This window comes from Rhizobium mulingense (genome assembly GCF_029194105.1).
Lineage (GTDB): Bacteria > Pseudomonadota > Alphaproteobacteria > Rhizobiales > Rhizobiaceae > Rhizobium > Rhizobium mulingense.
Window position 1 is genome coordinate 1 of sequence record NZ_JARFVE010000010.1, and the last position, 56,758, is coordinate 56,758.

51 protein-coding genes, 3 tRNA genes, 3 pseudogenes and 1 riboswitch (1 of these 58 cut by a window edge) are annotated in these 56,758 nt (G+C 60.6%); of the genes and pseudogenes, 27 read left to right on the forward strand and 30 right to left on the reverse strand.

Features of this window, described 5'->3' with window-relative positions:
- Together PYR71_RS21210 and PYR71_RS21215 are read right to left on the reverse strand one after the other, a co-directional pair.
- Positions 1-77, reverse strand: a tRNA-Asp gene (locus PYR71_RS21210).
- A gap of 51 nt (positions 78-128) precedes the next feature.
- Positions 129-205: transfer RNA gene (locus PYR71_RS21215), tRNA-Asp, on the reverse strand.
- A gap of 413 nt (positions 206-618) precedes the next feature.
- Here PYR71_RS21215 and PYR71_RS21220 point away from each other — a divergent pair.
- A tRNA-Val gene (locus tag PYR71_RS21220) sits at positions 619-694 on the forward strand.
- A 550-nt stretch (positions 695-1,244) separates the two neighbouring features.
- Here PYR71_RS21220 and PYR71_RS21225 read toward each other — a convergent pair.
- Together PYR71_RS21225 and PYR71_RS21230 are read right to left on the reverse strand one after the other, a co-directional pair.
- Entirely contained in the window at positions 1,245-1,793 is a 549-nt protein-coding gene (locus PYR71_RS21225) for a glutathione peroxidase (RefSeq protein WP_275620727.1), read from the reverse strand.
- Positions 1,794-1,929: 136 nt separating this feature from the next.
- Complete coding sequence (locus PYR71_RS21230; RefSeq protein WP_275620728.1) at positions 1,930-2,286, reverse strand: hypothetical protein; 357 nt, start codon at positions 2,284-2,286, stop codon at positions 1,930-1,932.
- Between the two features lie 164 nt (positions 2,287-2,450).
- On the opposite strand from PYR71_RS21230, the gene PYR71_RS21235 reads away from it, so the two are divergent.
- Positions 2,451-3,056: a class I SAM-dependent methyltransferase gene (locus tag PYR71_RS21235; RefSeq protein ID WP_275620729.1), complete on the forward strand. Its 606-nt coding sequence runs from the start codon at positions 2,451-2,453 to the stop codon at positions 3,054-3,056.
- Here the strand turns inward: PYR71_RS21235 and PYR71_RS21240 are convergent.
- Complete coding sequence (locus PYR71_RS21240; protein WP_275620730.1) at positions 3,053-3,463, reverse strand: (R)-mandelonitrile lyase; 411 nt, start codon at positions 3,461-3,463, stop codon at positions 3,053-3,055. The genes PYR71_RS21235 and PYR71_RS21240 overlap by 4 nt on opposite strands.
- A 252-nt stretch (positions 3,464-3,715) precedes the next feature.
- On the opposite strand from PYR71_RS21240, the gene PYR71_RS21245 reads away from it, so the two are divergent.
- Positions 3,716-4,702, forward strand: a complete 987-nt coding sequence (locus PYR71_RS21245) for an aldo/keto reductase (RefSeq protein WP_275620731.1) — start codon at positions 3,716-3,718, stop codon at positions 4,700-4,702.
- A 589-nt stretch (positions 4,703-5,291) separates the two neighbouring features.
- Here the strand turns inward: PYR71_RS21245 and PYR71_RS21250 are convergent.
- The 6 genes from PYR71_RS21250 to clpP form a co-directional block, all read right to left on the reverse strand.
- Positions 5,292-7,490 (reverse strand): esterase-like activity of phytase family protein, encoded by a 2,199-nt coding sequence (locus PYR71_RS21250; protein ID WP_275620732.1) that lies wholly within the window; start codon positions 7,488-7,490, stop codon positions 5,292-5,294.
- An 81-nt stretch (positions 7,491-7,571) separates the two neighbouring features.
- Positions 7,572-8,486, reverse strand: a complete 915-nt coding sequence (locus PYR71_RS21255) for a DMT family transporter (protein WP_430523413.1) — start codon at positions 8,484-8,486, stop codon at positions 7,572-7,574.
- Between the two features lie 82 nt (positions 8,487-8,568).
- A riboswitch (FMN riboswitch) is annotated at positions 8,569-8,719 on the reverse strand.
- 122 nt (positions 8,720-8,841) lie between these two features.
- Positions 8,842-9,117 carry a DNA-binding protein HupB gene (gene hupB / locus PYR71_RS21260; protein WP_003547346.1) on the reverse strand — a complete coding sequence of 92 codons (276 nt, stop codon included), beginning with the start codon at positions 9,115-9,117 and terminating at the stop codon, positions 8,842-8,844.
- 206 nt (positions 9,118-9,323) lie between these two features.
- Positions 9,324-11,741, reverse strand: a complete 2,418-nt coding sequence (gene lon, locus PYR71_RS21265; RefSeq protein WP_275620734.1) for an endopeptidase La — start codon at positions 11,739-11,741, stop codon at positions 9,324-9,326.
- Between the two features lie 397 nt (positions 11,742-12,138).
- A complete protein-coding gene (gene clpX, locus PYR71_RS21270; protein ID WP_004680013.1) occupies positions 12,139-13,416 on the reverse strand; it encodes an ATP-dependent Clp protease ATP-binding subunit ClpX in 1,278 nt (425 codons plus the stop codon).
- 302 nt (positions 13,417-13,718) lie between these two features.
- Complete coding sequence (gene clpP / locus PYR71_RS21275) at positions 13,719-14,348, reverse strand: ATP-dependent Clp endopeptidase proteolytic subunit ClpP (protein ID WP_003573944.1); 630 nt, start codon at positions 14,346-14,348, stop codon at positions 13,719-13,721.
- Between the two features lie 462 nt (positions 14,349-14,810).
- Between clpP and PYR71_RS21280 the strand changes: the two genes are divergently transcribed.
- Positions 14,811-16,064 (forward strand): sensor domain-containing diguanylate cyclase, encoded by a 1,254-nt coding sequence (locus PYR71_RS21280; protein WP_275620735.1) that lies wholly within the window; start codon positions 14,811-14,813, stop codon positions 16,062-16,064.
- A gap of 119 nt (positions 16,065-16,183) precedes the next feature.
- A complete protein-coding gene (locus PYR71_RS21285; RefSeq protein WP_275620736.1) occupies positions 16,184-17,428 on the forward strand; it encodes a cytochrome P450 in 1,245 nt (414 codons plus the stop codon).
- A 103-nt stretch (positions 17,429-17,531) separates the two neighbouring features.
- Here PYR71_RS21285 and PYR71_RS21290 read toward each other — a convergent pair whose 3' ends face one another.
- Positions 17,532-19,691, reverse strand: a complete 2,160-nt coding sequence (locus PYR71_RS21290; RefSeq protein ID WP_275620737.1) for a bifunctional diguanylate cyclase/phosphodiesterase — start codon at positions 19,689-19,691, stop codon at positions 17,532-17,534.
- 232 nt (positions 19,692-19,923) lie between these two features.
- The gene (locus PYR71_RS21295) at positions 19,924-20,274 is read right to left on the reverse strand and encodes a cupin domain-containing protein (RefSeq protein ID WP_275620738.1); all 351 of its coding nucleotides are present in this window, start codon (positions 20,272-20,274) and stop codon (positions 19,924-19,926) included.
- A 176-nt stretch (positions 20,275-20,450) separates the two neighbouring features.
- Between PYR71_RS21295 and PYR71_RS21300 the strand changes: the two genes are divergently transcribed.
- Together PYR71_RS21300 and PYR71_RS21305 are read left to right on the forward strand one after the other, a co-directional pair.
- On the forward strand, positions 20,451-21,062 hold the full coding sequence (locus tag PYR71_RS21300; RefSeq protein WP_183914875.1) for a L,D-transpeptidase: 612 nt from the start codon (positions 20,451-20,453) through the stop codon (positions 21,060-21,062).
- A gap of 237 nt (positions 21,063-21,299) precedes the next feature.
- A pseudogene (locus PYR71_RS21305) lies at positions 21,300-21,572 on the forward strand (LysR substrate-binding domain-containing protein); the annotation flags it as partial.
- A gap of 221 nt (positions 21,573-21,793) precedes the next feature.
- On the opposite strand, the gene PYR71_RS21310 reads toward PYR71_RS21305, so the two are convergent.
- The gene (locus PYR71_RS21310; protein ID WP_003577126.1) at positions 21,794-21,988 is read right to left on the reverse strand and encodes a hypothetical protein; all 195 of its coding nucleotides are present in this window, start codon (positions 21,986-21,988) and stop codon (positions 21,794-21,796) included.
- Between the two features lie 710 nt (positions 21,989-22,698).
- On the opposite strand from PYR71_RS21310, the gene PYR71_RS21315 reads away from it, so the two are divergent.
- Positions 22,699-23,142, forward strand: coding sequence for a cupin domain-containing protein (locus PYR71_RS21315; protein WP_275620739.1), 444 nt, complete (start codon positions 22,699-22,701; stop codon positions 23,140-23,142).
- 608 nt (positions 23,143-23,750) lie between these two features.
- Positions 23,751-23,945, forward strand: coding sequence for a DUF982 domain-containing protein (locus PYR71_RS31025; RefSeq protein ID WP_416340302.1), 195 nt, complete (start codon positions 23,751-23,753; stop codon positions 23,943-23,945).
- A gap of 372 nt (positions 23,946-24,317) precedes the next feature.
- Here the strand turns inward: PYR71_RS31025 and PYR71_RS21320 are convergent.
- The 3 genes and pseudogenes from PYR71_RS21320 to PYR71_RS21330 form a co-directional block, all read right to left on the reverse strand.
- Positions 24,318-24,568: pseudogene (locus PYR71_RS21320) on the reverse strand (hypothetical protein); the annotation flags it as partial.
- 29 nt (positions 24,569-24,597) lie between these two features.
- A complete protein-coding gene (locus PYR71_RS21325; protein ID WP_275620740.1) occupies positions 24,598-25,881 on the reverse strand; it encodes an O-acetylhomoserine aminocarboxypropyltransferase in 1,284 nt (427 codons plus the stop codon).
- A 143-nt stretch (positions 25,882-26,024) separates the two neighbouring features.
- Positions 26,025-26,453, reverse strand: a complete 429-nt coding sequence (locus PYR71_RS21330) for a CoA-binding protein (RefSeq protein WP_183914885.1) — start codon at positions 26,451-26,453, stop codon at positions 26,025-26,027.
- A gap of 118 nt (positions 26,454-26,571) precedes the next feature.
- Between PYR71_RS21330 and PYR71_RS21335 the strand changes: the two genes are divergently transcribed.
- Together PYR71_RS21335 and PYR71_RS21340 are read left to right on the forward strand one after the other, a co-directional pair.
- Positions 26,572-26,895: a hypothetical protein gene (locus tag PYR71_RS21335; RefSeq protein ID WP_183914887.1), complete on the forward strand. Its 324-nt coding sequence runs from the start codon at positions 26,572-26,574 to the stop codon at positions 26,893-26,895.
- Between the two features lie 459 nt (positions 26,896-27,354).
- Positions 27,355-28,191: an EamA family transporter gene (locus PYR71_RS21340; protein WP_183914889.1), complete on the forward strand. Its 837-nt coding sequence runs from the start codon at positions 27,355-27,357 to the stop codon at positions 28,189-28,191.
- On the opposite strand, the gene PYR71_RS21345 is transcribed toward PYR71_RS21340, so the two are convergent.
- A complete protein-coding gene (locus PYR71_RS21345; RefSeq protein WP_275620741.1) occupies positions 28,192-29,019 on the reverse strand; it encodes an enoyl-CoA hydratase in 828 nt (275 codons plus the stop codon).
- Positions 29,020-29,112: 93 nt separating this feature from the next.
- Positions 29,113-29,343 (reverse strand): DUF1127 domain-containing protein, encoded by a 231-nt coding sequence (locus tag PYR71_RS21350; RefSeq protein ID WP_183915464.1) that lies wholly within the window; start codon positions 29,341-29,343, stop codon positions 29,113-29,115.
- A gap of 91 nt (positions 29,344-29,434) precedes the next feature.
- On the opposite strand from PYR71_RS21350, the gene PYR71_RS21355 reads away from it, so the two are divergent.
- The 3 genes from PYR71_RS21355 (at position 29,435) to rpsI (ending at position 31,550) form a co-directional block, all read left to right on the forward strand.
- Positions 29,435-30,313, forward strand: a complete 879-nt coding sequence (locus tag PYR71_RS21355) for a LysR family transcriptional regulator (RefSeq protein ID WP_183914893.1) — start codon at positions 29,435-29,437, stop codon at positions 30,311-30,313.
- A gap of 302 nt (positions 30,314-30,615) precedes the next feature.
- Positions 30,616-31,080 carry a 50S ribosomal protein L13 gene (gene rplM / locus PYR71_RS21360; protein WP_008521951.1) on the forward strand — a complete coding sequence of 155 codons (465 nt, stop codon included), beginning with the start codon at positions 30,616-30,618 and terminating at the stop codon, positions 31,078-31,080.
- Positions 31,081-31,082: 2 nt separating this feature from the next.
- Positions 31,083-31,550: a 30S ribosomal protein S9 gene (gene rpsI, locus PYR71_RS21365; protein ID WP_009995734.1), complete on the forward strand. Its 468-nt coding sequence runs from the start codon at positions 31,083-31,085 to the stop codon at positions 31,548-31,550.
- 221 nt (positions 31,551-31,771) lie between these two features.
- Here the strand turns inward: rpsI and PYR71_RS21370 are convergent, their stop codons facing one another.
- Positions 31,772-33,736, reverse strand: a complete 1,965-nt coding sequence (locus tag PYR71_RS21370) for an acyltransferase family protein (RefSeq protein ID WP_275620742.1) — start codon at positions 33,734-33,736, stop codon at positions 31,772-31,774.
- 366 nt (positions 33,737-34,102) lie between these two features.
- Between PYR71_RS21370 and speB the strand changes: the two genes are divergently transcribed.
- The 3 genes from speB to PYR71_RS21385 are packed head-to-tail and all read left to right on the forward strand — an operon-like array spanning position 34,103 to position 36,852.
- On the forward strand, positions 34,103-35,065 hold the full coding sequence (gene speB, locus PYR71_RS21375) for an agmatinase (protein WP_275620743.1): 963 nt from the start codon (positions 34,103-34,105) through the stop codon (positions 35,063-35,065).
- 58 nt (positions 35,066-35,123) lie between these two features.
- Positions 35,124-36,056, forward strand: coding sequence for an N-acetyl-gamma-glutamyl-phosphate reductase (gene argC / locus PYR71_RS21380; protein ID WP_183914900.1), 933 nt, complete (start codon positions 35,124-35,126; stop codon positions 36,054-36,056).
- 4 nt (positions 36,057-36,060) lie between these two features.
- Positions 36,061-36,852: a sulfite exporter TauE/SafE family protein gene (locus PYR71_RS21385; protein ID WP_275620744.1), complete on the forward strand. Its 792-nt coding sequence runs from the start codon at positions 36,061-36,063 to the stop codon at positions 36,850-36,852.
- 82 nt (positions 36,853-36,934) lie between these two features.
- Here PYR71_RS21385 and PYR71_RS21390 read toward each other — a convergent pair whose 3' ends face one another.
- The 3 genes from PYR71_RS21390 to PYR71_RS21400 form a co-directional block, all read right to left on the reverse strand.
- On the reverse strand, positions 36,935-37,327 hold the full coding sequence (locus PYR71_RS21390) for an exonuclease/endonuclease/phosphatase family protein (RefSeq protein WP_275620745.1): 393 nt from the start codon (positions 37,325-37,327) through the stop codon (positions 36,935-36,937).
- A 91-nt stretch (positions 37,328-37,418) separates the two neighbouring features.
- On the reverse strand, positions 37,419-38,102 hold the full coding sequence (locus PYR71_RS21395) for an exonuclease/endonuclease/phosphatase family protein (protein WP_275620746.1): 684 nt from the start codon (positions 38,100-38,102) through the stop codon (positions 37,419-37,421).
- Between the two features lie 147 nt (positions 38,103-38,249).
- Positions 38,250-39,353, reverse strand: coding sequence for a COX15/CtaA family protein (locus PYR71_RS21400; RefSeq protein ID WP_275620747.1), 1,104 nt, complete (start codon positions 39,351-39,353; stop codon positions 38,250-38,252).
- Positions 39,354-39,467: 114 nt separating this feature from the next.
- On the opposite strand from PYR71_RS21400, the gene PYR71_RS21405 reads away from it, so the two are divergent.
- Both PYR71_RS21405 and PYR71_RS21410 read left to right on the forward strand, forming a co-directional pair.
- Entirely contained in the window at positions 39,468-39,677 is a 210-nt protein-coding gene (locus tag PYR71_RS21405) for a DUF2842 domain-containing protein (protein WP_275620748.1), read from the forward strand.
- 118 nt (positions 39,678-39,795) lie between these two features.
- Complete coding sequence (locus tag PYR71_RS21410; RefSeq protein WP_275620749.1) at positions 39,796-41,037, forward strand: GNAT family N-acetyltransferase; 1,242 nt, start codon at positions 39,796-39,798, stop codon at positions 41,035-41,037.
- Positions 41,038-41,086: 49 nt separating this feature from the next.
- Here PYR71_RS21410 and PYR71_RS21415 read toward each other — a convergent pair whose 3' ends face one another.
- Entirely contained in the window at positions 41,087-43,258 is a 2,172-nt protein-coding gene (locus PYR71_RS21415) for a GumC family protein (protein ID WP_275620750.1), read from the reverse strand.
- Positions 43,259-43,449: 191 nt separating this feature from the next.
- Here PYR71_RS21415 and PYR71_RS21420 point away from each other — a divergent pair, with 191 nt between their 5' ends.
- From PYR71_RS21420 to PYR71_RS21435, 4 genes are read left to right on the forward strand one after another with little or no spacing between them, the layout of a single operon-like run.
- Complete coding sequence (locus tag PYR71_RS21420; protein WP_010060356.1) at positions 43,450-44,025, forward strand: polysaccharide biosynthesis/export family protein; 576 nt, start codon at positions 43,450-43,452, stop codon at positions 44,023-44,025.
- A gap of 3 nt (positions 44,026-44,028) precedes the next feature.
- On the forward strand, positions 44,029-45,198 hold the full coding sequence (locus tag PYR71_RS21425) for a glycosyltransferase family 4 protein (RefSeq protein WP_275620751.1): 1,170 nt from the start codon (positions 44,029-44,031) through the stop codon (positions 45,196-45,198).
- Positions 45,199-45,254: 56 nt separating this feature from the next.
- Positions 45,255-46,817 (forward strand): undecaprenyl-phosphate glucose phosphotransferase, encoded by a 1,563-nt coding sequence (locus PYR71_RS21430; RefSeq protein WP_275620752.1) that lies wholly within the window; start codon positions 45,255-45,257, stop codon positions 46,815-46,817.
- Positions 46,814-48,058: an O-antigen ligase family protein gene (locus PYR71_RS21435; RefSeq protein ID WP_275620753.1), complete on the forward strand. Its 1,245-nt coding sequence runs from the start codon at positions 46,814-46,816 to the stop codon at positions 48,056-48,058. The genes PYR71_RS21430 and PYR71_RS21435 overlap by 4 nt, the downstream gene beginning before the upstream one ends.
- A 16-nt stretch (positions 48,059-48,074) precedes the next feature.
- Here PYR71_RS21435 and PYR71_RS21440 read toward each other — a convergent pair whose 3' ends face one another.
- The 3 genes from PYR71_RS21440 to PYR71_RS21450 form a co-directional block, all read right to left on the reverse strand.
- Complete coding sequence (locus PYR71_RS21440) at positions 48,075-48,905, reverse strand: carbohydrate ABC transporter permease (protein WP_275620754.1); 831 nt, start codon at positions 48,903-48,905, stop codon at positions 48,075-48,077.
- Positions 48,905-49,798, reverse strand: coding sequence for a carbohydrate ABC transporter permease (locus PYR71_RS21445; protein ID WP_275620850.1), 894 nt, complete (start codon positions 49,796-49,798; stop codon positions 48,905-48,907). Before PYR71_RS21445 ends, PYR71_RS21440 begins: the two co-directional genes overlap by 1 nt.
- 124 nt (positions 49,799-49,922) lie before the next feature.
- Positions 49,923-51,257: an extracellular solute-binding protein gene (locus tag PYR71_RS21450; protein ID WP_183914921.1), complete on the reverse strand. Its 1,335-nt coding sequence runs from the start codon at positions 51,255-51,257 to the stop codon at positions 49,923-49,925.
- A 177-nt stretch (positions 51,258-51,434) separates the two neighbouring features.
- Between PYR71_RS21450 and PYR71_RS21455 the strand changes: the two genes are divergently transcribed.
- Positions 51,435-52,049 carry a GNAT family N-acetyltransferase gene (locus PYR71_RS21455; RefSeq protein WP_275620851.1) on the forward strand — a complete coding sequence of 205 codons (615 nt, stop codon included), beginning with the start codon at positions 51,435-51,437 and terminating at the stop codon, positions 52,047-52,049.
- A 20-nt stretch (positions 52,050-52,069) separates the two neighbouring features.
- On the opposite strand, the gene PYR71_RS21460 is transcribed toward PYR71_RS21455, so the two are convergent.
- Complete coding sequence (locus tag PYR71_RS21460) at positions 52,070-53,827, reverse strand: glucosidase family protein (protein ID WP_275620755.1); 1,758 nt, start codon at positions 53,825-53,827, stop codon at positions 52,070-52,072.
- 358 nt (positions 53,828-54,185) lie between these two features.
- Here PYR71_RS21460 and PYR71_RS21465 point away from each other — a divergent pair, with 358 nt between their 5' ends.
- Together PYR71_RS21465 and PYR71_RS21470 are read left to right on the forward strand one after the other, a co-directional pair.
- A complete protein-coding gene (locus PYR71_RS21465) occupies positions 54,186-55,367 on the forward strand; it encodes an ROK family transcriptional regulator (RefSeq protein ID WP_183914924.1) in 1,182 nt (393 codons plus the stop codon).
- Between the two features lie 100 nt (positions 55,368-55,467).
- Complete coding sequence (locus PYR71_RS21470) at positions 55,468-55,761, forward strand: helix-turn-helix domain-containing protein (protein ID WP_275620756.1); 294 nt, start codon at positions 55,468-55,470, stop codon at positions 55,759-55,761.
- A 147-nt stretch (positions 55,762-55,908) separates the two neighbouring features.
- On the opposite strand, the gene PYR71_RS21475 is transcribed toward PYR71_RS21470, so the two are convergent.
- Positions 55,909-56,121 (reverse strand): hypothetical protein, encoded by a 213-nt coding sequence (locus tag PYR71_RS21475; protein WP_009996470.1) that lies wholly within the window; start codon positions 56,119-56,121, stop codon positions 55,909-55,911.
- A 243-nt stretch (positions 56,122-56,364) separates the two neighbouring features.
- Here PYR71_RS21475 and PYR71_RS21480 point away from each other — a divergent pair.
- Positions 56,365-56,540: pseudogene (locus PYR71_RS21480) on the forward strand (DUF982 domain-containing protein).
- 40 nt (positions 56,541-56,580) lie between these two features.
- On the opposite strand, the gene PYR71_RS21485 reads toward PYR71_RS21480, so the two are convergent.
- Positions 56,581-56,758, reverse strand: partial view of a hypothetical protein gene (locus PYR71_RS21485; protein WP_183914927.1) — the 3' portion only. It continues 41 nt past the right edge of the window; 178 of the gene's 219 nt are visible here — the last part of the coding sequence; the start codon falls outside the window, past its right edge; the stop codon is at positions 56,581-56,583.

Genomic DNA, 56,758 nt, shown 5'->3' on the forward strand with positions numbered 1-56,758 from the left:
TGGCGCGAGTGACGGGGCTCGAACCCGCGACCTCCGGCGTGACAGGCCGGCACTCTAACCGACTGAGCTACACCCGCGCATGACGGACGGAAGAACCGGATGGCGGCGTTTTGTCGCCTCTTTTGAAATGGCGCGAGTGACGGGGCTCGAACCCGCGACCTCCGGCGTGACAGGCCGGCACTCTAACCGACTGAGCTACACCCGCACTTCATTTCAAGCAATCCGGATGCCTTCGCACCCTCACCAAAACGGCTGCCCGTTTCGATGAGCGGCTAACTACGGGGTTCGTCTTTTAGTGTCAAGCAGGTTTGGAGACAAAACCATGACAGTCGTTGAATTGTTTCGGCAAAGACCATGCGGGAAGAATGAAACGCCGGCAATTCCGTTGTCCGCCGCGGCACCGACGCCCGATCGAAGCCGACGACTCCAGCAATTGCCTATGCCCGCCGCCTTCCCCTCCCCTTTATCCACAGCCAGGCTGCGCCCGACCGCCACGGCAAAGGACAGGACTGTCGCCAAAAAAATCAAAAATTCTTCACAAACACTCTTGCGGTTTTGCCGCGATCCGCATAGATCACGGCCACCAACGCGGCAGGCCGATCCGGCTTCGCTCGCGATGGGCGATTAGCTCAGTTGGTAGAGCGCCTCGTTTACACCGAGGATGTCGGGAGTTCGAGTCTCTCATCGCCCACCATTTTTTCTCCTATTCGCGCCAAGTACCCAAGTGATATCGCGGCCTGGCAGACCGACGCTTGGTGCGCCTCGGTACCAATATTCGAGGCTGCATTCGGGAAGACATTTCGGCACAGCAAGGCGCGACGTCCGGCAGATCCAGATGCGCTCGGGAGTCTGAGACCTCCACCAAAACGGACTACTCCGGCAACCGCGCCACCTCCTATTGGGCGAATGGATGGGAGCCGGCGAACGTGGGAATATTCGCCGCCCGGAAAGTCTCCGCGCTTGAAGGTTTCTCACGCCTGGAGGGGTGCCATGAGAACTCTCTGCTCCGTATTGACGCTGTGCATCGCGATTGCCGTTGGCGCGCCAAGTCCCACCTACGTCAACCTGCCTGGCTATGCATTCAAGACGAAGCCGAACTGCCAGCGCCACAAACCAAAGACGCAATTTGACGCAAGGTGCGACTGGCCAAGATTGGGCTTCAAGGACTTTACGCCGCCGCTTGTGACGGTACTCGGGATCTGAAGACGTTCAGCGCCCGGATGCGCCTGGCAGCCGTAGGGCAATCATCCCTTCGCCAGTTCCTTGTCCACCGCCGAAACCAGCCGCGAATCATCGGCCGTCACGTCAGGCGCGAAGCGGGCGACGACTTTGCCGTCGCGCCCGATCAAGAATTTTTCAAAGTTCCAGAGAATGTCGTCCTCGTCGCCGCCTGCGATACCGTGGGCTTTCAGGCGATCGCGCATCGGGCCGTCGCCGGTGGTCTTCACGCCGGATTTGGTCAGTTGCCGGTAAAGCGGGTGCTGGGTCTCGCCCTTCACCGAGATCTTCGAGAAGATCGGGAAGGTGACGTCGTAGGTACTGGTGCAGAAATCGAGGATCTCGGCATCGGTGCCCGGCTCCTGGCCCTTGAAGTCGTTGGCGGGGAAAGCGGCGATGACGAAGCCGCGCTCGCGCTTTTCCCCGCAGAGCTTTTCCAGCCCCTCATATTGCGGCGTGAGCCCGCATTTCGAGGCGACATTGACGATCAAGACCACCCTGCCCTTGTAGTGGTTGAGCGTGGTTTCACGACCATCCATTGATTTTACAGGAATATCCAGCACGTTCGCCGTCACGGGAACCTCCATTTTGATAGAAAATTTCCGCAAACTTAGCGATATCGCCGCGATTGTCATCAGCGTCGGAATCACATCGGCGTCAACAGAATGCGGATGCCGGTGCGGGCTTGCGGCCGGCACCGGCTTGGACATATCAGGCGGGGGAGGTTTCCTTGGCGTCGAGCAGGAAATGCACGACGATATAATCCGTCTTGAAATGGCGGCCGCTGTCGGAGACCGATTCGACGCTGCCGCCGTCCTTCGGGTGCCAGGCGTGGTAGTGGGGATTGGTGGTGATCAGCGTGACGGCCTTGCCGGCCAGATCCCCTTCGCCCAGCCGGAAGCGCATCTCGGCGAGCGGCCAGATCCGCTCGTAATCCTCCATGGTGATGCGCGCCCTCAGCGCCTTCCGGTGCAACGGCGCCTCGCCGGCCTCGGCGGGTGATTCCAGCATCACCTCCTCGGCTCCGTTGAAGACGGCGTTGAATTCTTCCGGCCACATGCGTCTCATGAAATCGCTCCTCCCGAGGCTTTTTCGTCGGTCCACGAATGAAACTTAGCGATTTGTCCGAAAGAAGCAAATTCCCGTCATGTGGTTGTCATCGAGGTCCGCTGCTCCTACGTTCCCCGCAGACCGCATCCGGGCCGTCAACCGCCCGCAATCCGAGATCAGAGATGAAGACACGTGAAGAAAGGCAGGCGCTTAGGGCGAGCATGCCGCGCACCCCGCTCAGCGCCCACCATTTGGAAAACGCCCGCCTGCTGCCGGATCGCGGCGAGCTGCTCTACCGGATCCCGAATGGCGGCATCGGCGTCGAGGTTGGGGCGGCCTTCGGCGAATATACGGCGGAGATCCTCGAGAAGAATCGCCCGGCGCAGCTCTACCTCATCGATCCCTGGTCGATGGACCGCTACAGCTCCGGCCTCGATTCGATCCATGCGCAGTTCGCGACCGAGATCGCGGCCGGACGGCTGTATCTGATGCAGGGCACGTCGCTCGAAAAGCTCGCCGAATTCGAGGACGATTTCCTCGACTGGGCGTATATCGATACCGACCATTCCTTCGAGCTCACCTGGCAGGAACTGCTGCTCTGCGAAAAGAAGGTGAAGCGGACGGGGCGCATTGCCGGGCATGATTTCTGCACCGGCAATACCGTCAAACCGATCGTCTATGGCGTCGTCGAGGCGGTCACCAAGTTCTGCAAGGATTACGGCTGGCAATTCGAGTTCCTGACGGTCGAATCACATGCGCATTTTTCCTACTGCCTGAAGCGGCTCTAACCGGCCGACAACGCGCCGGAATATTGCGCGTCGCTGACATGCTCCATCCAGTCGACATGCTTGCCGTCCAGCGCCTCGTGAATGGCGATGTGCGTCATCGCCGTATCCGGGGCAGCACCATGCCAATGTTTTTCACCCGGGGCGAACCAGACGGTGTCGCCGGCGCGAATCTCGCGGATGTCATCGCCCCAGCTCTGGGCAAGCCCCTTGCCCGAGGTGACGATCAGCGTCTGGCCGAGCGGATGCGTGTGCCAGGCCGTGCGGGCGCCGGGTTCGAAAGTGACGGAGGTTGCCCGCACCCGGGCCGGCGCCGGCGGCTCGATCAGCGGATCCTGGCGAACGGCGCCGGTGAAATAGTCGGCCGGCGGTTTCATCGAGGGGCGAGAGCCGGCGGGTTTGATGTCCATGATCGTTCCTTTTCTATTCCATTGCGTTTGAAGCCTTGTAACCTGACGATATTTCATCGAGGCGAGCGATCAAGGCCGGATCGGCAATTGCCGCATAGTGGCCCTGCTGATAGGCCAATATCTTTCATCACCTAAAGTGCGTCGAATTGAACTTGGTTCATGCGACACGCTTTGGTTCTTTGTTTTTACGCATGTCGTTATCCCGGAACCGCTGCACACTTCCCGGGGCAACATGCATTGGGAGAATTTCTCATGAAACATCATGCTTTCGGCCGCATGCCCTTTACCGTTACCAATGTCGGCTTCGGCGCCTGGCAGATCGGCGGCTCATGGGGCGATATCAGCGAGGCGGACGGGCGTGCGGCTCTGAATGCCGCGCTCGATGCCGGCATGACCTTCATCGATACGGCTGACGTCTATGGCGACGGCCGTTCGGAAAAAATCATCGCCGACGTGCTGAAGGCGCGTGGCGGCGAGCGCCCAATGGTCGCCACCAAGGCGGGCCGCCGCCTCAATCCGCATGTCGCCGAAGGCTACAGCAAGGCCAATCTCGAAGGCTTCATCGACCGCAGCCTGAAAAACCTTGCCGTCGATAGTGTCGACCTGGTGCAGCTGCACTGCCCGCCACGCGAGGTGTTTTACCAGCCCGAGGTCTTCGACAGTCTAGACGCGTTGCAGACGGCCGGTAAGATCAAGGGTTACGGCGTCAGCGTCGAAAAAGTCGAGGACGGGCTGAAGGCGATCGAGTATCCCGGCGTCGTCAGCATCCAGATCATCTACAACATCTTCCGCCAGCGCCCCGACCACCTGTTCTTTGCCGAGGCCAGGCGCAAGAACGTGGCGATCATCGCCCGTGTGCCGCTGGCAAGCGGCCTGCTCTCCGGCAAGATCACCCGCGAGACGCATTTTGCCAGCGACGACCACCGCAATTTCAATCGCCATGGCGAAGCCTTCGATGTCGGCGAGACCTTTGCCGGCGTGCCGTTCGAGGTTGGCCTGCAGGCGGTGGAAGAGGTGCGCACGCTGGTGCCCACCGGCGCGACCATGGCCGCTTTTGCGCTGCGTTGGATCCTGATGAGCGACGCCGTCACCGTCGTCATCCCCGGCGCCCGCAATGGCGAACAGGCCAAGGCCAATGCGGCGGCTGCCGATCTGGCGCCGCTTGCGGCCGACGTCATGGCGGCGACGCGCGAGATCTACACGCGGCTGATCGCGCAGCATGTGCATCAGCGTTGGTAGGGCTGGAGCTGCTTCTTTGTGAGGGCTGCGGGAAGCATCAATGAACCGTCCTAGTTGAAGGCCTCAGCCCTCTCCTCCTCCATGCGCGGCCTTGAGCCGAGCGTGCACCCGCACGCATGAGAGGTCGCAGCATGGATCCTCGGCTCAAGGCAGCTCAAGGCCGAGGATGACGGAGGGTGGGGAGGCGTCCATGCCAAACTCCAACCTCACTGCGCCGCAAGCCGTTGTAATTGCTCCAGCATCTCGCCTCCTGCCCATCGCGTCCGCCAATCTCCGTTATGCTCGGACTTGACCCCAGCATCCGCACGCGTGAGAGGCAGGGGCATGGATCCTCGGCTCAAGGCCAAGGATGACGGAGTGTGGGGAGGCGCCCATGCCAAACTCCAACCTCCCTGCACCCGCAAGCTGTTGTAAATGCTTCAGCATCTCGCCTCCTGCCAGTCGCGTCCCGCCGAAGCCCTCTGCTTTGCAAATGTTCTTCAGTCGGATGCCCTCGCCTTCCCACCGTGAATGCGGACACCCCTTGGATGCTCGGCATCAAGAGAGGCCGGACTTTCGCCCGGCCTCTCCCTTATCCCTCTATGACGCCTCAGTTCGTGGCGCTGAGATCAACCGGGAAGAACAGCGTCTCGCCGGAGGAGTCGCTGACGCCGTCGTTGTCGGTGACGGCATAGGGCTTGCCCGATGCGTCGAAGGTGAAGCCTTCGAGCTTGTCGAGCACGTAGCCGTTGGTCGCGCTCTTGAGTTCGCCGAGGAAATCGTGGGCTTCGGTCTTCTTGACGACGGGCAGTTCGCCGCCGAGCTTGGCGGGCTTCAGCTCCGAGATCGCCACCTTGTAGAGCTTCTTCAGCTTGGCGGCATCGCCGACGAGGTTGTCGCGCTCGATTATGTAGACGCTGTCGCCCTGAGCCGAAATTTCCGACAGGCCGACCCAGCCGCTTTCCGTCTTGTCGAGCGGATAGCGCACGGCGCCCCATTCCTTCTTCTTCGGATTGTAGGAGACGAGCTTGACGAAGCCCTTCTGGTCGTCGCCCCACTCGCGCTGGACCGCCATCCAGAGCGTGGCATCGTCGCCGGTGCCGATAATGGTCACACCTTCGAAACCGAAGCGGATTTCATTGGCGGCGAGTTCCTTCGGCAGGGCAATCTCGGCCTTGATGTCTCCCTTGGCATTGACGTTATAGAGGGCGTGCGGCACGAGACGCTCGCTATAGCCTTCCGAGGCGAGCCAGAAGGAGCCGTCGGCGGCAACCGCGATGCCTTCGATGTCGAGCTTCTGGGCCGGGGCGCCGTCACGCTTGACGACGAGTGCATCGGTGATGACCGCTGGCTTCTTGCTGGCATCGATCGTGTAGATCGTCGGCTGCGAGCCGAGAACGCTGTCGCTGACGGCATAGAGCATGCCCGGCTTACCGGGAACGGCGGCCAGACCCGAAAGTGCTGCGAAGCCGATCGGATTGCCGTCCTTGTCGGCGGAGACGATCTTCGGATAGGCTTTCTCGCCTTCCGAGCGCTCGTAGATCATCACATGCGAGCGCGCGCCGCCATCCTTTCCGAGGTCGAGCTCGTTGGCGGTGGCAAAGAGATTGCGCTGGGGAATAGCGACGCCACCCTCCGGCGAAATGCCGGACGGCAGCAGTTGGATGAGTTCGGGGTCGGCGCCGGTGTCCTTATAGACGCCGACGACCGAGGCGCGCTCGGCGAGCAGGAAGAAATATTGGTCATCGCCGAACTTGGCAGCTTCGAGGCCTTCCGGCTCGACGCCCTTCGATCCCGAGCGGCTTTCCGGATAGTGGCCGAGATGGGCGACGGCGCGTTCGAAGGATGCGCCCGATTCGTAGAGAAGCTTGCCCGTCTTGTCGAAGATGGTGAAACCGCGCGAGCCGCCCTGGTAATCGCCCTCATTGGCGACAACGAGGCGGTTGTCGTCCAGCCACTTCACGGCGTCGGGCTCGCGCAGTACTCCCTTGGATTCGCCAGTGAATTTCAGCGCGCCGTCACGCTTGGTGTCGATTTCGGTGAGATCGACGCTGCCGGCGGAGAAATGCGTCTTCACCTCAGCCGTATTGGCGTCGATGATGACGATCTCGTTGTTTTCCTGTAGCGTCAGGGCAATCTCGTTCAGCCCGTTGAAGGCGACGAATTCCGGCTCCGGATCCTCAGGGGCAACGCCGGCGAGACCGGTCAGCGTCACATGCTTGATGCTGCTGCAATCAACAGTGCCGTTCTTGACCTGGAAGACGACGAGGTCGCCGGCCGGCATCTGCGGGATCTTGCCGTCATTGACGTCTTCGTCGCGCTCGTTTTCGATCGCAATAGTGCCGATCGTCTTGTCCTTGTTGAGGGCGATCGAATCCGGCTGGCCGCCGAGATCGCAGCTGTTTTCGATCTTCTTCGTCGCCACGTCGACGATCGCCAGGCGGCCTGAGGGCTTCGCCTTGCTCTCGGAGGTGTTGACGGCCACGAGCGCCTTGCCGGCGCTCGAGGTGACCGATGTCGGCTCGCCGTCCATCATCAGCGCGCCGCCTGATTTCGGCGCCTTGGCGTCGCTGATGTCGATGAAGCCGATCGCGCGGAGCGGGCTGTCGCTGTAGATCAGCGTATTGCCATCGTCGGTCGCGGTGATGATTTCGGCCGATGTCGGCGACAGCTTGTCTTTGTCATCAGGCAGGTTCTGAGCGACCGGGAAAGAGGCGATGCGGTTGAAGACCGGCTCGGCGGCGGCCGGAAAGGCAACGGATACGAGAAGCACGGCAGCAAGCGCTGCCTGGCGCGATGAAATCGTCATGAAATCCCCCATGTGGCGAATGGTCGAAACACGGGTTTTCTGCGGGACTGCCATGACAGAGACATGACAGTCCGTGACATTTCATGCGGAGGCCGTCTGCCTTTCCCGACGCATCTCGTTGCGCATGATGAAGAGCGATGCGGCGAGGATGAGGCCGGCTCCCAGCCAGAGATAACCGGCCGGCGCATAACCGAAGAACAGCCAGCCGGCGAGCACGTTGAGCGGCAGCTTCAGATCGTCGAACGGCTGCACATAGGCAGCGTCGGCGCTGGCATAGGCAAGGGTAAGCAGATATTGCGCCACGACCGTCAGGAGGCCCGCCAGAAGGGAGAGAGCCAGCGTCGCACCCGTCGGCACGGCGAGGCCCGCCGCAAGTGCCAGCCCGCCGTTGATCGACGTCAGCAGCACCAGCAGCCAGAGGGTGATCGTCTCCGGCTTCTCAATGCCGGTCAGGCTCTTGGTGATCAGCGACGATGCACCCCAGAGCAGCGCCGAGAGCACCGGCAGCAACGCTGCCCAGGTGAAACTGTCGGACCAAGGCTGCAGGATAATCATCGCGCCGGAAAAGCCGACAGCCGTTGCCGCCCAGCGGGCGGCGCCGACGCGTTCGCCGAGGAACAGCCGGGCGCCGAGGACGATGAAGAAGGGCGAGGTCATGACGAGCGCAATCGCCTGCCAGATCGGCACCGAAGCAAGGCTGGCAACCCATGCCACGACGCCGAGCGCGGCAAAGACCACGCGCACGACATGCCGCCAGGGATAGCTGGTGCGCATGGCCGAAAGGCCTGCCTTGCGCAGGAAGGGCAAGGAGAAAAGGAAGGCGAAGGCATATTGCCAGAAGGCCGCCGAGGCCGGGGGAAAGGCGAGCGTCATGGTCAGCCACTGGGTGGCGACGTTGAGTAGCGAAAAGGCCACGCCTCCAAGCACCATGAAGGTTGCGCCGGCAAAGGCGCGGGATTGAGAGACTGCAAGGGAATTCTGATTCATGTCTTTTATCCGAAATAAGGACTCACATAAATCAGGACGCATGAGGCGATGACACGCTGGCGCCGGCAGTCCCCTGCCCGCACGCGGCCATGCTCATTCTCTTTCATCCGGACTATACCGTCGGCTCCGGAATCGCACCGGATCTGCTGACCCTTCCCGCGCGACAGCTTGGGAAAGCGCTCGCGGGCTCGGACCGTAGCCCTTACCGCCGGTGGGAGTTTCACCCCGCCCTGAGAACAGCTCCGTGGTAAAACAAAGTCCCGCATGCGGCAAGCGGACAAGCCAAAAAGGGGCCCGGCATAGCCGAACCCCTCTCAAAACCCTGCACAGCCGGTCTCGTTTACGGCTGGCGGATAATCTTTAATCAGCCGTTGACGGCGTCCTTCAGGCCCTTGCCGGGCGTGAACTTCGGCACGTTGCGAGCCGGAATGTCGACTTCAGCGCCGGTGGACGGGTTGCGGCCCTTCGATGCTGCACGATGAGAAACGGTGAAGCTGCCGAACCCTGCGAGGCGGATGTCGCCCTTGTTCTTGAGTTCAGCCTGGACAACGTCGAAAACCGCGTCGACAGCGGAAGCCGCGTCAGACTTCGTCAGTCCCGCCTTTTCGGCCACTGCGGACACGAGTTCATTCTTGTTCATGTTTCCACCCCTTTCTAAATGGTATGAAACGACTCAAATGTAAGCTAGGCGCAGAATAGGTTTCATCAGGCCCGCCGGGAACCCAGAAGCCCTGCAAATCAAGGAAAAGCAAGCGTCTCCATGACGTTTTCACAAAAAAGGCTGGCGTTTCCGCCAGCCTTTTTGCGTCTTTTGCGCCAAATGGGCATAAATGTGGCAAGCGCCACTCAATGCGCTATGGTTGCGCCCGTCTCATCAAGGCCTTCGACCGATGTGATCACAGGCGTTTCCACCGTGCCATCCCACTCGATCGGCTCGGGCCGGCGGATCAGCGCGTGCTTGATCACCTCGCCCATGCGGGAGACCGGGATGATCTCCATGTTGTTCTTCACGTTGTCAGGAATCTCCGCCAGGTCCTTGGCGTTTTCCTCCGGAATCAGCACCTTCTTGATGCCGCCGCGAAGCGCTGCGAGCAGCTTTTCCTTGAGACCGCCGATCGGCAGCACACGGCCGCGAAGGGTGATTTCACCGGTCATGGCCACATGCTTGTTCACCGGGATGCCGGTCATGATCGAGACGATGGCGGTCGCCATGGCGACACCGGCCGAGGGGCCATCCTTCGGCGTGGCGCCTTCCGGCACGTGCACGTGGATGTCGTTCTTTTCGAACATTGGCGGTTCGATGCCGAAATCGACGGCGCGCGAGCGGACATAGGAGGCCGCTGCCGAAATCGATTCCTTCATGACGTCCTTCAGATTGCCGGTGACCGTCATGCGGCCCTTGCCCGGCATCATCACGCCTTCGATCGTCAGCAGCTCGCCGCCGACTTCCGTCCACGCCAGACCGGTGACGACGCCGACCTGATCCTCGCCCTCGGCTTCGCCGTGACGGAAGCGCGGGACGCCCAGGTAATCGGCGATGTTGGCGGCCGTCACGTGAACGGACTTCGTCTTGCCCTTGATAATCTCGGTCACCGCCTTGCGGGCGAGCTTCATCAATTCGCGTTCGAAGCTGCGGACACCGGCTTCACGGGTATACTGCTGGCTGATCGCCATCAGGGCGTCGTCGCTGACCGAAAATTCCTCGGGTTGCAGCGCATGCTCCTTGATGGCCTTCGGCAGCAGGTGCCGCTTGGCGATCTCGCGCTTTTCATCTTCGGTGTAGCCGGCGATACGGATGATCTCCATGCGATCCATCAGCGGCGCCGGGATGTTGAGCGTATTCGCCGTCGTGATGAACATCACGTCCGACAGGTCGTATTCAACTTCCAGGTAATGGTCCATGAAGGTCGAATTCTGCGCCGGATCGAGCACTTCGAGCAAGGCCGAAGACGGATCACCGCGATAGTCCTGGCCGAGCTTGTCGATTTCGTCGAGCAGGAAGAGCGGGTTCGACTTCTTTGCCTTTTTCATCGACTGGATGACCTTGCCGGGCATCGAGCCGATATAGGTGCGGCGGTGACCGCGGATTTCGGCTTCGTCGCGAACGCCACCGAGCGCCATGCGGACATACTCACGGCCGGTCGCCTTGGCGATCGACTGGGCGAGCGAGGTCTTGCCGACGCCGGGAGGTCCGACGAGGCAGAGGATCGGACCCTTGATCTTGGTGGCGCGGGCCTGCACGGCGAGATATTCGACGATGCGCTCCTTGACCTTATCGAGACCGAAGTGATCGGCTTCGAGGATCTTCTCGGCATTGTTGAGATCGGCCTTGATCTTCGACTTCTTGCCCCACGGGATGCCGAGCAGCCAGTCCAGATAGTTGCGCACGACGGTGGCTTCGGCCGACATCGGGCTCATCTGGCGCAGCTTCTTCAGCTCCGCATCGGCCTTTTCACGGGCCTCCTTGGACAGCTTGGTCTTGGCGATGCGCTCTTCCAGTTCGCTCATCTCGTCGCGGCCTTCCTCGCCGTCGCCGAGTTCCTTCTGGATCGCCTTCATCTGCTCATTGAGATAGTATTCGCGCTGGGTCTTCTCCATCTGGCGCTTGACACGCGAGCGGATGCGCTTTTCGACCTGCAGCACCGAGATCTCGCCTTCCATGAAGCCGAGGGCCTTTTCCAGGCGCTGCTTGACGCTGGTCGTCTCCAGCATCTCCTGCTTCTCGGTGATCTTGATCGACAGGTGCGAGGCGACCGTATCGGCGAGCTTGGAATAGTCGTCGATCTGGCTGGCGGCGCCGACCACTTCAGGCGAAATCTTCTTGTTGAGCTTCACATAGCTTTCGAATTCGGAAACGACCGAGCGCGACAATGCTTCCAGCTCGACCGGATCGTCATGCGGCTCCTCGAGCACATGGCCGAGCGCCTCATAGAAATCTTCGCGGCTAGTATAGGTGTCAATCTCAGCGCGGGCGCGGCCTTCGACTAGAACCTTGACGGTGCCGTCGGGCAGCTTGAGCAGCTGCAGTACATTGGCGACCGTGCCCACATTGTGAATTGCCGAAGGGTCCGGATCGTCGTCACTGGCGTTGATCTGCGTCACCAGCATGATCTGCTTGTCAGACCCCATGACCTCTTCGAGCGCACGGATCGACTTTTCCCGTCCGACGAACAGCGGCACGATCATGTGCGGGAATACCACGATGTCGCGCAAAGGCAGAACAGGGTAGGCAGTGCTGCTCGCTACAGACGTTTTCTTCGTCATTTTTTTGTCCTTTCCATCGTCCCGTTACCGGGCTCTCTGCACGGCCGCTTGGGACCGGCCGGCTCTCACTTGGTTCTACAAGTGGAGGTTCTGACTACGCTTTTCAAGCCACGCTAACGCCCGCGTTCCCCGGATGTGACAGCTTTGTTACAACGGAACGCCAACACTATGAAGAGCGTGGCTGGACCGGCGCTTACCATTTCCGGCCAGGCTCAATACAACGCCAGCAACAGGCTTACGAGATCATCCCACCATTGCCAAGCATCACCCCTGCGCAACATCGGCAAAGGCAATTCCGGTCCCACCGACAAATACTAACAGCGCCTCGGATGATTTTTCAAATAGAAAGGGGCCTGCTGATGGCAAGCCCCCAAAATAATGGTGCGAAAGCGCAAGGTCACGCCGAAGCGTTGGCCTTTTCTTCCTGACGGTCGGCATAGATATAAAGCGGACGGGCCGAACCGCGCACCACTTCCTCCGAGATGACCACCTCGCGCACACCTTCCAGCGTCGGCAGTTCGAACATCGTGTCGAGCAGGATCTTCTCCATGATCGAGCGGAGGCCGCGGGCGCCGGTCTTGCGCACGATCGCCTTGCGGGCGATTTCGCGCAGTGCGTCTTCGTGGAAGGTCAGCTCGACGTCTTCCATCTCGAACAGGCGCTGGTACTGCTTGATCAGCGCGTTCTTCGGCTCCGACAGGATCTGGATCAGCGCGTCCTCGTCGAGATCCTCGAGCGTCGCCAGAACCGGCAGACGGCCGATGAATTCGGGGATGAGGCCGAACTTGACCAGGTCTTCGGGCTCGAGTTCGCGCAGGACTTCGCCGACGCGGCGGTCGTCCTGGGCCTTGACGGTCGCGCCGAAGCCGATCGAGGTCTTCTCGCCGCGGGCGGAGATGATCTTGTCGAGGCCGGCGAAGGCGCCGCCGCAGATGAACAGGATGTTCGTCGTGTCGACCTGCAGGAATTCCTGCTGCGGGTGCTTGCGGCCGCCCTGCGGCGGAACGGAAGCGACCGTGCCTTCCATGATCTTCAGAAGCGCCTGCTGCACGCCTTCGCCCGAGACGTCACGGGTGATCGACGGATTGTCGGACTTGCGCGAAATCTTGTCGACTTCGTCGATGTAGACGATGCCGCGCTGGGCGCGCTCGACATTGTAGTCGGCTGCCTGCAGGAGCTTCAGGATGATGTTTTCGACGTCCTCGCCGACATAGCCGGCTTCCGTCAGCGTCGTCGCATCGGCCATGGTGAAGGGAACGTCGATGATGCGGGCAAGCGTCTGGGCAAGATAGGTCTTGCCGCAGCCGGTCGGGCCGACGAGCATGATGTTCGACTTCGCCAATTCGACTTCGCCGTTCTTGGAGGCGTGGGCCAGGCGTTTGTAATGGTTGTGAACGGCGACAGACAGGATCTTCTTCGCCTGCCGCTGGCCGATGACATATTCGTCGAGGACCTTGATGATGTCCTGGGGCGTCGGAACGCCGTCGCGGGACTTGACCATCGAGGACTTGTTTTCCTCGCGGATGATGTCCATGCACAATTCGACGCATTCATCGCAGATGAAGACGGTCGGTCCGGCAATCAGTTTCCGGACTTCGTGCTGGCTCTTTCCGCAGAACGAACAATAGAGGGTGTTCTTGGAGTCGCCGCCGTTGCTGCCGCTGACCTTGCTCATATCATTTTCCTTCCAGCACGCCGCATTTCAAGGCGAAATCGCGGTCCACTCTATCAGCTCCTGGCGGCACTCCGTTTCCGGAGCCTTTGCCGAGAAGGGCTTCAGGGGCTACGAACCGGTTCCAGTCAACCATGTCCAGGTTCCGGCGGCAACGAATCCCCTTCGAATGCCAAATGCTATGTCACAAAAATTCAACATAGCATTAATAGTTACTATTAGTGTCTTCACCGCCGGATGAAAGCCCTTGTTCGATCACAAATGAGATAGAACTGTGGCGGCAAAAACACCATCCCAATTAATTACTAGGCCTGCTCGCCTTCCATCTCGAGGCGCGAGGTCAGAACCTTGTCGATCACGCCCCAGCCCTGGGCCTCATCCGCATCCATGAAATGGTCACGATCGAGGGTCTTTTCAACTTCCTCGTAGGTGCGGCCGGTGTGCTTGACGTAGACTTCGTTGAGGCGGCGCTTCATCTTGAGGATGTCGCGGGCGTGGCGCTCGATATCCGAGGCCTGGCCCTGGAAGCCGCCCGAGGGCTGGTGCACCATGATGCGGGAGTTCGGCGTGGCGAAGCGCATGTCCTTGTGGCCGGCGGCCAGCAGCAGCGAGCCCATGGACGCAGCCTGGCCGATGCAAAGCGTCGAAACCGCCGGTTTGATGAACTGCATCGTATCGTAGATCGCCATGCCGGCGGTGACGACGCCACCAGGCGAATTGATGTAGAGGGCGATTTCCTTCTTCGGGTTTTCGGCCTCGAGGAAGAGCAGCTGGGCGCAGACAAGCGTCGCCATGTGATCCTCGACGGCGCCGGTCAGGAAGATGATGCGTTCCTTCAACAGGCGGGAATAGATGTCGTAGGAGCGTTCACCGCGGTTGGTCTGTTCCACGACCATCGGCACGAGGGCCATTGCGGTATCAACTGGGTTTCTCATGTGCGTCCTTTGTCAACGTCATGCCGGCGGCCGCCGGGAATCAAAGAAAATGCCATATCCCTACATAGAGTGTCCCTGCCCTCCTCTTCAAGACACGCATGAGGATAACGTTAAGAAGGCGGGGCACGGCGGCTTCAGGTCCTCTTTCATGCATGTGGTCATCCCGGAACCGCTGCACACTTCCGGGCGACGTGCATCGAGCTTCGGCGCCGGCAGCCTCTTTCTCGTAAATGGCTGATGACCGCGAGCCCCCGGCGGCGTCTCCCCCCGCTTTTCTCCATGACAGGATGAAGGAAAGCTTACTCCATCCAGCAGCGCTCACATACGTTTACCCAACGGAAAGCCTACCGCCAGATACCGGCCGAAAATCATGCCGCACCGCAACTGCATTAAGGAAGTGGCGAGCTTCCTCAGCAAGGATGCGGCCAACAGACAAGGTCGACGGGCAAGGGGTTTGCTGCCGTGTTCAATATCGCTACAGGTCTCGCCATCTGGTGTTCGGAGGCCATGACGCTCGCTCTGGTGCTTTTCGTCGCGTGGCGCCACAACGTCAAGAACGAAGCCTACCTCTATTGGGGCCTCGGCTTTCTTCTGACCGGCATCGGCTTTGCGATGATCGCGCTACGCGGCCAAGTCCCCAGCCTCGTGTCCGTCGAGATCGGCAATGCCATTGCGCTGCTCGGCCAGAGCGCCTGGGTGGCGGGTTTTCTCGCGCTCGACCGCAAGAAGATCGAATGGTGGGTGCTGCTGCCGCCGGCAATCTGGCTGGCCGGGGTGTTTCTGCCCTGGGTCAACACCGATTATTCCAACCGCGTCGTGCTCTACAATCTCGCTTCGGCGACCGGCGCCACGGCCCTCGCCATGGCGGTCGCCGCCGGCGACATGCGCCGCGAGCGCACCCGCATTAAGCTAATGGGCGTGTTCGTCATGCAGGGCTGCCTGTGCTTCGGCTCGGCGCTGACGATGGCGGTAACGCTGCCCAGCGATATCGACGCGACCAATCTCGGCGGCGTCTCGGCAATGGCGAGCGCCTTCCTACTCACGATCGCCTTTGCGCTTACCTGCCGGCTGGTCATGGAACGCTCCGAACGGCATCTGCGGACGATGACACTGACCGATTCACTCACGGGCGTGCTCAACCGCCGCGGCCTGCTCGGCTATTTCGAGGCCATGCAGGAAAGAGCCCACAGTGAACAGCGGCAGGTCGCGGTGATGCTATTCGACCTGGATCATTTCAAGCGCGTCAACGACCGCTTCGGCCACCAGGCCGGCGACGCGGTGCTCACCGCCTTCGCGCGCATGGCGCGGCAGTATATTCCAAACCACATCTTCGGCCGCATGGGCGGCGAGGAATTCGCCGCCTTTGCCGCCGTCTCGGACCAGATGGAAGCCGAGGCGATCGCCGAAGCGATCCGCACCGAATTCTGCCGCCTTCCCGTCGCCACCGGCGAAGCGATCGTTCCGGTTACGGTCAGTATCGGCATTGCGCTCGCCGCCTCGATCGAAGCCAATATCGACAAGCTGATTTCGGCCGCCGACCGGGCGCTCTATGCCGCCAAGGCCGCCGGCCGCAACTGCACGGTCACCTTCGGCGAAGCGGAAGCGGCGGCCCCGGCGTCGGCAACGCCGATCCCGACTGCCGGCGAACTCGTGCCAACGGTCGATGATCAGGTCGAGGCGCTGCGACGCATGGGCACGCTGTCGCGGGCCGGCTAGCCGCAGCTGAAAATAGAATCAATCCCCTAGTTTAACTCCACTCGGGCATGCTTCGTTTGCGGCCGGCTCTCCTCATCCGCATCTTTTCGAGGCCTGGCAAATCCGCTAAGCCTCGGGGCATGACGACACCGCCCTTTCTCTCGATCGACCCTGCCCTCCGCCATGTCTCGCTGGATGCCCGCAACCCGGCCTTCTACGGCAATCCGAACGACGTCTATGCCGCGCTCCACGCCCATTGTCCGACCTTCTACTGGACCGAGCAGAAACAGTGGTTCTTCACCGGCTACGACCATGTGAACGGGCTGTTACGCGACCGCCGCTTCGGCCGGCAGATCCTGCATATCGCCAGCCGCGAGGAGCTCGGCCTTGCCGAACCGATGCCGCATCTTGCAAGTTTCGATCTCTCCGAACGTTATTCCCTGCTCGAACTCGAACCGCCGGAGCACACGCGGCTGCGCACCCTCGTCAACCGCGCCTTCGTCTCGCGCCATGTCGAGAAGATGAAGCCGGAGCTTGCCGAACTCGCCAACCGGCTGATCGACGGCTTCGCCGATAAGGGCGAGGTCGAGCTGCTCTCGGCCTTTGCCGATATCATTCCGGTGACGATGATCGCCCGCATGATCGGCATCCCGGAGGATATGGGGCCGCAGCTGCTCGCCTGGTCGCACGCCTATGTCCGCATGTACATGTTCGGCCGCACGCGCGAGCAGGAAGACGCGGCCGAACGGGCAGCCAAGGAATTTTCCCACTATGTCAGGACAGTGATCGCCGAGCGCCGCGCCGAGCCGCGCGACGACCTGCTGACCCACATGATCCATACCGAGCACAAGGGCCAGTATCTCACGGAGGAAGAGCTGATCTCGACGACGATCGTGCTGCTTAACGCCGGGCACGAAGCGACCGTGCACCAGATCGGCAATTCCGTGCGTACGATCCTCGACAGCGGCTCAGATCCGGCGACGCTCTTCCGTGACGAGGCGACGACGGAGCGCACGGTCGAGGAGACGCTACGCATCTGCGCGCCGGTCCATATCTTCCAGCGCTGGGCACTCGAGCCCGCCGAAATCGACGGCGTCTCGTTCAAGCGCGGCGACAAGGTCAGCCTCATCCTTGCCGCCGCCAATCTCGACCCTGCGAAATTCACCGATCCGCTGAGCTTCCGGCCCGATCGCAACGAGGCGCCCAATCTCTCTTTCGGCGCCGGCATCCATTTCTGCATCGGCGCGCCGCTGGCGCGGCTGGAGCTCAACGTCGTGCTGCCGATCCTGTTCGAGCGGCTTGCCGGCCTCAGGCTCGCGAAGACACCTATGGTCAAGGACGTCTACCATTTCCACGGACTGGAGCGGCTGGATTTGCAGTGGTGATCCCGAGGCTTGATTTTCGGCGGCTGGAGGATCCCGTGCGGCGTGCCGGCTGAATCCAACGCCTGACGATCTTTGTTTTTACGCATGTCTTTACCGCAAACCGCTAAACGCTTTTTGCGAGACCTCCTCTAGTCTCGGCGGCGGCCTCTTCCTGCAGCTTGCCGGTGATGTCGCGGGCCGACATGGGTTTTCCCATCAGATAGCCTTGAAGCTGATCACAGCCGGCGTCCCGCAAGATCGCCGCCTGGCGCGAATTCTCGACGCCTTCGGCGGTAACGGGGATCTGCAGGGCACTCGCCAGCGAGATGGTCGCCCGAAGGACGTCGGCGCCCTTTGCGCCTTCGTCGAGCGCCGAGACGAGCGAGCGGTCGATCTTCATGCGATCGAAGCCGAATTGCCGCAGTGCGCCGATGCTGGCGTAGCCGCAGCCGAAGTCGTCGAGCGCGAACTTGATGCCGACGCGCTTGAGCTGGTCGATCGAGCGCCGGGCCTGATCCGGATTTGTCATCAGGACGCCTTCGGTGATCTCCAATGTCAGGCGTTTCGGGTCGAAATCGAGCTCCTGCAGGACCGCGATCACTTCGGTCGCAAATTCCGGATTGCACAGCTGGACCGGCGAGACATTCACCGACAATGCCAGATCTGGCCAGGTCATGGCATGCGCGATCGATGTTTTGAGCATGTGAACGCCGAGCGCATCGATGAGACCGCATCTTTCGGCAAGGGGGATGAAGACCTCCGGACTGACGTTGCCTGCGGCCGTTCGCCAACGCGCCAGGGCTTCAAGACCGGTCACCGTGCCGGTCGAGGCAGAGACGAGAGGCTGGAAGACAGCTTCGATGGCGCCGGAGCCGATGGCGCTCTTCAGCAGAGCCTCCAGCTCGGCGACCCGCTGGCGCTCCTGGTCCAGTTCGGGATCGTATTCGATCGCCTGGCCTCTGCCATTTGCCTTGGCGCTATAAAGCGCCATGTCCGCCCTGCGCAGCAGCTCCAAGGGCTCGATGTCTTCGTCGCGCGCAGCAGCTCCGATGCTTGCTCCGACCTCGATTGTCCGCCCGTCGATCTTGAAGGGCTCGGCAAACAGCGCCAGAACGGCCCTCTCCATCTCTTCGCAGGTGGCGGAGCCAACATGCACCAGTGCAAATTCGTCGCCCCCCAGCCGGGCGGCGGCGACGACTTCCGGATGGCAGGCCGTCAGCGCCTTCGAGACCAGGCGGATCAGATCGTCGCCGACGGCATGCCCCCAGGCATCATTGACGGCCTTGAAGCCATCGAGGTCGACCAGATAGAGCCGGGGCGGCGCTGAGGCCGTATCTTCCAGCTCTTCGAGCAGGCTGAGCAGCCCCTGCCTATTCAACAGGCCGCTCAGACTATCGTGGCCCGCTTCGTAAAGCGCTGCCTGCGCCAGTTGACGCAGGCGCCGCGCCTCGGACGCGCCGACCATCAGAACACCGACCAGGAACAGAACGAGGATAACGATGGCGGCGGCGATGTAAGGTGTCACCTGATGAAACACCGTGCTTCCAGGCGCCTTGCTGGGCCAGGCGAGATAGCCGATCACCGCACCCTTCATGTCGGTGATCGGTGTGTTCAGGAAATCCGGCTTGGGCGTCGCCTCAAGGCGCAGACCCTCGAGTTCATGTTCGTTCGAGAGGGTGTCCAGCACCTCCGGGGTGAATTCCTTATAAAAGCTCAGCGTGCTGAATTTCGCAGTGTCGACAACGTCGTCGAAAGGTTGGATTGCCTGCGATGCGATCAGCGCGATACCATTTTCGGTCTTGACGAAATTAACCAGCGGCGCTTTCGCCGGATCGGCGGCCACATTGATCTGCTGATAAAAGGCCCTGCCGAAGAACGCGGCGGGCTCGAAGGGCTTGCCCTTTGCATAGGCCGACACGATCGACGTCCGATCGGGTCCAATTACGATTGCACCGTCGTAAAGCGGGTAATCCTCGCTGGTCTTTCCCCAATTCTCATAGGCCCAGTCCGCGGCATTCGGAGAGGAAGCCGCACGATAGGCATCGTCCCAGACGGCGTTATCCGTCGTTGTCGCACCGAGGCGGGCGACAAAGGCTGCGATCGCGGCGCGGGCGGCGCGAGTGGCGCGGGCATCGTCGATCTCGTTCCCCGACCGGGTCATCGTCACGACGACATGGGCCATGAGGCCCGTGAGCACGAGGGCTACCAGAAGGAAGCACACCGTTGTCGCAATGATGGAAGAGGTTTGAGTGCGAACGTGCCTACCCGCAAGATTCGACGACATGCCAATCCCGAAAGATGAATTGCAAGGCCATGTCTGTTGTGACGGCAGGAGACATCATGTCCGCAATGCGCTGCAGATAAGGTCTAGCATTTGACGATGTAGGTCCCATTAATGGGAAAGATCAAATGCCTACTATCGGCAAAAGAGAAGCGACTTCTTCAGGAGAAACGGCGCATAATCGCCGCAAACCGGGACAGGCCCGGCATCATCCCAGCCGATCTGCAGCGGCTGTTCAAACCTTGATCACATAGTCCTTGCGAGTCGTTTCAACGACTTCCCAGGTTCCCTTGAAGCCGGGTCTGAGGATCATCCGGTCACCCGCCTTCAGATGAACCGGTTCGCCGCCGTCTTCCGTCACGATCGAATGGCCGGACAGCAGGCTGAAATATTCCCATTCCTCGTAAGAGATTCGCCATTTGCCGGGCGTCGCTTCCCAGATGCCGGAATAGAGGCCGCCTTCGGCCTCCTCCAGGTTCCAGGTCCGGAACTGCGGATCGCCGGAGATGATCCGGCCGGGTTCGGGCGCGCCGACCTCCGGCTCGACGCCATCGATGCCGAAGGTGATGAAATTGGTCACAGTCATTCTGATCTCTTCTATTTCAATGTTCTTCGCAGCATACGTTTGCATACGGCGCGCTCGTAATTATTGGTTTTTCATGTGCTTTTGCAGCATGCGTTCAATATGTTCGCTACGGTCCGCCATAGTGACGCCATAGAGTTGGGACCAATACCGCTTGCATAACAAGCGGATGGCGAAAAATGAGATTGCTGGCTCTCCTTGCAGTGGCCGTTTTGCTAACGGTGGTTCAAGCCCGGGCCCAAGTCTATGAACCGTATGATGGATACGACGAAGACAGAGGCTACGGCTATGATGACCCTTACAGCCCGTATCCACCTCCGCCTTATTACGACCCCTCCCCTCGCTATCAGGAACCCCTGTATGATCGCCGGGCACCGTCGACGCGAAGCGCTAGAGGAAACATCGTGATCGCCACGCGCGAACACACACTTATTTACACGACAGCTAGCGGAGAGCAGTTCGTTTACCCCATAGCCGTTGGCCGCGAAGGCAAGCAATGGTACGGAACGACGCGGGTGGTGTCGAAGCGATTGTATCCCGAATGGCGGCCAACGCCCAGCATGCGTCAGAAGAATCCGAGGCTTCCAGCGGTCGTGAAGCCGGGCCCCAACAATCCGCTGGGAACCCGAGCGATATACCTTGCCGATGGGCTGCTGCGCATACACGGTACCAACGACCCGTCCTCCATCGGAACCAATGCGTCGAGTGGGTGTTTTCGAATGTACCTCGAGGACGTCGAGGAGCTTTACGATATGGTCCAGCCGGGGACCCGGGTGATTGTCCAACGGTAATCGGATCGGGTAAGCCCCCAGCGGTCCCCTCGCCAGCCTTACCTCCCGGCTGGGCTGTTTCAGTGTTCTTCGCAGCATACAACCAAGAGATGCTCGTGAACTTCGACCACTATGACCTCCCCTGCTGGAGCCAGGCTGGCGACATGAGGTGATTGTCGGGATCGTTGAGATCGCCGCGCCTATCGCGGGCTCGACAGCCGAGCTGCCGTCAACTTCCGGCACCAGAGCACTGGCCAGCCGTTGCGTTGGCCGTTCAAAGTCGGGGACCGGTTGCTCGAAATCGTTCCGAACGCCGCGATCGTGGTCGACAATAGTGACGCTGTAGCCGCTATTGTTATTGCGGGCGGTGGTATCGGCATGTCCCCGACGTACATCGCTGCCCCTTTCCTCGAGCACGGCGAGTTGATGCCCGTTCTCAAAGACTACGCGATCGACCGCTTCAACATTACCGCCCTCTCGCCCGAGAGCCGCCGAGGCAACCCCGCTGTCAAGGCGTTCGTCGCGTTTCTCGGAGAGGTTTTCCCTGCCGAGGCCGCGTGGGACCGCATCTTCGCCGCGAGTGTCGTTGCGGAGGGTATTATGTTGAATTGCGAGGACTGCCGTCGGCTCGCCTTGAAATATGGCGACAAGCTTGAAGTCCGTGAGTAGGAAGCAAGAGCCCTGACCACTGGCCGATCAGCTTCTGGGCCCAAGGAACCTCAATCGGACATCAGAAGAAAATCTCCTGCCACTCAGTGCGAGGTGATCGCACGACCGCTGGACGCGAGATGCTCTGTAATGGCGCGCCGGATTTCGGTAACCGTGTCAAAGAGCCTGTTGTCTAAGTCGATGACATTGAAGCGGACAGCGATGAATTTGAGGCGGTTTTCGACAGGGACCGCGATCCCGACTTCCTGACCGTTGAATACGACAGCTTGCTTTTGCATAACAAACCTCGGGCGCGCCACACGGGAGCACCATCTTAGAAAAGTGGAACAAAGGATTTACGACGCGTCAGAGTGACGCCGTAGGTCGGTGTCGGATCGAGATGAGATCACGCATTCGCTACACCATTGCGAACAAATGAAGTCGGACAAAACAACGTCATCATCCTCCTCAAGCGAGGTCAAACGACCGCTGGGTATCGCCGGCGAGGGCCGGTTATTTCGGAATTCTTCTGTAAAAAACGTAGTCGAGAAATTTCTAGTAAGCAACTGATTTTTGTTATTATTTAGCGTTTTGAATCGTATGATAATTACCGCAAGTGCGAAGTAACAGATGATGTACGTTCGTCTGACACCCATCGTCGAAGGCCCGCCGATGGCTTTACTGCCGATATTGCGGATCGCCGCTGATCGCAGGTGCCAGGTCGGTTGGTGCGACCGCCAAGCTTCCCGCCGGCCGGCCCTCCGGCTTCCGACGAGCGTGGCCGACTGCCGCCACGAAATTTCATGTTCGCAATACTGGCGAGTGGCCGGTCGGATTAGCATTACGCAAGGTATAGCCGGTCGTTACATGCATATGTTACGTTACTCGCTGTGATCGTCTTGAGGTCTTGTATTGTGACGAGGTAGGCTGGGGCAAGTTTTGAGGTAAACCATGACAAAAAAATAGGCCAGGCCCATACTCAGCTCATTACTCGCAACCGGGGAAGACGATGGACAACACGGCTATTCGCACCACACAATGGCTCGGCACTACGTATACGCTTTTGTTGACCAAGCCAGAAACCGGCGGCGCTTTCGCGCTCGTTGATAGCGTCACCGAACCCGGGTATGGTCCGCCACGACACGTTCATAAAAACGAAGACGAAGCCTTCTTTATACTCTCAGGCGATGTCGAGTTCTGGACAAAGGACGGAACGGTGGTCAAGGGACCTGGGGAAGCCGTCTTCATGCCGCGCGGCGTGGAGCACACCTTCAGGGTTGCAGGCGATCAGCCGGCACGAATGCTGACAATGCTCACTCCTGGGGGTTTCGAAGACTATTTTTTGGAGATGGGCCGCAACAAATACCGTATCCCCGAAGACATGGGCGTAATAGCCGGCTCGGCGGCCACTTATGGTATCACTTTTACAGGCCCGCCGCTCGACGCAAATTGAACTTGTTAAGGCGTCCGTCAGTGCGGATGTAGGGGCGAAATGTACACCTGACCCGTCGGCGGGACGCATCGCGGCTTTAGGTTCAGATCGAAGCGGCCTCAAGGCGACGCGGAGATCAGCTGTGAAAAGCTCGGCATGGGCGGGGACCGCCATATCATCGCGCCATATTTAGCGTATAGTACTCCAGTCGGCGATATTACCAGGGCGACGCCGATTGGGCGATAAGACGTGCTCTTGCCTTTGGTGGGGCCACAATAATGTCTCTAAACCTCTTAAATCTTCCGGAACTATCCGAACGGCACATAGAGATGCTCGCCAAGGTAATAGCCGACTGGTGCGATGCGAACTCCATCGATGCAGGCGGGAATTGCGCAGAAGCCGCATATGCTGCCGCCATTGATCTTTTAAGTGCAGACCCGGACCTGTCAGCGGGTCAGTTGCGACAGGCACTGGACCTCAGTATGGCTGAGAATAAGCGTGCGGAACCTTCCTCGTAGGCTCAAGTTGTGATGTAGCGGCCTCTCCGTTTTGCGGGTGTGCCCGCTGGCGATGGAGCATGTGTCTTGTGGACGAGTGTCGTTATTCTACATCTGCGAAGGCCGATCACCGTGAGATCGGCAAAACAGGCGTTCGATCTCCTGTCGGCCCGTTGGCCAGTCTCTGACGGAAGGGCTTACATCGCGGCCCTTGAAGCCTGTGAAAGCGTCAATGACGGACATGTTTCAGACGAAAGCGCTCGGGAGTCGTTCTTGTTGGCGTTGGAGGAAGCCGAAATCCCCTACTCGACCGATATAGAACGGTAGGCACGCCGGACTTTAAGTTGACGCCTGCTCAACGAAGAACGGGCATGTTCCTGCACGTAGCAAGGCGTAATCTCGAACAATGCTCTCCCAGATACAAGCTGAGTTCGTTCAGCCTCTTCACCAGTGCCGGATGCTCACTTCAGGCCACAGTGTTTTCGCCCTCGCAGCGTTCTCCTCGTGAGTGTGCCGGTTATCAAGAAATCAGGATCGACGGGAACGGTGCAGGCATATCATTCGCGAAGAAAAGTGCCTGGCGGATCGATCGGGTCGTGAAGTGATCATATCACCCGCGAGATCGAACTCTCGCTGCCGAAATCGGGTTTCGCTCTCTTGAAAAAGAGGGACGCCGAGCGTTTTCTTGAGTACTGCCTACAGTTCAAGTGTGGGGTGGACAACCTCCTCCTTGCCTTCGCGTCGACGAAGATAGGGATGCACCCATGTCGCCCTGGATCGGGCCGGGGCGCACGATCGCCACCTGGATCACCAGGTCGTAGAAGGTCCTCAGTTTCAGACGGGGGCAGCATTGCCATCTGCGCAGGGGATTCGACCTGGAAGGTCCCGAGAGTATCGGCTTTGCGGATCATCGCGTAGGTCTGCGCCTCCTCCTGCGGGATGTCTGCAAGTCCCATCGCAAGCGACTTGTATTCGGCATTCAGATCTTCGAAAGCGCCTGTTCGAGGTCGGCAATGATGTCCTTGACGTCCTCGATGCCGATCGAAAGGCGCACCACGTCGGGGCCGGCCCCGGCGGCGATCTTCTGTTCGTCGCTCAACTGCCGGTGCGTCGTCGAGGCAGGATGGATGACGAGCGAGCGGGTGTCGCCGATATTGGCAAGGTGGGAGAAGAGCTCCAGGCCCTCGACCAGCGTTTTTCCCGCCTCATAACCGCCATTGACGCCGAAGGTGAAGACGGAGCCGGCGCCCTTCGGCGAATAGCGCTGCTGCAGGGCGTGGTTCGGGTCGTCTTCGAGGCCAGCATAATTCACCCAGGCGATCTTGCTGTGCGCCTTCAGCCACCTCGCCACCGCAATCGCATTGTCGCTATGGCGCGGCATCCTCAGCGGCAGCGTTTCGATGCCGGTCAGGATCAGGAAAGCGTTGAATGGCGAGATCGCCGGCCCGAGGTCGCGCAGACCAAGAACGCGGGCGGCAATCGCAAAGGCGAAATTGCCGAAGGTCGCGTGCAGGACCATGCCGTTGTATTCCGGCCGGGGGCTCGACAGCATCGGGTAGTTTCCGGATTTCGACCAGTCGAAGGTACCGCCGTCGACGATGAGGCCACCCATGGAATTGCCGTGGCCCCCGAGAAACTTGGTCAGCGAATGCACGACGATATCGGCGCCGTGTTCGATCGGACGGATGAGATAGGGTGTTGCCATCGTATTGTCGACGATGAGCGGCAGGCCATGGCGATGCGCCACGTCGGCGATCGCGGCGATATCGACGAAGGTGCCGCCGGGATTGGCAAGGCTCTCGATGAAGATGCCGCGCGTCTTTTCGTCGATCTGGCTTTCGAAGCTTGCCGGATCGGCGCAATCGGCCCAGCGCACCTGCCAGCCGAAATTCTCGAAGGCATGGCCGAACTGGTTGATCGAGCCCCCGTAGAGCTCGCGGGCGGCGATGAAATTCTCGCCGGGGCGCATGATGGTGTGGAAGACGATCATCTGTGCGGCATGGCCGGAGGCGACGGCAAGGGCCGCCGTGCCACCCTCGAGCGCTGCGACGCGCTCCTCCAGCACGGCCTGCGTCGGGTTCATGATGCGGGTGTAGATATTGCCAAAAGCCTGCAGGCCGAAGAGCGCGGCGGCATGATCGGAATCGTTGAAGACGTAGGCGGTCGTCTGGTAGATCGGCGTCACCCGCGCGCCGGTCGCCGGGTCGGGCTGCGCACCGGCATGGATCGCCAACGTGTTGAATCCCGGATCATTCTTGGCCATGTCGTCCTCCCGTTGTTGCTGACGGCCGGGATCATAGCCTCTCCCGGACGAAAGTTAATCGCGATCCGTTTCAACCCGCGGGCATTCGGTGGAAAATCCGTCTCTGCAGAGCGCAGCTCAAGCAATGAGATCGGGCAATGAGATTAAGCAATCAGCCGGGGATACTCGATCGCCGGACAGCGGTTCATCACCACCTTTATGCCGGCGGCCTCCGCCTTTGCCGCAGCCGCATCGTCGCGGACGCCGAGCTGCGCCCAGATGACCTTCGGCAAAGGCTTCAGCGCTAAGGCCTCCTCGACGACGCCGTCCAGATATTCGGCAGCGCGAAAGACGTCGACCATGTCGATCGGCACCGGAATGTCGGCGAGCCGCGCAAAGACGGTGCGGCCGTGGATTTGTTTACCCGCCTGCCCCGGGTTGACCGGAATGACCTCATAGCCGCGCGACAGCAGATAGCCCATGACGCCGTTGCTCGGCCGCGCCGGATTGGGCGAAGCACCGGTCAGGGCGATGGTCTTCACCGAATGCAGGATTTGGGCGAGGAAATCATCCGTGTAGCTGTCGTGATTCATGTCCGCTTCTCCACTTGCGAAAGACTTTCGCCACGGCGCGCGTAATTTTGCGTTTGCGTGAAACCAGTTGCGCGCCTTTCCCGTATATATGAATTGGACACTCTCTGAGGATGATTCGATGAAAAAAATCGCTCTTGCCCTCATGCTCGTGCTCGCCGCATCGCCGGCGCTGGCGATCTCGCGCTACAACCCGCTCGCCATGAGCTGCGACAGCGTGCGCGCCGCCATCCACAATCAGGGCGCCGTCATTTTCCGCTATCAGTCGCCCCGCGGTCTGCCCCTCTATGATCGCTACGTCCGCAACAGCAATTATTGCGACGCGACCGACTATGCGGAGTGGACGCACATTCCCTCGAAAGACAATCCCCGGTGTCCCGTTCTGAACTGTCAGAACATAGACAACCTGGACGGGATGCTGTTCGTTCCGCATTATCAGCTCTGAGGTTTTTGTTGCCGTGACCGTCGCAACGCCCTACGCCCTTCGCGTTTGGGAACGTCCGCCGCCTCACGATTTTTCTGAGAATATGCAATCACCAGCTTTATTTTCCACGTATGTCAAAGTTATAGAATAAAATCTGTATTTCAGCAACATAGAAAGATCCACACAGGAATCCCTCCAAGCGTTTTCTGCTTTCGTTCTTCGGAAATTCGCCCTATGTTCTGGTGTCCATTAGCGGCATCTCATAGTTGAGAAGATCGCTTGGATTGAACGCATATCGAGCGCACGCAAAAATTGCCGGCTGCACCCGCCATTGTTGGGACATTGGAAGCGTGATATTGCGGACATGAAGACATCCGCGACTGCGGCAACGCATTTTCGTGCAAATCGCAGTTGTCTTACCAGAAGTTTGCCCCGTCGGGGCGAAGCGCTTGTCTTTCCCCCGTAGTCCAGGATTTATCCTTGCCCCTCGACGTCATCCTGCTCGTTCTGTTCGGTGCATTGCTTCATGCGACATGGAACGCGATCGTCAAAGCGGGGAGCGATAAATCCCTTGATGCGGCGCTGATTTCGGCCGGCGGCGCCGTATCGGCCTTGCCGTTTTTGGCATTTCTGCCATTGCCGCAAAGTGCGGCCTGGCCGTTTATCGGCGCGTCGGCCATCCTGCAGTTCGTCTATTTCCAGCTGGTTGCCGCCGCCTACCGGGCCGGCGATATCGGCCTGGTCTATCCGCTGATGCGTGGTTGCGCGCCGTTGCTGATCGCCGCAACAAGCGGTGTCATCCTCAGGGAAGATCTTTCCGGCGCCGCGCTCGCCGGCATCATGACGATCTCGGCCGGCGTCCTGACGCTCGCTCTGGAGGCGCGTCGCGGCAGCGGCCGCGCCGTCGTCCTCTCCATTGCCAATGCCTTCGTCATCGCCAGCTACACTTATGTCGACGGCATCGGCGCCCGCCTTTCAGGCAACGCGGTTTCCTATACGCTTTGGATGTCGCTGCTGCCGCCCATACTGCTGTTTGCCTGGGCGGCGTCCCGGCGCGGCAGCCTGACGGTGGTGCGCCACGTTCGCCGCAACTGGTGGCGCGGCCTTATCGGCGGCGCGGGTTCGATTGCATCTTACGGACTGGCGCTCTGGGCGATGACGAAGGCTCCGGTCGCGACCGTTGCCGCGTTGCGGGAAACCGCGATCGTCTTCGCTCTGGTGATCTCGGTCGCCGTGTTCAAGGAAAAAGCCGGGATCTGGCGTTACCTCGCCGGCGTCGTCATTGCGGCCGGCGTGCTGGTTCTGAAGCTGGCGTGATCATTCGCCCTTCCATTCCGGCTTGCGCTTGCCGAGGAAGGCGCCGATGCCCTCCTGCGCATCCTGCGTCAGCATGGTCTCCACCATCACCTTGGCGGCATAGTCATAGGCTGCCTCCACCGGCAGTTCGAGCTGCCGATAAAATGCTTGCTTGCCGATTTTCAGGATCAATGGCGATTTGCCAGCGATCACGGCCGCATATTTGGAAACGACCTGCGCCAGATACTGCTTCGGCACGATGCGGTTGACGAGGCCGAAATCCTTGGCGGTCGAAGCGTCGATCGTCTCGCCGGTCAGAAGCATTTCCATTGCCTGTTTGCGATGGGCGGCACGGGTAACCGCCACCATCGGCGTCGAACAGAACAGGCCGATATTGACGCCCGGCGTACAGAACGTCGACGTGTCCGTGCAGATCGCCAGATCACAGGAGGCAACGAGCTGACAGCCGGCAGCCGTTGCAAGCCCGTCGACCTCGGCGATAACAGGTTTTGGCAGATGCGCGATCTTCAGCATCAGATCGGCGCAGAGGCGGAAGCTTTTCTCGAAGAACGCAGCGCCCCGGTCTTCGTCGACGCGATGGGCCGTGAGTTCCTTGAGGTCATGGCCGGCGGAAAAGATGGAGCCGGTCGAGGCGATGACGACGACGCGCACATCCAAATCCGCCTCCGCCTTTTCGAGCTCGGCCATCAGCGCCTCCAGAAGCGCAATCGAAAGCGCATTGGCCGGCAAATCGTTGAGCACGAGCCGCAGCACGCCGTCGCGCAGCGAGCGGAGCAACAATCCGTCTATCCTGTCCGCGTCCTTTCGGAAGGATACTATTTCGGCCATGTTGCTGCTCCCTGCGCTCGATTTCCACACACCTGTTCTGCCACAAGGCGCCGGCAATTTCGAGCAGGATCCGCCCTCCCCGCTGCGGCGTGGTCAAAACCAGAACCACGATTTCGATGTCTCGGCCGTCGCCTGCGCACGGGTCAGACCGATATCGCGAAGCTCATCATCGGTGAGGTCCGAAAGCTTGCGGCGGCTGCGTCGCTTTTCGAGCCGACACTCGATGGCCGCCAGCAGCCGCCGGCCCCGGCGTGCCGTCTCGCGAAGTTTCAAACAAAGGGCGTTGCGCGGTGTCGCTAATATCTCGCCGAATTCCAGGGTCATCTTTTGTCCTTTCTCAACGGAGATAAGATGCGCTGGAAGATGCCGCGAAAGAAGCTTATGGATATTATAATATGCATAAGGATTTCTTTGGGTGCCGCTCAATCTCGATCAGCTCGCAACCTTCGTCAACGTCGCCGATCTTGGAAGCTTTACGGCGGCCGCCGACAAGGAAGGTGTGACGCAACCGGCCGTCAGCCTGCAGATCAAAGGCCTCGAACAGCGGCTCGGCGTCAGGCTGATCGAGCGCGTCGGGCGGCGGGCGCAACCAACGGCGGCCGGCCTCGACCTGCTTTCGCACGCGAGGCGTCTGCTGCAGGAAGCAGCCGCGGCGGAAGAAGCAATGATGCCCCACAGGGATGGCGCCAGCGGCCGGGTGCGCATCGGCAGCGGTGGCACGGCCTCGATTCATCTCCTGCCGCGCGCCATCGCCGCCGCCAGGCAGGCGATGCCCGGCCTCGAAATCACCGTCAATATCGGCAATGCCGATGATATTCTGCGCGATCTGGAGGCCAATAGCCTAGACATCGCCGTCGTGGCCTTGCCGGCATCGGGACGAAACTTCGAGATTGAACCGTTTTACGAGGAGGAATTGCTGGCTGTCGCGCCCGCAGGCAGCCTGCTGCCCGAAGGCGGACCGGATGCCGCCTTTATGCGCGACAGGACGCTGCTGCTTTACGAGGGCGGCAATACCAGGCGGGCAATCGACGCGTGGCTCGCCGCCCCTGATGGCAGGACCCGTCCGGCGATGGAATTCGGCAGCGTCGAGGCGATCAAGGAGCTGGTGGCCGTCGGGCTCGGCTGGTCGATCCTGCCGGGGTTGGCGCTCAAGCGCGACCGTGCCGGCCTGGTGACGACGTCGTCGCTGAAGCCGAAGCTCATGCGCCGGCTCGGCATGGTTCTGCGCCGGGACAAACATCTGACACGCGGCCTTCGGGAAATGATGAAATGTCTGCGCGAGTGCAAGGATTAAACACCGCTTCGACCCCACAAGTCCCGACGCGACGGAGAAAAAACCTTCAATATGGCAGCTTCCCGCCTCACCTAATTTGAGGCAATATAATACCACATAGCTAAGCGGCTGTTTTTGCTTATGTTTCTTTTGAGACCGCCGGGCGTGTCGATATTGACCCGATAACACATTCCCTTTATACACCGCGCCAGAACGCAGCCTTTCCGGCTGCTTTCTTTTTGGCACGCCTTGCGCCTGCCAATCCAAGCAACAAGAAACGCCCTCCAGCCTTCGGGCAAGGGTCCCAAAAGAGAGTATTCATTATGGCTACCTTCTCCCAGAAGCCTGCAGAGGTGGAGAAGAAGTGGGTGATCATCGACGCCGAAGGGCTGGTCGTTGGTCGTCTCGCTTCCATCATCGCTATGCGCCTGCGCGGCAAGCACAAGGCAACCTTCACGCCCCACGTTGACGACGGCGACAACGTGATCGTCATCAATGCCGACAAGGTCGTTTTCACCGGCAAGAAGTATTCCGACAAGGTCTACTACTGGCACACCGGTTACGCCGGCGGAATCAAGGAACGCACTGCACGCCAGATCATCGAAGGCCGCTTCCCGGAGCGCGTCCTTGAAAAGGCCGTCGAGCGCATGGTTCCGCGCGGCCCGCTCGGCCGTCGCCAGATGAAGAACCTGCGCGTCTATGCCGGCGCCAACCATCCCCATGAAGCCCAGCAGCCGGTCGCCCTCGACGTTGCCGCGCTCAACAAAAAGAACGTAAGGAGCGCCTGATCATGGCTGACCTCTCCTCCCTGAAGGATCTCGGCACGGCTTCCGAAGCTGCTGCTCCGGCCCACGTCCGCAAGGTCGATTCGCTCGGCCGCTCCTATGCGACCGGCAAGCGCAAGAACGCCGTCGCCCGCGTCTGGGTCAAGCCGGGCTCCGGCAAGATCATCGTCAACGGCAAGGAATTTGCGGAGTATTTCGCCCGTCCGGTGCTGCAGATGATCCTGCGCCAGCCGATCGTCGCGGCTGCCCGTGACGGCCAGTTCGACATCGTCGCAACCGTTGCCGGCGGCGGCCTCTCCGGCCAGGCCGGTGCCGTTCGCCACGGCCTGTCAAAGGCGCTCACCTACTTCGAACCGGGCCTGCGCTCGGTGCTGAAGAAGGGCGGGTTCCTGACCCGCGACAGCCGCGTCGTCGAACGTAAGAAGTACGGCAAGGCAAAGGCCCGCCGCTCCTTCCAGTTCTCGAAGCGCTAATCGCTTCCGACAGACGGAATTACGAAGGCCGGGGCAACCCGGCCTTTTTTATTGTGCAATCGCCCGAAAAGGGCAGAATTACTGCCGCGCTGCGCAATTCAGGACGCCAAAAACATCTCGCGCAAAACCGCACCGCGGTTCTGCGGTAGCGGTATGAGTCAAAGCACAAGCAGCGCGTCTGAAAGATAGCGACGCGCTTTGGTTCGTCAGAGCGACGTGCATCAGTCGGAGGAAAGGGCGGCCACGTTTCCATCCACGGTGTCGTCTTGCCTGAGAGCGTACAGGATTTCGTCGGCGACGGCATCCGCACCCGCCGGGGTGAAATGCAACTTGTCGGAAATAAACGTCTTGCCGTCCCGCGCCAGATCGCACCGGCCCGCCTCTCTTCCGCAGAAGATCCTGGCCGGATCGACGCGTAGGACATGCCTGTCTTTGGGGTCGTCGAGATAGGCGTAGGAAGGCGCCGATTGCCGGAGAAATTCATCCTGGGCGATCGTGATCGTCGGCGTCGGCGTGCCCTTGTGCATCAGCTTCGCGACCTTGGCAGCGATCTCCGTATCCCCGCGCGGATGAGGATAGATGATGACGACGCGGATGCCGGCCGATGTCAGCTCGCCCACGGTTTTGTCGAAAGCATCCCTCAAACTCTGCCCTACGTCTGATGTCGCGACTTCCTCGCCGCTGAACCTGTAGCGCGACTGCTCGAAAAAGATCTTCCAGGAGGCAGCGAGAAAGACCGTTTTCACCTTGCTCTTGACGAGATAGTCGATCGCCGCAGCGTTGAAGGCACCGCAGTCGCGCGCCTGGTGGGGGACCATCGAGACGTCGGCGACCGGCGCACAGAAGCTGTGCGTAATCTGTTGCAGGCCGATATTCATGCCGTCCAGACGCTTGGCCAGCGCCGGCGTCAGCGACGACGCCAGGGAATCTCCAAGGATGGCGTATGTCTGTTCGTGGCTGCCGTTGAATACGCAGCCCTGGATCGGCATCGTATCCCAGCCCGACGAGCCCTCGAGAAGGCAGGTCTTGCTCCAACCATTGTTCGCCATGAATTCCTTGATCGGTGCCGGCAGACGCCATGGAATGCCGCGGGTATCGTGGCCGTAAATGCCGAAGGCGATAAAGGCGGCCAACACCAGGGATACCGACGCGGCCAGGCTGCGGGTCGACGGCAGCAATCGGCGCTCTCGCCTGCGGAACGGCTGCTCGACGAAACGCCACGAGACATAGGCAAGCACAAGCGAAAGGCAGGTAAGAACGCCCATCACGGTCAACGGGGGCGGATCGATGCTGCGGATCCGCGCAAAGGCAAAAAGCGGCTGGTGCCAGAGATAGGCGCTGTAGCTGATCTGCCCGATCATGGTGAAGACACGGGTCGAAAGCAGTGCCGCCACCCAGGTTCCCTGCCGCGCATAGAGCAGCACGAGCATCGCGCCGACCACGGGAACCAGGGCGAGCGTGGAGGGAATCGGCGAGGTTTCGTCGAAATAGAAGATGGAGAAGGCGATCATGCCGAAACCGAGGAACGACAGCGGATCGCTGCCGCGCTTTTGCCCCTTCAACTGCATGAAGCTGCAGGTCGATCCGGCCAGAAATTCCCAGGCCCGCGACGGCAGGAAATAGAAATTGGCCGAGGGATGGACCCGTGACGCCCACTCGCTATAGGCAAGGCTGGCAAGGGCGAGCGCAACCAGGACGGCAAAGAGCCAGTTCCGCTTGCGCTTCCACATGAACATGACGAGTAGCGGAAAGAACATGTAATATTGTTCTTCGACGGCCAGGCTCCAGATGTGGAGCAGCGGCACCTCTGCGGCCTCCGGCGCAAAATAGCCGCTTTTGAACCAGAACAGGAAATTGGCACCGGAGAGGCTGGTGGCAATAAGACTGTCGGAGAACGCGCGAAATTCCTCCGGCATGACCCAGAGCCAGGCAAAGGGCAGACAGCACAGGACGACGAGAAACAGGGCCGGCAGGATACGACGGGCGCGGCGCTCGTAGAATGCCGCCAGCGAGAAGGTACCGTTGCCTATCTCCTCAAGGATGATCGACGTTATCAGAAAGCCGCTGATGACAAAGAAGACGTCGACGCCGATGAAGCCGCCGCTGAAGAAACTAAAACCCGCATGAAATAGAATAACGGGCATCACCGCGGCCGCCCGCAGGCCGTCAATCTCTCGGTAAATCACTCAAAATATTCCTAAAATATCGTATTCTTACTGACTACGCGCACCGAATCTGCAACCCGGCATTGCATACGGAAATGCGAATTTTTCTGCAAGCAGGAATTTCAGTAAAACTTTGAATAAACCACAGATTTTGTCAAAATCGTCGGTGCAGGAGGAGGACAGGGCCTTGTTGCCGAGTCTCGGCAACGCGGTCATCCGAACGATTGCTTGAAATCCGCAGACAGCTCGCCTACCCCTTTCTGCGCGAATGGATTAAGCCAACTCCTTCGCGCGGGCCCACGCCGACGCTCTGACGTCGAACATCCTGCAAGGCAGCGTCCGCATTGAATGCGACTATGGTTCTGCGACCGAAAAAAGGAGCATGACTTGGCGAACAAGACCATCGATCACGCCTTCACAGCGACCAGCCTCACCTCCGCCGCCAGCGACCCGACCTTTGCCGGCGCGCTGTCCTTCATGCGCCGCCGCTTCACCAAGGAACTCGCCGGCGCCGATGTCGCCGTCTGGGGCATTCCTTTCGACGCCGCCACCTCGAACCGGCCAGGCACACGCTTCGGCCCTCAGGCAATCCGGCGTGCCTCGGCGATCTTCGACAATGATGCGCAATATCCATTCAACCGCCAATTGTTCGCCGACATGGCGGTGATCGACTACGGCGATTGCCTGCTCGATTACGGCAATCACCAGGATACGCCCGGCGCCATCGAACGCCAGGCGAACGCGATCCTCGATAGCGGCGCCTTCCTGCTGACGCTCGGCGGCGATCATTACGTCACCTGGCCACTGCTGAAAGCGCATGCGGCGAAACACGGGCCGCTGGCGCTCGTGCAGTTCGACGCGCATCAGGACACCTGGTTCGACGAAGAGCGGCGCATCGACCACGGCTCCTTTGTCGCGCGGGCCACCCGTGAAGGCATCATCGACCCCGATCGCTCGATCCAGATCGGCATCCGCACCCATGCGCCGGAAGATTGCGGCATCAATATTCTCTATGGTCATCAGGTCGAGGATATGACTGCCGGCGATATCGCTTCGGCGATCATTTCCCACACGCGCGGCGCGCCGGCCTATCTCACCTTCGACATCGATTGCCTCGATCCGGCCTTTGCGCCCGGCACCGGCACGCCGGTCGCCGGCGGACCGTCGAGCGCCAAAATTCTCTCAGTGCTGCAGCGCCTGCACCAGCTCGATATCCGCGGAGCCGATATCGTCGAGGTTTCGCCGCCCTACGACCATGCCGATATCACCGCCATTGCGGGGGCAACGGTGGCGATGTATATGCTGGGGCTTCATGCGGAGCGACGCGCCATCGCCGTGTCACAAGGCTGACTTATTATCCCAAAATGAATCCGGAAACCTTCCGAACCCATTGAAAGCGCAGGTTAACATGGCACCGAAAATCTTCATCGACGGCGAACACGGCACAACGGGTCTGCAGATCCGCACGCGCATGGCCGGCCGCCGCGATGTCGAGCTTCTGTCCATTCCCGAGGCCGAGCGGCGCAACGCCGCCCTGCGCGAGGACATGCTGAACAGCGCTGATATCGCCATTCTCTGTCTGCCCGACGAGGCATCGAAGGAAGCGGTTCAGATGGTCTCGGCCAACAACAACGTGCGCGTCATCGACACGTCGACCGCCTTCCGCGTCAATCCCGGCTGGGCCTACGGCTTTGCCGAAATGGACGGCGCGCAGGCCGACAAGATCAAGGCCGCCCGTTTCGTCGCCAACCCCGGCTGCTATCCGACAGGCGCAATCGGCCTGATCCGGCCGCTGCGTGCCGCCGGCCTCCTGCCGGATGGTTATCCGGTGACGGTCAATGCGGTTTCCGGCTATACCGGTGGCGGCAAGCAGATGATCGCCCAGATGGAAAATCCGGATCACCCGGATGCAATCACCGCGCCGCACTTCCTCTACGGTCTGCCCCTCACCCACAAGCACGTGCCCGAAATGACCGTGCACGGCCTGCTCGATCGGGCGCCGATCTTCTCGCCATCGGTCGGCAAATTCGCGCAGGGCATGATCGTGCAGGTGCCGCTGCATCTCGACGATCTCGCCGAGGGCACGACGATGGAAAGCATCCACGCCGCTCTCGTCGCTCACTATGCTGGCCAGAACATCGTCACTGTCGTGCCGCTCGCCGAAAGCAAGGCGCTCCCCCGCGTCAACGCCGTCGAGCTCGAAGGCAAGGACACGATGAAGCTGTTCGTCTTCGGCACGCCGGGCGGGTCGCATGTTAATCTTGTTGCGCTGCTCGACAATCTCGGCAAGGGCGCCTCGGGTGCTGCAGTGCAGAACATGGACCTGATGCTCGCTTCCTGACGTCATGACGCTGGATGCGCTTATCACCGACGGGCGGGCCTGGTTTGCCGCCGCCCTGCCCGATCAAGGCACCTATGCGCTGATGGCCTTTGCCTTCATCGCCGGGCTCGCCCGCGGCTTTTCCGGTTTCGGGGCAGCGCTGATCTTCATTCCGCTCGGCGGGGCCATCATCGGGCCGAAGCTTGTCTCGCCGATCCTGCTCGTCGTCGACGGCATTGCCACGCTCGGGATGATTCCACCCGCCTGGCGCAACGCCAACCGGCCCGAGGTCTTCGTCATGGCCGCGGGTGCGGCACTCGGGGTGCCGGCCGGCACGGCGATGCTGGCGCTGCTCGACCCGACGCTGTTGCGCTGGAGCATCACAATCATCGCCATCTCACTGCTCGCACTTCTCGTCTCCGGATGGCGTTATCACGGCGCGCCTTCGGCACCGCTCAGCAGCGGCGTCGGCCTGATTGCCGGTCTCTTCAGCGGCGGCGCACAGCTCGGCGGACCGCCTGTCGTCGCCTATTGGCTTGGCGGCAAGAGCGATTTCACGCGCGTCAGAGCCAATGTCGTGCTCTATTTCTCCAGTTCCACCGTCTTCAGCGCCATCAGCTATTATGTGGGCGGACTGTTCGTCCCCGCCGTGTTTGCGCTGACGGCCGTGGTTCTGCCGAGTTATGCGCTGGGGCTTTACGGCGGCTCGAAACTGTTCGGACTGGCCAAGGAACGGACCTTCCGGATCGCCTGCTACGTGCTGATCGCCGCCGCGGCGATCATCGGCATGCCGCTGCTCGATGGGTCGCTGCACTAATGCATTTCACCCGGAAGTGTGCAGCGGTTCCGGGGCAGCTTTATAAAGCACGTCGCATGAATCAAGTTTGTTGCGATGCGCTTTAGGCCGGCTTCGGGCCGGGCGGTCCGCCGGCCGCAATCGTCTGAAGGTAACTCTCGGTGAAATCGGTATTGATCTCCAGCCACAGCGGGGCATGATCCGACATCTGCCATGTCCGCCATTTCTCGTAGAGTGCCTCAGGCGTCTTTGCCTTGAATTTCGGATCGCCTTCCGGATCGCTCTTCGGCAGGAATCCGGCATAGAGCGCCCGGTCTTCGTCGGTGGAGCGGAAGACGTCGGTATAAAGGTCGATCAGTCCGCCGGTCATCACTTTGAAACGCTTGTCCTTCACGCGCACGGCGATCTGGTCGTAGAAATGGTCGCCCAGCTTTCGCACCTTCTTGCCGTCGATCTCCGCGGGAACCACGAAGCCATGGCTCTTCAGGGCCTTCATCGTCTCATGTTCGGGGCTAACGACGTTGAAATCGCCAAGCAGGATATAGTTTTCGACGGCGCCGCTGAAGTCGAGTTCCTGGCTGCTGGCTTCATCCTGCCGGGCGGCGAAAAACTCGACGAGGTGCTGGCCCGATCCGCCGTTTCAACTGCTCGCCCGAATCCGCGCCATAGTAGATATGCACCGTGCAAAGGCTGAACCGGAACCAGCTGGACTGGAACGCCACGAGAAACGGGCTGCGGGCGAATTGCTGCTCCATCTCGACTGTCTTCGGCTCGACATCGGGCTGGCCTTTCGGCGCCTTAGCCTTTTTGCTTGAAACGACGAGGTGACCTTCCGGCAGCACGACTTCGCCGGCTATCTTGCGGAACCAGACCTTCTCGGTATTGTAGACGAAGGCCATGCGCTCGGAATTTCCACCGGAACCGGCCGTCGTATCCGTTGCGATATAATCCCATTCCCGGCCGAGAATCTTCATCACCTTTTCCAGGGCGGAAAGGTCGCGGTTGACTTCCTGGATGGCCACCAGATCGAAGCATGCGATCATCTCGGCGATATAGTAAAAAGTTTCCGGAAGGCGTGGCCCAAAGCCAAACTTGTTGGAATCGAAATCGCGGATGTTCCAGGTCGCCAGCAACAGCGAGCTGTCTTTCTTCTGGGTGCGCAATGGCGCCAGCCTCCTGCGAATATCGAGTAGGCGCTGCGCGCAGCGCTCGATCGTTCCCTTCGGCTGCCCCGCCAAGGCCCTGCGCATCCCGGCGTAATTATTCGACATCGCCCCCCTCCACGCTGCCGTCGGTTCGCCGAACCTACCCCAGTGCATATAGCGAGGCAATATTACACGTTTAAGTGCAATTGCCCGTTGGTCCTGAACGACTCGCATCCGCGCGCCGCGCGGGCCGGCCCGCGTCGAGGGCAAGCTTCAATCGCGCTCCGCAATTGCCGTGGCGTGCGGATATTCGCCGTAAAAGCCGCGCCAGTTGGCGACGGCGAAACCGAAGACCACCAGGGCGCCGGCCTGATGCAGCAGGCCCCAGTGAAGCGGCACCTGCAGCAGCAGCGTGGCGATGCCGATCGCCGCCTGTAGCGTCACCAACGAGAAAAGCACGACGGCGCGGCGGGCATGGGTGGTCCAGGGTGCGGCGCGCAGGGAAATGACCATGTTGATCAAGGTCAACGCGAAGAGCGCATAGGCGCCGACGCGGTGGATGAACTGCACGGTCTTCGGGTTCTCGAAAGCGTTGATCCAGAAGGGCTGCTGGATCAAGAGATCCGAGGGGATGACGGCCCCATCCATCAGCGGCCAGGTATTGTAGGAGAAACCGGCATCGAGCCCGGCCACCAGCGCCCCGAGATAGATCTGGAACAGCGCGAAGATGGCGATGACGGCGGCAAAACCGCGCGAACTGCGCGCCGGCGCCGGATCGTTGGAATGCGGCGAGAGACCGCGCATAATCCACATGCAGCCGGCAAAGATCAGACAGGCCATGACGAGATGTGTCGCAAGCCGGTACTGGCTGACGTCGGTGCGGACGGAAAGACCCGAGGACACCATCCACCAGCCGATAAAACCCTGCAGGCCGCCGAGCGCCAGAATGCCGACGAGTGGCCAGCGCAGGCGCCTTTCGATGCGCCTGGTCACCCAAAAAAAGGTGAGCGGCACCGCGAAGATCACGCCGATGCCGCGGGCGATGAGCCGGTGGGCCCATTCCCACCAGAAAATGCCTTTGAACTCGTCGACGGTCATAGAGCTGTTCAATTGCTGAAACTCGGGAATGCGCTGGTAGAGGCGGAATTCCTCCTCCCATTCGGCAGCCGACAGCGGCGGAATAACGCCGTGGATCGGTTTCCATTCGGTGATCGACAGGCCCGAATTGGTCAGTCGCGTGGCGCCGCCGACGAGCACGAGACAGAAGAGCGCCAAAAGCACGACCCCGAGCCACAGCCGCAAGGCCCGGCGGTTGCGGTTCTGCTTGCGTACTTCGCTCAGGATCGCCTGTTCCATGGTAGGGTTCGCGACGGCCATGATGTCTCCTTCTATCCGGCAGTTGATTTGCCCCACCGGCTCATGCAAAACAAGCCCCGGAGCTTTGCGGCATGCCGTCGCGCCGCTCCGCGCTACCCATATAAGAGATAAACAATGCCCGTCCGCCTCCGCAAATTCATCGGCACGATTCTCATCATCGTGCTCGTGCTGGTCTATGCGCTGGCGGCGAATACGATCGCAGTGGCGACGCTCGGCAACGCGCCCTGGTGGGGGCACCTGCTCTACTTCCTGCTCACGGGCCTGCTTTGGATCTTGCCGGCGATGGTGATCATCAAATGGATGGCCGGACCGCGGCAGCAGTAAGCCATTAACGGCCGGATAACCGTGATCGCCGGAAAACCTCGCTGATGGTCGACGATTAAACCAAATATACGTCCTGCATCCCTACCTTCCCGCTCAGCATTTTGACCGGAGAGTTTCAGTGCAGACGCAAAAGCTCGACGTCCGTGAACAGCCGTCAGACGATGGCGCGCTGGCCGCCACGGCGATTTCACGCTTACGCCAGGTGAGCATGCAACTTGCCATGGCCAAGATCGACATCGCGGTTTTCGACGCGATGCAGCCGTTGGAGGATGATTGGCGGGCTCTGGAGGCCGACAATCTCCAGTCGCTCCATCAGAGCTACGATTGGTGCGCCGCCTGGGTAAACGCCTTTCAACGGCCGCTGGCCATCCTCAAAGGCACCTATGCCGGCGAGACGGCCTTCATTCTGCCGGTCGAGATCGTCAGGTCGCGTGGGCTTGCCGTCGCGAAATTCATCGCTGCCGATCACAGCAATATCAATACCGGTCTATTCTCCAGGAATTTCGCCGAAAGCGGCGGGAGCATCGACGCCGAAAAATTCGCGCGTCAGCTTCAGCATGCGTTGAAGGGGCGAGCCGATCTGCTGTTGCTGCAAAACATTCCGTTGGAGTGGCGCGGACGGCAGACGCCGCTCACCGGGCTGCCGATGGTGCAAAACCAGAACCACGCCTATCAACTGCCGCTCCTTGCCGTTTTCGAGGAGACGCTGAAACAGATCAATGCCAAGAGCCGTCGTAAGAAATTCCGCGTTCAATCGCGGCGTCTCGAGGCCGCCGGCGGCGTCGAATACGTCATCCCCGAAACATCGGAAGAACAGCATCGCCAGCTCGATATCTTCTTCCGCCTGAAGAGCGCCCGCTTTGCCAGCCTTGGCTTGCCCGACGTCTTTGCCGACCGGGAAACACAGGCCTTCCTGCACGGCCTCATCGACAAGCAGGATGAAACAGGGCAGTCCTTCGGCCTGAAGATGCATGTCCTGCGGCTGAAGGGCGGAGATGAGGAGCGGATCGCTGCGATCTCAGGCATCTCGCGCAAGGGCGATCACGTCATCTGCCAATTCGGGGCGATCGACGAAGACCTCGTGCCGGATACGAGCCCCGGCGAATTCCTCTATTGGCAGACCATCTCGGGATTGCACGGCAAAGGGGTCGCGCTGTTCGATTTCGGCTTAGGCGATCAGACCTACAAACGATCCTGGGCGCCGGTCGAGACCGCGCATTACGACGTGGTGCTGCCGGTTTCGCCGATCGGCGTCGCCGCCGGCGCGGCGCACAGGATCGTCACGCGCAGCAAGGCGCATATCAAGGCGCGCCCGAAGCTCTATAAATTCGCCCAGGGGATCCGGGCAAGGATCGGCTGAACGGTCTTTGTCCGACAGATGTGCTTGCCGCAGAACCGCGTGCCATGCCTCAGGCCGCCTGGCCGAGCCTCTGCCCCGCCTCTTCGCCTTCCGACATCAGCACGACGCGCTCGTAGCCCGCAGCCTGGAATTCCGTCATCAGTGTTACGAAAACGGTCTCCTCGAGCTGCGGCAGGGAGAGGATGATCTCGACATCCCGGCTGCGCGTCAGGCGCGAGACGCCGGCGACATCGGCAGCGCCGCATTCGACGACCACGAGGTCGTAGGCAGCGGCCAGCGCATCGACCAGCAGCGACAGCCGATCGACACCGCGCATGGCGCGGCGTACGTCGCTCCGGCCCTGCGGGATCAGATGGGCATCGGAAAGCCGATCGTTGTGGATCGTGTCGCCGAAAGCGGCCTCGCCGCACAGCAGGTCCGTGACACCAGGAGCGGCCTGGTCTTCGGCCATCAGTTCCGTGGGATGGCCGGCCCCGGTCATATCAATCAGGACGACGCGACGGCCGGCATCGGCGAGAATGCGGGTCAGCAAAACCGTCGCTGCCGAACCATCGTCACCGGTCGGAGATATCGCAATTGCCAGCGGCGCCCGGCTACCGGTGAGATAATCGGCAACCGAGGCGACGGAGAATTCATTATCATCCTCCGGTACCTCAGCGGCAGTCTCCGCGTCCTCGTCGATCGCATCCTCTTCGTCGGCGACCACGGCGAGCATGCTCGGCCGGGCGGGCTTTCTGACGGCGGCGGCGACCGGAGCTGCCTGCGGCGCAATCTTCTCTTCGGCGCCCGTTTCCGTCTCGATTGTCTCAGGCGACGCATCGATCGGGCGAAGCGCCCGGCCGCTGAAGAGTTCGGCCAGCATGGTGACGATGGCGCTGAGGATCAGAATGGCGACGGCTGCGACGACGACGATCGGCACGACCTTGGGGAAATAGGGATCGACCGGCTCGATGGCCTTGGAAACGATACGGGCGTCGGCCGGGCTCGAATTGCTGTCGGCGCGGGAGGCGGCCTCGCGATAGCGCACCAAATAGGTTTCGAGCAGCTGGCGCTGGGCGGTCGCCTCGCGCTCAAGCGCATTGAGGCCGACTTCGTCCTCGCCGGCGCGGGCGCTGTTGGCCTGTACCGTGTCCTTCTGCCGCTCGAGCTCGCTTGCGCGGAGGTCCGCGACCTTGGCTTCGTTTTCGATGCTCGCCAGAATCTTCTGCGTTTCCTGGCGCATCTGTCCGCGGATGTCGGCAAGCTGGGCACGCAGGCTTTTCAGCCGCGGGTGGCTATTGAGAAGGCTGGTCTGCAGATCCGATATTTGCGACTGCAGGCCCGATTCCGTTGCTTTCAACCGCTGCATCGCCTGCGAGGCCATGATGTCAGGCAGCGTGTCGGAAGCTTCGCCTGACGACAGCGCATTGCGCACCGCCTGCGCCCTTGCTTCGGCATTGGCCTTGTCGCCGCGCACGCGGGTGAGCTCGGCGGAGACGTCGTTCAGCTGCTGGGCTGGAAAAGTGGTCGTGCCGTTCGTCTGTAAAAGCCCGTGGCTGGTACGGTATTCGGCGACCTTCTGCTCGGCCTCGCTGACCTTAAGGCGCAGGCTTTCGATCTCCGGCTCCAGCCAGCGCGTCGCTTCGGAGTTAGAATCGAGCTTGGCGCCGCTCTGGGTGGAAAGATAGACATTCGCCATGGCGTTCGGAATGGCGGCGGCGAGTTTCGGGTCCTTGGAGGTGAAATTGATGCCGATGACGCGGGAGCCCGGCACCTGATAGACCTGCAGCCGCTCGACGAAAGCGTCGATCACCCGCTCTTCCGGTGGGTTCTCCATCGGGTTCTTCTTCAGATGCAGCTTCACCAGGATGCTGCTCATTGCCGAGCCGTTGGCGGCATCGTCGAATTCCGGCAGATTGTAGAGTTTCAAGTCGTTGATCACCTTTTTCAAGAGATCGGCGGATTGCAACAGCTGCACCTGGCTGGCGATATTCAGCTCGTCCATCAGCGGACCGGCGCCTGCGTCGTTTACCTGCTGGGTGCTGGCGAAGGCTGGCGCGCGCGGTTCGATGAGGATGCGAGTTTCGCTGCGATATTGCGGCGACATGATCTTGGCGCCGGCAAAGGCGAAGCCCGCCCCCACGAGCGTGATCGTTAAAATCCTCAGCCGGCGCGCCCAGACGGCGCGAACCAGCTGACTGAGGTCGATGTCCACATCCTGATCACGTGCTACGCCGGACATGCTCTTACTCCACAACAAAGGTGCCGCAAGCGTAAACGACCGTGGTAACTCAACGGTTAATGGTAAACTTGCGAAGAAAAGAGCGGCGACCAGCAAAGAACGCCGGAAATTGTCGGCCGTCTTTTACCGGGCATTAACCCTAACGGATCGATAACGATCTCACCAAGTTCATTTTCTGTGAGCACCAGCGGATGTCTGTCGCCCCGCCCAAAATCCTTTTGGCCCTGAGCCTTGCAGCCATGACGGCAGCATTAGGCGGCTGCACGACGTACAAGCCGGCGCCGAAAGCCTTCAACGAGGCAACCATCCAGCCCTATACGCTTGATAGCGGCGACCGGCTGCGCATCACCGTCTTCGACCAGCAAAGCCTGACAAATACCTATACGGTGGATCAGGCCGGCTATATCGCCTTCCCGCTCATCGGTCAGGTCCCTGCCCGCGGCCGAACCCTGCAGCAACTCTCGGGGCAGATCGCTCAGAAACTGCAGCAAGGCTATCTTCGCGATCCCGACGTCACTATCGACGTCGACCGCTACCGTTCGATCTTCATCATGGGCGAAGTCGGCCAGCCCGGCCAGTATGCCTATGTTCCCGGCATGACCGTGCAGAACGCCATTGCCGTTGCCGGCGGCTTCACCAGCCGCGCCAACCAGAGCATGGTCGACGTCACCCGCAAGATCAACGGACAGGTGCTGACCGGCCGCATCAACATATCGGGGCCGATCATCGCCGGCGACACGATCTACGTCCGCGAACGGCTCTTCTGAGTTATGGCAAAACAGAAGCCGCTCCGCATCCTCCACTGCTTCAGGTCGCCGGTCGGCGGAATTTTCCGCCATGTCCGCGATCTGGTCGAGGAGCACGCCAAGGCCGGTCATGACATCGGCATCCTCTGCGACAGCTCGACCGGCGGCGAGCACGAGGATAGCCTGTTCGACGATATTCGTCCCTATCTCTCGCTCGGCCTGACACGCGTGCCGATCCGACGGTCAGTCAGCCCGTCGGACATTGCGACGATGTGGGATACGTATAAGAAAATTAAAAGTTTGCGGCCGGATGTGCTGCACGGGCATGGCGCCAAGGGCGGCGTGCTCGCGCGACTTGCCGGCTCAGCCCTGCGGGTGAACAGGTATCGCGTAGCCCGCCTCTATACCGCGCATGGCGGAAGCCTGCATTATTCGCGCTCCTCGCTCAGCGGACAGTTCGTCCTCAGGATGGAACGCCTGCAGGAATATTTCACCGATGCGCTGGTCTTCATCTGCGAATATGAGCGCGACACCTATATGCACAAGGTGGGCAAGCCACGGACGAAGACGAGACTGATTTACAACGGCATCAGCGAGCGTGATTTCGAACCGATCCCCACCCGCTCGGACGCCGTCCATTTCATCTATGTCGGAATGCTCCGGGACCTCAAGGGTCCCGATCTGTTTGTCGATGCCTTTGCCAAAACCGAGCGGCTGCTCGGCCGGCCGCTGTCGGCGCTGATGATCGGCGACGGGCCCGACCGGGACCGTTACCGCGAGATGATGGTCGAACGCGGCCTCGGCAAGCGCATCGGCATGCTACCGGCAATGCGCGTCCACGAAGCTTTTTCGATGGCGCAGAACCTTGTCGTTCCCTCGCGCGCCGAAGCCATGCCCTATATCGTCCTCGAGGGCCTTGGCGCCGGCAAGACGGTCATCGCCAGCCGCGTCGGCGGCATTCCCGAGGTGCTCGGCGCCGACAGCGCAGCGCTGGTGGAACCCGGCAATGCCGACGACCTCGCCCGCGTGATGGCGGAAACGCTGACCATGCCCGGCTGGCATGGCAGGACGATGCCGAAGCCGGAGGCGGTAAAGGCGGTATTTTCCTCCGCCGTCATGGCGCGTGATGTGCTGAAATTGTACCTTGAGCTGGTCGATCCCGCCGCAGGCGAAGCAGTGTCCGCCGCCTCGTAAATGTTTCTTAGGGGCTTTCTGGTATTTCGCTTGCTGACAACGAGCGACAAAACCCCATGAACAAGCTGGAAAAAAGCGATCCGTTCGACGTGGAAGCGCTGCGCAAGCGGGTCTCCGACATCGAGGCGCGACGCAATGCAAGTCGGGAGCAGGCCTCCGAGCCGACCGAAATCAATGCCTATGCCCGGCAGATCGCCGAACAATTCCGCGACGGAACCCGTTCGCCTGTCATCATCATCGGGCAATTACGGCTGCTGGAATTCCTGGCCCTCTTTTCGATTGCTCTGATCGTCTACTACTTCGTAGCCGGCGACGGCAGCGATCCCCTGCTGGTACGGGCGGGCATGGCGGCGATCGCTTCGGCCCTGACCGTGGCCTGCCTGCAGCTTGCCGACACCTACACCATCCCGGCACTTCGGGCGAAGCTGCGGCTGATGCCGCGCATCCTCGCCGCATGGACGATCGCCCTCATGGTCACCATCGGCCTGTTCGCGCTCGTCCGCGGCACCACATCGGCAATGCCCGAGGCCTATCTCCCCTGGTTTGCCGCCGGAGCGCTTTTTCTTGCCGGCGAGCGTTTCCTCGTCGCCTACGGCATTCGCAACTGGGCGCGCAACGGCATCATGGAGCGGCGCGCCGTCATCGTCGGCGGCGGCGAACCCGCCAAGGAGCTGATCCGAGTCCTCGAACAGCAGGCCGACAACGACATTCGCATCTGCGGTATCTTCGACGACCGCGGCGAGAAACGCTCGCCGATCATGGTCGCCGGTTATCCGAAGCTCGGCACGGTGCCCGAGCTCGTCGAATTCGTGCGACTGACGCGCATCGACATGCTGATCATCGCCCTGCCGCTGTCGGCAGAGGCACGCATCTTCGACCTTCTGAAAAAGCTCTGGATTCTGCCGGTCGATATCCGCCTTGCCGCGCATGCCAACCGGCTGCGCTTCCGGCCGCGCGCCTATTCGCATGTCGGCTCAGTGCCGATGCTCGACATTTTCAAGAAGCCGATCCGCGACTGGGATTCCGTCGCCAAACGCGGCTTCGACATCTTCTTCACCCTGGTCGCCCTTGCCCTGCTGTGGCCGCTGATGCTGGTGACGGCCATCGCCATCAAGGCAACCTCCGAAGGCCCGGTTTTCTTCATGCAGAAGCGCCACGGCTTCAACAACGAGATCATCAATGTCTTCAAGTTCCGCTCGATGTACACCAACATGGCCGACCCGACGGGCAAGGCCGCGGTGACCAAGGGGGATCCGCGCGTCACCCGTGTCGGCCGCATCATCCGCAAGAGTTCGATCGACGAGTTGCCGCAGCTTTTCAACGTGCTGAGAGGCGAGCTTTCGCTGGTCGGCCCGCGCCCGCACGCCGTTCTCGCCCAGGCTCGCGATCGCGCCTTCGGCGATGTCGTCGAGGGTTATTTCGCCCGCCACCGCGTCAAGCCCGGGGTCACCGGCTGGGCGCAGATCAACGGCTGGCGCGGAGAGGTCGACAATGACGAGAAGATCAAGTTCCGCACGGCCTACGACCTCTATTACATCGAAAACTGGTCGCTCTGGTTCGATCTGAAGATCCTGTTCCTGACGCCGATCCGGCTGCTCAACACGGAAAACGCCTATTGAGCACGGTCGAGGCGACATATCCGCGTGTCGCCCAGCCGCAGCGGATGACGCTGCGCCTAATCGGCTCGGCCTTCGTCGCCTTCGGCGTCTTCCTCTCCGGTTTCGTCATCGACGAGCCGGCCCCCTACGAACTCTGGATGGCCGGGCTGATCGGCCTCTGGTTCATCCTGGGATTGAGGATTTCACGCGGCGTCGCGCCCCTGCTTGCCCTGCTGCTCACCTTCAATATCGGCGGCATGTTATCGCTGACGCAGATGAAGGACCTGGCGACGGCGCCGATGTATATCGCCGTGTCGACTTTCCTGGCGCTGACCGCAGTCTTCTACGCGGCGATCATCGAGGACAGCCACAAGCGGCTGCCGCTGATCTTCAACGCCTGGACCTTCGCCGCCGTCGCCACATCGGCACTCGGCGTGCTCGGCTATTTCCACGCCTTTCCCGGTGCGGAAATCTTCACCCTCTACGACCGAGCCAAGGGCGCCTTTCAGGATCCGAACGTCTTCGGCCCCTTCCTGGTGCCGCCGTCGCTCTATCTTGTCCACGGTATTCTGGTGGGCGACCTGAAGAAATCGCCGCTGAAGGCCGCCGCTCTGCTCGTGCTGGCGCTCGGCATCTTTCTCTCTTTTTCCCGCGCCGCCTGGGGCCTCTTTGGGCTCGGCGTCCTGCTCCTGATCTTCATCATGCTGCTGAAGGAGCGCAGCGGCGCCTTTCGCTTGAGAGTCCTGGCGCTGTCGCTGGCGGCGATCATCATGCTGGTCGCCTCGCTGCTGGTGGCGCTGCAGGTCCCGAAGGTCGCCGAATTGTTTTCCGCCCGCGCCCAGTTGGTGCAGCAATATGACGGCGAACATCTCGGCCGTTTCGAGCGTCACCGGATCGGCTTCACCATGATGATGGAGCGCCCGCTCGGCATCGGCCCGCTGGTGTTCGGCACGATGTTTCCCGAGGACGAGCACAATATCTGGCTGAAATCACTCACCTCCTATGGCTGGATCGGCTTCGTCAGCTATGTCGGCATGCTCGTCTGGACGCTGGCGATCGGCTTCCGAAACCTGCTGCTCGACCGGCCGTGGCAACCCTTTTTGATGGTCGCCTGGATCTCGGTTCTCGGCCACGCCACCATCGGCAACGTGATCGACATCGACCACTGGCGCCATGTCTACCTGCTGCTTGGCACGGTCTGGGGATGCGCGGCGCTCGAGGTGCGCCACAAGCGTCAGCGACGGCTTGGACGCACGCCGTAAGGCTCCGTCGTCGTGCCTACTTCGTCGCGCCTGCCGTCAAGCCGGCGATAAACCGCCGCTGGAATACCATATAGGTCAGAATGAGCGGGAAAATGACGATCACCGCGCCGGCGGTCAGAACCGGCGTGTTGACGGTGTAACGCCCCTGGAAGAACAGCATCCCGAGCGGCAGCGTCCGATAGGCGTCGTCGTTGACCAGGATGAACGGAATGAGAAATTCGTTCCAGGTCCAGATGAACAAGAATAGTGCCAGTGTCGACATTGCCGGTATCATCAGCGGGATAACGATCTTGCGCAGGATATAGAAGCGTCCGGCGCCATCGAGGACCGCCGCTTCGAGAACCTCCTCCGGCAATTGCTGCATCGCACTGGCGAGGAAGATCGTCGAGAACGGGATCGACATGGCGATCTGCGGGATGATGAGAGCCGCATAGGTATTGATCAGCCCAAGATAGCGCATTTCATAATAAAGCGGGATGATGAAGGCCTCCGCCGGCACCATCATGCCGAGCGTCAGGATCGCGAACAGCGTGCGCCGCAGCGGAAATGACAGGTAGGCGAAGGCAAAACCGGTCAGCAGGCCCAAGAAGACGCTTGCGGCAACGACGGGTATGACGACGATAATCGAATTCCAGAAGTAAATGTTGAAGTGCCCAGCATTCCAGGCATCGACGTAGTTTTCGAAATGCGGATAGGCCGGAAGGGCGAATGCGCCTTTCAGGACGTCAGCCTTGCTCTTTATCGAGGTCAGCAACAGAAGCAGGAACGGGGTGATCGTTACGAAAGCCAGGAGCCAGAGGACAATGCGAAGGAAAAGCGCGGCGGGAATGTTGGACGAACGGCTCATCAAGCCAATCCTTTGCTTCTGGAGCCCACCAGCCGGTGAATTGCGAAATTGATTGCGAATGTCAGCAAGGCGCCGACAATGGCGATGGCGGCTGCGGCGCCGAATCGATTGAGTTCGAAGCCGAGTTGATACATGTAGATATTCGGCACGAGCGTGGCGTTGGCGGGTCCACCGCGGGTCATCGTGAAAATCAGGTCGAAGCTTTTGATCGAGGCAATAACCGTCAGAAGCAAAACCACCCTGATCTCAGGCATGAGAAGCGGCAGCGTTATCCAGAAAAAGGTCTTTCGCGGCGACGCGCCGTCGACTTTGGCGGCGTCGAAAAGAGACGGGTCGATGCGCTGGATTCCGGTGAGGAAGATGACCATGCAAAAACCGAAGAAATACCAGGTAGCAACGATCCCGACCGCGGGAAGCACAAAATTGAAATCTCCGAGCCAGGGCAATGCGAACCTGCCCAATCCCACCGCTCGCAGAAACTGATTGAACGGGCCGAATGCCGGATTGTAGAGCCATGCCCAGATGATGCCCAGCACGGCAGTCGGCATGATGTAAGGCAGGAACAGGAACGTCCTGAGGGCGAGCTGTTCGCGCTGTTTCAGATTCCACACACAGGCGGCAAGCGTTATACCGAGCACGAGCGGCAGCACGCAGTAGAAGATCATCAGCTCGGCATTATTGCGCAAGGCGATGTAGAAACGGCTGTCGGAAAACAGATCGGCGTAATTGCCAAGACCAACCCATCTGGGCATGGTCAGGCCGTCCCAGCTGGTCAGGCTCAAACCCAAGGCCGCGACAATCGGCCCAAACACAAACGCTGCGTAGAGCAGTAATCCAGGCAATAAATAGATGAAATTGGTCTGTCGCGTTCCATCCAGTGCGGAGCGTTTCATCCAGTACTCCCTGCAAAAGCTCTGGTCATCGCGCAACAAGCCGTGAACTCGTCGCACTTATTTTAACGTGATGAACGGGACGCCGGTCGGACAGCCCAGGGGGCGCGACCGGCGTCCGCACTTCTTATTTCTTATCTTTCAAATAAGCCTGATAGTCCTTGTCCATCGCATCGACAAAGGCTTCGGGCGTGATCTTGCCGGACAAGAGAAGCGGCGTGTTGTCGTCGATTGTCTTCAGCATCGTCGGGCTCGACCAATCGGGGTAGTGGCCGAGCGCATCGTTGGCATTGAGTGTCTTCCACATCTCGATGCCGGAGGTCAGAAGCGGCGTGAGCTTCGGTTTTGCATCCGCCGGGAGCGATGTCGCAGGAAGATAGCCTGCAGCGGCCCAGCTTTCAGCGGCCTTTTCAGATACCATATAGTCGATGTACTCGCCGGCCAGGTCCTGCTTTGCCTTGTCTTTGGCCAGGCTGGTTATCGCCCAGGCAAGATCCACGCCACCGACGCTCATCGGCTTGGAAATGCCCTTCGGGGCGGGAATGGCCATGAAGCCGATATCCGGATTGTTTTGCATGTCGCCGAAGTACCACGTGCCGGAGATCAGGAATGCGCCCTGCCCTGATATGAACAGTTGGACGGCGTCATCACCCGAGATGCCCTCGAAGCCGGGATAAAAGTAGCCGCCCTGTGCCCATTGCTGCACGAGTTTGGCCGATTCGATATTCCCCTTGGTGTTCCAGGAACCGCCTTTGCCGTAGATCAGGTCGTCAAGCTCGGCCCGGTTGGCCGCGTCGATATGCGCTTGATCGATGGCGCCGATCATGTGCAGGGCGAGATGCTGTTTTGCCGAGCCCATCATGAAGGGCGCGACGCCTTTTTCCTTGAGCTTGTCGAGAGCGGCCAACAGCTCTTCGAAGGTCTGCGGCAGCGCCACGCCCGCATCGTCGAGGATTTTCTTATTGTAATAAAGGCCGACGATCTCGGCGAGACCTGAAATGCCGTAGGTCTTGCCGACCCCGAATTTCGTCCCCTCCCAGCGGTCTCTGGCAAGCACGGAATCCGACTGCCGCTTATCCCAGCCATATTTCTTGATGTACTCGTCGACCGGTAGCAGCAAGCCTTCCTTGACCATCGCACCCATGTCGCCGGCGCCCTGGTTGACCTTGGTGACGACAGGCCCGTCGCCGGCCGAGACCGCAAGCTTCAGCGTCAGCTTCATGTCATCGAAGGTGCGGGCGGTGCGTTTGATCGTGATACCGGGATGCGCGGCTTCGAAGTCCTTGTTCAGTTGCTCTATGACCGCGCTCTGACCTTCAAAGGTCTGGTCGTCCCACACGGCCAGATCGTCGGCGCGGGCGGCGGAAAGGCCAAAACTCACAAGCGCAGCGCCGGCAAACGCGACAGCTGCTTTCAATCGGTATGCCGGCAGTATGCTGATCGATTTCACGGTTCTGTTCATCTGCTCCACCTCATTTGGTTTATTCTCCACTCCCCGTTCCGGCTTCGCGCCTGGCGCCGGCCGAACGTTTTCTTCCCCCAGAGCTTTGCCTGGTTGGCGAATCTGAGGTAATCGTCAGTGCTTCAGCTCCTCTCGCGACCTCAAATGACAAAGCGCCACGCAGGAGGTGGCAAAGTGATGGACACCAGTTGCTTCATCCGTCCCGCCATTGAAGCGGATACTGAAGCCTTTTTTGACATCTGCCTGAGGACCGCGAATGGTGGTCATGATGCCAGCGCCCTTTACAGCGACCCCCGTCTGCCCGGCTACATCTGGTCGGTACCCTATCTCAAATTCGCCAAAGATTTTGCCTTTGTTCTCGTTCAGGACGGCCGGCCGGCCGGCTATGTCATCGGCGTCCCGGATACCAGCCTGTTCGACCGGACCCTGGCGGCAAACTGGTGGCCGTCCGTGCGCCGAGAGATCGCCGGACTGGCGCCCAGCCGTCCGCGCGACGATGACGTGCTGGAGCGAATCCAAAATCCGCGCAGCGGAACACCCTGGCTTCAGGACCAGTACCCGGCGCATCTTCACATCAACATTCTTCCCGCACTTCAGGCAAGCGGCTGGGGACGGCGGATGATCGACACCGAGCTTCAGGCGCTTCGCAATCATGGGGTCACGGCCGTGCATCTCGGGGTCGATCCAAACAATGAACGCGCCAGGGGCTTCTACCGTCATATTGGCTTTTCCGAATTCGAGCGGGATGGCTCCGTCGCCTTTGCAATGCGGATCGATGAGGGATCCCGCTAGAACCGACGAAGCCAGACCACTCATGAGATTGGCTCCGCATTTGCGGCGTCAAGCCCATACTTCAAAACGACCGCCGCCGGCATGGCGCTCCAGCCCTGAAGCAGGGAGCCGCGCCCATAGGGCGGCGAGAAATATTCGACCGCCCCGATCCAGCCATTGTCGAGGCAGGTTTCCCACCAGCGGGTCAGCGCATAGCGCGCGCCCCCAAGTCCGTGGCGCAGGCGCTCTTCGGCATAGGCGCCATCCCAATAGGGCCAGTCCGAGCCATTATGATAGCGGTAGGGAAAAGCGGTCTTGGATCGCAGATCACTGGGCCGCTTGAAGGGCGGATAGGCGCACATGACACCCCAGCTGCCATAGGGCTGTTCCTGATTGTTGCGCGTTTCCAGTCTGGTTTCGAACGCTCTCAGCATGCCAACAGCCTTCGGCCGCGAAATCGCACCGAACCGCGACAAAGTCAGGCTGTCGAGAGCCAGATGATCCTCGACGAATACATCAGGCGTTCCATAGTCGAAATATCCTCCCGTTGCCGGGACGAAGAGTTTGGCCTCGATTTCCTGGCGGGCCAGATTTGCAGCCTTGCCCGCCCGTTCGGCAAGAGCCGGATCGTGCCCCTCGCCAAGCCTCGCCACCGCATCCATTGCGCCGACGAAAAGGCCGAGATCATAGGAGACAAGGCCCTCGCGATAGACGTTGTCGGCCCAGTCCCGATCGTTACGCGGCTTTAACGGCAGAACGCTGTCGGGGCCGGCCAGGCTGAGATAGCGGTCGGTGATCGCCCGAACGATCGGCCAGTGCAGCTGCACCTCGGCCAGGTCGTTCGTTGCATCCACATAGTCATCGATGAACAGGATGAAGAAAAGCGGACTGTCGAAGTGGTCGCTCCACCAGTCCTGCGGACGGTTGTGATATTCCGGGACTGCCCTTTTGTGGGTTTTCGGATTAGCCTTGCTGTCCGCGACAAAGCGCTGCCAGGCCTCCGATTGCGCAGGCCCGGTCAAGATCACGCCGCTCGGGGCTTCTCCATCCGGCTGCACCCCCTTGGCGAGCAGCCGGATTTCGTCGCGCACCGCCTCCGGTGCGAGCGTCAAAAGCGGCTGCATCGTCCAATAGCCGTCGCGGTAATAGGTCCGCGCCGGAGCGCTATAGGCATGTCCGGCAGCAAGACCGGCGAAGGCACCGTTTTCGTCGCGCCTGATGCTTGAAAGGGCGGCGTGGATGCCCTGGCTGACCATGCCGCGCATCAGCGGGTCGGCGGCGGGCATCAGGTCGCAACGCGTGACATATTCCGCCGCCTGCGCGATGATGGCTTCGCTGGCAATATCGAGAGCCTTTTCGGCTTCGTCTCTGGAGGCGCCGACGGCAATTCTCAGATCGGAGCCAACGGTCTCCACGATGAGCACCCCCCAGCCCATTTCAAAAGTCTGGCGATGATGGTTCCGAGAGCCCCTAGCCCGTGCGCTTTGCCCATCCGGCTCGTGCCACCAGGCACAACGACGGGCCGGATATATGCCCAGTAGGCGCACGCCGCTGATCAACATCACCGGCAGCGACTGCGCAACAAAGACGCCGCCATGTTCTGCGACAATTCGGTTCGGGCCGTAGGTAAAGGGCCCGCTGATTGCAGAAAATCTCACCCGCCCCAAGTTGCCGGCGCCCCACAGGGCAAGATCAGCATATCCATCCGGGTGAACATCGGCCTGAAGACGCGGCGCCATGACAGGCAGCAGAACTGGTTTTTCGCAGGACAGCTGTCCGTCAGCCAAGGGCTTTAACATGGCAAGATGCCCAACAGGCGGGTTGAGGCGCCAGCAGAAAGCAAAATGGAAAAATAGCGGAACCGGCGAGCACCAGTTCCTCTTCGGGCGATCTTGGCGCGTATGCAGCTGCCCAGACAATATGCATGATCCATGCTTGTCCTCGACCCTTATTTCGTCGCGCATTTGAATGCGCATTGACACAGCCTACAGGCGACTTCCCATTTGTCAATGACGTGGACAAATTGTCTACTTCCATGTATTAAATTTTGAGTCAGCTGATCAGGTTGAGCGTGAGACCTTATCTTTCGTGATAGTTGAGAGCCAATACCGCTGCTAATTAGGTATACGCTCCGAACTAATTGGAACGAGCAGCCGAATGGCAATGACACCCCGTGCCGCACAGACTCCAATCGCACGGAAAATCTCGACCAACGCCGTCATCCGGACCGTGCTGGCGAACCGTTCGATTTCCCGCGCCGACATCGCCAAACTGACCGGCTTATCGAAACAGACGATTTCCGAGGTCGTGCGCGATCTTGAAGATGAAGGGTGGCTGAAACCCGTCGGCCGGACCGATGGTCGACCTGGCCGGAATGCGATCATCTACGAAATCAACGCCAGAGCAGGACTGGCTGTCTCAATCGATCTCGGCGGCACCAAGATTGCTGCAGCTATCTGCGATCTGCTGGGAAACGTGGTTACCGAAACCAAAGTGGCTACCGACCGGCGCGGCGGAATGCATCTCGTCAATCAATTCAGTGATCTGATCGTCGAGCTCGCATCGGCGGCGGGGACGACCGCCGACAAGCTTCGTCTCGTCGTTCTCGGCACTCCCGGTGTTCTCGATCCAGTCACCGGACATATCAATGTCGCGCCGAACATTCCCGGCGTCGACGCCATGGACCTGCGGCAGGTTTTCAGCAGCAGAATGGGTCTACCCGTCATCGTCGAAAACGACGTCAATCTCGCCGCGCAAGGGGAGCGCTGGCGGGGACACGGCGTCGAGATCGACAATTTTGCTTTCGTCGCGCTTGGAACAGGCGTCGGCATGGGCATCATGGCCAACGGGGCGCTGCTGCGCGGGGCGCGGGGCGCTGCCGGCGAGATCGCCTATCTCCCGATCGGCGGCGATGCCTTTGATCCCGGCGGGTTTAAGCTTGGCACTCTTGAAAGCGCCGTCGGCAGCGTTGCGATGCTTCGCCGTTACATCGGCTTCGGCGGGCGCAATGCATCCACCGTGGCCGATCTCTTCGCCGCATTCAACGCAGGAGAAGCGAGCGCCGTCGCCGCAATTGAAGAGACCGCAAGGCTGGCGGCGGTTGCCATTGCGGCAATCGGCGCAACCCTCGATCCCGAACTGGTGATTACCGGCGGCAGCATCGGGGCGAGGCCTGAGCTCGTAAACGCCATCCGGCGTTTCCTGCCGCGCTGCACACCTTACCCGCCGCGCATCGAGATCAGCCGCTTCGGCAACCGCGCCGCCCTCATGGGCGGCATGGGGATCGCAGTCGAGCGCATGCATGACGACCTGTTCGGGGTAAAATTGCGGGAAGCTTGATCCTTGGTTATCCAGAAGCGTGGCTATGTACGCCCTGCACGCTTCGCCATCGACCGCCGCGCCACTTGCGAAGCGCTGCAGATGCGCTAGATTTTCCATCATGATAAATGCAACGCAAATACGCGGCGCGCGCGCCATGATCGGAATGAGCATCGAAGAGCTCGCCGCCGCAAGCGGCCTGCCGGTCGAAACGGTGGCTGCGTTGGAAAAGGGCGAATTTGAGGGCGAGCCGCATGCGCTGTTCGACGTGCGCAGCACGCTCGAGGCGCACGGCATCATCTTCCTTTCGAGCGGCAATCAGGATGAAGGCGGCCCGGGCATTCGGCTGCGGGCACGCACGTCAAGCGATGACGGCATCCGGCCGGAAAATCTAAACGCCGCCAATGACGATTGACGGGACGGAACCGTCGCCTGTTCTAAAACGCGCGATGTTTCAGATTCGCTTCTTGCGCTTTAGCTCTTTGTCTTACGCATGTCGTTGGCGCAAAAGCGCAGCACACTTTTGCGCGACATGCTTTAAATCAAGAACGGAACCCGAGTGTCACAGATAGGTCTTGGCAAGATCGGCCAGTTTGCCCCCGTCTCTCACGCCCTGTCGGTAAAGCTGAATGATGACCGCACCGATCCGCTCGGCCTCCGGCGCCGTTCTGACAAGTCCGCGTTCGACACAAACCTTGTCCAGCACTTGCGAAAGCAGATCGAGATCTTCCGAAAAGAGCGGTAAATCATGCGGATGAATTGATGACCGTAACATCACGCCGCACTTCCCTCCGAGGGCAAACGCCTTCACGCTTGCATCGCCGGACGCCCTCCGCAACCGGCAATAAATTGATTATGCGCGAGGGTCATAACTTTAGCAACTGCGCAAATTCCTGCGGAGCAAAATAGTGTTCGAAGCGTTAGCGCCGCGGTCTACAGAAGGAATGAGCGAGTACAAACGTGGAGTGAAGAACGCTTCCCCTCCCCCGTCCTAAGTCCATTCTCCAACCACAACCTCATCGTTTTCACTGCCTAGGACGCCGTCGAATATCTGAAGCGTTGGCCCGGCAAGCTCGGACGCGACCACCACTTGCGCTCCAGCACTGCCTGAGGGCACTGGACGGGCTGCGCAGCTCAAGCGCAGCACAGGCCTCCTTCGTCATGGCAGCAAAGACGGCAGGATTGCTGGTGTGAGGTCAGCGAAAACGGAGCAACCGCTCCGGAGCGTTTGCGCTCAACTGCGGCGGTGGCCGGCGGCCACGATCTGCGGGTGCATGGAGCCTTCCATGATCACCTTGGCGGTCATCTCGATCACCCGCTCCTCGGCCAGTTCGGCAAGCGCGAGGGCAACGTCGCCCTCCGGCCAGCCGGCCCTGACCGCCTCGTCCGACAGAGCCTGGAACGCGCTGGCA

Coding starts and splice junctions, on each gene's coding strand:
- clpP (WP_003573944.1), bottom strand. CDS start 14,348: ATGAGAAACCCAGTTGATACCGCAATGGCCCTCGTGCCGATGGTCGTG.
- lon (WP_275620734.1), bottom strand. CDS start 11,741: ATGACGAAGAAAACGTCTGTAGCGAGCAGCACTGCCTACCCTGTTCTG.
- PYR71_RS21285 (WP_275620736.1), top strand. CDS start 16,184: ATGACGACACCGCCCTTTCTCTCGATCGACCCTGCCCTCCGCCATGTC.
- PYR71_RS21400 (WP_275620747.1), bottom strand. CDS start 39,353: ATGGCCGTCGCGAACCCTACCATGGAACAGGCGATCCTGAGCGAAGTA.
- PYR71_RS21450 (WP_183914921.1), bottom strand. CDS start 51,257: ATGAACAGAACCGTGAAATCGATCAGCATACTGCCGGCATACCGATTG.
- PYR71_RS21395 (WP_275620746.1), bottom strand. CDS start 38,102: ATGTCGAATAATTACGCCGGGATGCGCAGGGCCTTGGCGGGGCAGCCG.
- PYR71_RS21290 (WP_275620737.1), bottom strand. CDS start 19,691: ATGTCGTCGAATCTTGCGGGTAGGCACGTTCGCACTCAAACCTCTTCC.
- argC (WP_183914900.1), top strand. CDS start 35,124: ATGGCACCGAAAATCTTCATCGACGGCGAACACGGCACAACGGGTCTG.
- PYR71_RS21455 (WP_275620851.1), top strand. CDS start 51,435: ATGGACACCAGTTGCTTCATCCGTCCCGCCATTGAAGCGGATACTGAA.
- PYR71_RS21295 (WP_275620738.1), bottom strand. CDS start 20,274: ATGACTGTGACCAATTTCATCACCTTCGGCATCGATGGCGTCGAGCCG.
- hupB (WP_003547346.1), bottom strand. CDS start 9,117: ATGAACAAGAATGAACTCGTGTCCGCAGTGGCCGAAAAGGCGGGACTG.
- PYR71_RS21325 (WP_275620740.1), bottom strand. CDS start 25,881: ATGGCCAAGAATGATCCGGGATTCAACACGTTGGCGATCCATGCCGGT.
- PYR71_RS21405 (WP_275620748.1), top strand. CDS start 39,468: ATGCCCGTCCGCCTCCGCAAATTCATCGGCACGATTCTCATCATCGTG.
- PYR71_RS21250 (WP_275620732.1), bottom strand. CDS start 7,490: ATGACGATTTCATCGCGCCAGGCAGCGCTTGCTGCCGTGCTTCTCGTA.
- PYR71_RS21420 (WP_010060356.1), top strand. CDS start 43,450: ATGTCTGTCGCCCCGCCCAAAATCCTTTTGGCCCTGAGCCTTGCAGCC.
- PYR71_RS21430 (WP_275620752.1), top strand. CDS start 45,255: ATGAACAAGCTGGAAAAAAGCGATCCGTTCGACGTGGAAGCGCTGCGC.
- clpX (WP_004680013.1), bottom strand. CDS start 13,416: ATGAGCAAGGTCAGCGGCAGCAACGGCGGCGACTCCAAGAACACCCTC.
- PYR71_RS21445 (WP_275620850.1), bottom strand. CDS start 49,798: ATGAAACGCTCCGCACTGGATGGAACGCGACAGACCAATTTCATCTAT.
- PYR71_RS21465 (WP_183914924.1), top strand. CDS start 54,186: ATGGCAATGACACCCCGTGCCGCACAGACTCCAATCGCACGGAAAATC.
- PYR71_RS21240 (WP_275620730.1), bottom strand. CDS start 3,463: ATGGACATCAAACCCGCCGGCTCTCGCCCCTCGATGAAACCGCCGGCC.
- PYR71_RS21390 (WP_275620745.1), bottom strand. CDS start 37,327: ATGAAGGCCCTGAAGAGCCATGGCTTCGTGGTTCCCGCGGAGATCGAC.
- rpsI (WP_009995734.1), top strand. CDS start 31,083: ATGGCTGACCTCTCCTCCCTGAAGGATCTCGGCACGGCTTCCGAAGCT.
- PYR71_RS21460 (WP_275620755.1), bottom strand. CDS start 53,827: ATGTTAAAGCCCTTGGCTGACGGACAGCTGTCCTGCGAAAAACCAGTT.
- PYR71_RS21310 (WP_003577126.1), bottom strand. CDS start 21,988: ATGCAAAAGCAAGCTGTCGTATTCAACGGTCAGGAAGTCGGGATCGCG.
- PYR71_RS21315 (WP_275620739.1), top strand. CDS start 22,699: ATGGACAACACGGCTATTCGCACCACACAATGGCTCGGCACTACGTAT.
- PYR71_RS21345 (WP_275620741.1), bottom strand. CDS start 29,019: ATGGCCGAAATAGTATCCTTCCGAAAGGACGCGGACAGGATAGACGGA.
- rplM (WP_008521951.1), top strand. CDS start 30,616: ATGGCTACCTTCTCCCAGAAGCCTGCAGAGGTGGAGAAGAAGTGGGTG.
- PYR71_RS21415 (WP_275620750.1), bottom strand. CDS start 43,258: ATGTCCGGCGTAGCACGTGATCAGGATGTGGACATCGACCTCAGTCAG.
- PYR71_RS21245 (WP_275620731.1), top strand. CDS start 3,716: ATGAAACATCATGCTTTCGGCCGCATGCCCTTTACCGTTACCAATGTC.
- PYR71_RS21440 (WP_275620754.1), bottom strand. CDS start 48,905: ATGAGCCGTTCGTCCAACATTCCCGCCGCGCTTTTCCTTCGCATTGTC.
- PYR71_RS21335 (WP_183914887.1), top strand. CDS start 26,572: ATGAAAAAAATCGCTCTTGCCCTCATGCTCGTGCTCGCCGCATCGCCG.
- PYR71_RS21350 (WP_183915464.1), bottom strand. CDS start 29,343: ATGACCCTGGAATTCGGCGAGATATTAGCGACACCGCGCAACGCCCTT.
- PYR71_RS21330 (WP_183914885.1), bottom strand. CDS start 26,453: ATGAATCACGACAGCTACACGGATGATTTCCTCGCCCAAATCCTGCAT.
- PYR71_RS21475 (WP_009996470.1), bottom strand. CDS start 56,121: ATGTTACGGTCATCAATTCATCCGCATGATTTACCGCTCTTTTCGGAA.
- PYR71_RS21300 (WP_183914875.1), top strand. CDS start 20,451: ATGAGATTGCTGGCTCTCCTTGCAGTGGCCGTTTTGCTAACGGTGGTT.
- PYR71_RS21385 (WP_275620744.1), top strand. CDS start 36,061: ATGACGCTGGATGCGCTTATCACCGACGGGCGGGCCTGGTTTGCCGCC.
- PYR71_RS21235 (WP_275620729.1), top strand. CDS start 2,451: ATGAAGACACGTGAAGAAAGGCAGGCGCTTAGGGCGAGCATGCCGCGC.
- PYR71_RS21230 (WP_275620728.1), bottom strand. CDS start 2,286: ATGAGACGCATGTGGCCGGAAGAATTCAACGCCGTCTTCAACGGAGCC.
- PYR71_RS21425 (WP_275620751.1), top strand. CDS start 44,029: ATGGCAAAACAGAAGCCGCTCCGCATCCTCCACTGCTTCAGGTCGCCG.
- PYR71_RS21470 (WP_275620756.1), top strand. CDS start 55,468: ATGATAAATGCAACGCAAATACGCGGCGCGCGCGCCATGATCGGAATG.